Annotated in this window: 57 protein-coding genes and 1 pseudogene (2 of these 58 only partly in view); 20 read left to right on the forward strand and 38 right to left on the reverse strand. The window is 64.7% G+C overall.

Annotation, left to right across the window (positions count from 1 at the left end):
• The 5 genes from B4383_RS11120 to B4383_RS11140 form a co-directional block, all read right to left on the reverse strand.
• On the reverse strand, positions 1 to 298 hold the 5' end (the start) of the coding sequence (locus B4383_RS11120) for a DUF58 domain-containing protein (RefSeq protein WP_078288050.1). 668 nt of this gene lie to the left of the window's left edge; 298 of the gene's 966 nt are visible here — the first part of the coding sequence; its start codon is at positions 296 to 298; its stop codon lies off the left edge, out of view.
• Entirely contained in the window at positions 295 to 1443 is a 1149-nt protein-coding gene (locus tag B4383_RS11125; RefSeq protein WP_286143862.1) for a MoxR family ATPase, read from the reverse strand. The genes B4383_RS11120 and B4383_RS11125 overlap by 4 nt, the downstream gene beginning before the upstream one ends.
• Before the next feature lie 181 nt (positions 1444 to 1624).
• Complete coding sequence (locus B4383_RS11130; RefSeq protein WP_286143867.1) at positions 1625 to 2281, reverse strand: NlpC/P60 family protein; 657 nt, start codon at positions 2279 to 2281, stop codon at positions 1625 to 1627.
• Between the two features lie 104 nt (positions 2282 to 2385).
• Positions 2386 to 3834: an NlpC/P60 family protein gene (locus B4383_RS11135; RefSeq protein WP_078288237.1), complete on the reverse strand. Its 1449-nt coding sequence runs from the start codon at positions 3832 to 3834 to the stop codon at positions 2386 to 2388.
• Between the two features lie 316 nt (positions 3835 to 4150).
• A complete protein-coding gene (locus B4383_RS11140; protein WP_078288047.1) occupies positions 4151 to 4708 on the reverse strand; it encodes a DUF6676 family protein in 558 nt (185 codons plus the stop codon).
• Between the two features lie 272 nt (positions 4709 to 4980).
• Between B4383_RS11140 and B4383_RS11145 the strand changes: the two genes are divergently transcribed.
• The 3 genes from B4383_RS11145 to B4383_RS11155 are packed head-to-tail and all read left to right on the forward strand — an operon-like array spanning position 4981 to position 8888.
• The gene (locus B4383_RS11145; RefSeq protein WP_078288236.1) at positions 4981 to 7785 is read left to right on the forward strand and encodes an aconitate hydratase; all 2805 of its coding nucleotides are present in this window, start codon (positions 4981 to 4983) and stop codon (positions 7783 to 7785) included.
• A 16-nt stretch (positions 7786 to 7801) separates the two neighbouring features.
• Positions 7802 to 8374 carry a TetR/AcrR family transcriptional regulator gene (locus B4383_RS11150; RefSeq protein WP_078288046.1) on the forward strand — a complete coding sequence of 191 codons (573 nt, stop codon included), beginning with the start codon at positions 7802 to 7804 and terminating at the stop codon, positions 8372 to 8374.
• Positions 8358 to 8888 carry a DinB family protein gene (locus B4383_RS11155; protein ID WP_078288045.1) on the forward strand — a complete coding sequence of 177 codons (531 nt, stop codon included), beginning with the start codon at positions 8358 to 8360 and terminating at the stop codon, positions 8886 to 8888. Before B4383_RS11150 ends, B4383_RS11155 begins: the two co-directional genes overlap by 17 nt.
• Here B4383_RS11155 and B4383_RS11160 read toward each other — a convergent pair.
• The 7 genes and pseudogenes from B4383_RS11160 to B4383_RS11190 form a co-directional block, all read right to left on the reverse strand.
• Positions 8885 to 9451, reverse strand: a pseudogene (locus tag B4383_RS11160) (hypothetical protein); the annotation flags it as partial. The gene B4383_RS11155 and the pseudogene B4383_RS11160 overlap by 4 nt on opposite strands.
• An 82-nt stretch (positions 9452 to 9533) precedes the next feature.
• Entirely contained in the window at positions 9534 to 10178 is a 645-nt protein-coding gene (locus tag B4383_RS11165) for a hypothetical protein (RefSeq protein WP_078288043.1), read from the reverse strand.
• A 64-nt stretch (positions 10179 to 10242) separates the two neighbouring features.
• Positions 10243 to 10425 (reverse strand): helix-turn-helix domain-containing protein, encoded by a 183-nt coding sequence (locus B4383_RS11170; RefSeq protein ID WP_078288042.1) that lies wholly within the window; start codon positions 10423 to 10425, stop codon positions 10243 to 10245.
• A 116-nt stretch (positions 10426 to 10541) separates the two neighbouring features.
• Positions 10542 to 12170 (reverse strand): ABC-F family ATP-binding cassette domain-containing protein, encoded by a 1629-nt coding sequence (locus tag B4383_RS11175; protein ID WP_078288041.1) that lies wholly within the window; start codon positions 12168 to 12170, stop codon positions 10542 to 10544.
• A gap of 38 nt (positions 12171 to 12208) precedes the next feature.
• Positions 12209 to 13018 (reverse strand): enoyl-CoA hydratase, encoded by an 810-nt coding sequence (locus tag B4383_RS11180; RefSeq protein ID WP_078288040.1) that lies wholly within the window; start codon positions 13016 to 13018, stop codon positions 12209 to 12211.
• Between the two features lie 66 nt (positions 13019 to 13084).
• Positions 13085 to 13438 (reverse strand): thioredoxin, encoded by a 354-nt coding sequence (gene trxA / locus B4383_RS11185; protein WP_078288039.1) that lies wholly within the window; start codon positions 13436 to 13438, stop codon positions 13085 to 13087.
• A 61-nt stretch (positions 13439 to 13499) separates the two neighbouring features.
• Positions 13500 to 14627: an NADH:flavin oxidoreductase gene (locus B4383_RS11190; RefSeq protein ID WP_078288038.1), complete on the reverse strand. Its 1128-nt coding sequence runs from the start codon at positions 14625 to 14627 to the stop codon at positions 13500 to 13502.
• A gap of 52 nt (positions 14628 to 14679) precedes the next feature.
• On the opposite strand from B4383_RS11190, the gene B4383_RS11195 reads away from it, so the two are divergent.
• Together B4383_RS11195 and B4383_RS11200 are read left to right on the forward strand one after the other, a co-directional pair.
• Positions 14680 to 15435 carry a DUF5666 domain-containing protein gene (locus B4383_RS11195; protein WP_139360697.1) on the forward strand — a complete coding sequence of 252 codons (756 nt, stop codon included), beginning with the start codon at positions 14680 to 14682 and terminating at the stop codon, positions 15433 to 15435.
• A 141-nt stretch (positions 15436 to 15576) separates the two neighbouring features.
• On the forward strand, positions 15577 to 16344 hold the full coding sequence (locus B4383_RS11200) for a DUF5666 domain-containing protein (protein WP_078288036.1): 768 nt from the start codon (positions 15577 to 15579) through the stop codon (positions 16342 to 16344).
• Here B4383_RS11200 and B4383_RS11205 read toward each other — a convergent pair.
• The 7 genes from B4383_RS11205 to B4383_RS11235 are packed head-to-tail and all read right to left on the reverse strand — an operon-like array spanning position 16341 to position 22587.
• Positions 16341 to 16685, reverse strand: coding sequence for a metal-sulfur cluster assembly factor (locus tag B4383_RS11205; protein ID WP_078288035.1), 345 nt, complete (start codon positions 16683 to 16685; stop codon positions 16341 to 16343). The two genes, B4383_RS11200 and B4383_RS11205, sit on opposite strands and share 4 nt — an antisense overlap.
• Complete coding sequence (gene sufU / locus B4383_RS11210; protein ID WP_078288034.1) at positions 16682 to 17149, reverse strand: Fe-S cluster assembly sulfur transfer protein SufU; 468 nt, start codon at positions 17147 to 17149, stop codon at positions 16682 to 16684. The genes B4383_RS11205 and sufU overlap by 4 nt, the downstream gene beginning before the upstream one ends.
• A 6-nt stretch (positions 17150 to 17155) precedes the next feature.
• On the reverse strand, positions 17156 to 18436 hold the full coding sequence (locus tag B4383_RS11215; RefSeq protein ID WP_078288033.1) for a cysteine desulfurase: 1281 nt from the start codon (positions 18434 to 18436) through the stop codon (positions 17156 to 17158).
• A 2-nt stretch (positions 18437 to 18438) separates the two neighbouring features.
• Positions 18439 to 19203, reverse strand: a complete 765-nt coding sequence (gene sufC / locus B4383_RS11220) for a Fe-S cluster assembly ATPase SufC (RefSeq protein ID WP_078288032.1) — start codon at positions 19201 to 19203, stop codon at positions 18439 to 18441.
• A 14-nt stretch (positions 19204 to 19217) separates the two neighbouring features.
• Positions 19218 to 20378 carry a Fe-S cluster assembly protein SufD gene (sufD, locus tag B4383_RS11225; RefSeq protein ID WP_078288031.1) on the reverse strand — a complete coding sequence of 387 codons (1161 nt, stop codon included), beginning with the start codon at positions 20376 to 20378 and terminating at the stop codon, positions 19218 to 19220.
• A gap of 2 nt (positions 20379 to 20380) precedes the next feature.
• Positions 20381 to 21808 (reverse strand): Fe-S cluster assembly protein SufB, encoded by a 1428-nt coding sequence (gene sufB / locus B4383_RS11230; RefSeq protein WP_078288030.1) that lies wholly within the window; start codon positions 21806 to 21808, stop codon positions 20381 to 20383.
• Positions 21805 to 22587 carry a metalloregulator ArsR/SmtB family transcription factor gene (locus B4383_RS11235; protein ID WP_078288029.1) on the reverse strand — a complete coding sequence of 261 codons (783 nt, stop codon included), beginning with the start codon at positions 22585 to 22587 and terminating at the stop codon, positions 21805 to 21807. Before B4383_RS11235 ends, sufB begins: the two co-directional genes overlap by 4 nt.
• Positions 22588 to 22720: 133 nt before the next feature.
• Between B4383_RS11235 and mptB the strand changes: the two genes are divergently transcribed.
• The 4 genes from mptB to B4383_RS11255 are packed head-to-tail and all read left to right on the forward strand — an operon-like array spanning position 22721 to position 26645.
• A complete protein-coding gene (mptB, locus tag B4383_RS11240) occupies positions 22721 to 24511 on the forward strand; it encodes a polyprenol phosphomannose-dependent alpha 1,6 mannosyltransferase MptB (RefSeq protein ID WP_078288028.1) in 1791 nt (596 codons plus the stop codon).
• Positions 24453 to 25352, forward strand: a complete 900-nt coding sequence (locus B4383_RS11245; RefSeq protein ID WP_078288027.1) for an ABC transporter ATP-binding protein — start codon at positions 24453 to 24455, stop codon at positions 25350 to 25352. Before mptB ends, B4383_RS11245 begins: the two co-directional genes overlap by 59 nt.
• Before the next feature lie 5 nt (positions 25353 to 25357).
• Entirely contained in the window at positions 25358 to 26143 is a 786-nt protein-coding gene (locus B4383_RS11250) for an ABC transporter permease (RefSeq protein ID WP_078288234.1), read from the forward strand.
• 55 nt (positions 26144 to 26198) lie between these two features.
• A complete protein-coding gene (locus B4383_RS11255) occupies positions 26199 to 26645 on the forward strand; it encodes a nuclear transport factor 2 family protein (protein ID WP_078288026.1) in 447 nt (148 codons plus the stop codon).
• A 28-nt stretch (positions 26646 to 26673) separates the two neighbouring features.
• On the opposite strand, the gene B4383_RS11260 is transcribed toward B4383_RS11255, so the two are convergent.
• From B4383_RS11260 to B4383_RS11270, 3 genes are all read right to left on the reverse strand, one after another.
• The gene (locus B4383_RS11260) at positions 26674 to 27237 is read right to left on the reverse strand and encodes a TetR/AcrR family transcriptional regulator (protein ID WP_078288025.1); all 564 of its coding nucleotides are present in this window, start codon (positions 27235 to 27237) and stop codon (positions 26674 to 26676) included.
• 99 nt (positions 27238 to 27336) lie between these two features.
• Positions 27337 to 27552: a hypothetical protein gene (locus B4383_RS11265; RefSeq protein WP_078288233.1), complete on the reverse strand. Its 216-nt coding sequence runs from the start codon at positions 27550 to 27552 to the stop codon at positions 27337 to 27339.
• A 17-nt stretch (positions 27553 to 27569) separates the two neighbouring features.
• Positions 27570 to 28643 carry an oxygenase MpaB family protein gene (locus tag B4383_RS11270; RefSeq protein WP_078288024.1) on the reverse strand — a complete coding sequence of 358 codons (1074 nt, stop codon included), beginning with the start codon at positions 28641 to 28643 and terminating at the stop codon, positions 27570 to 27572.
• Positions 28644 to 28835: 192 nt separating this feature from the next.
• Between B4383_RS11270 and B4383_RS11275 the strand changes: the two genes are divergently transcribed.
• A complete protein-coding gene (locus B4383_RS11275) occupies positions 28836 to 29822 on the forward strand; it encodes a COX15/CtaA family protein (RefSeq protein WP_139360698.1) in 987 nt (328 codons plus the stop codon).
• Here B4383_RS11275 and B4383_RS11280 read toward each other — a convergent pair.
• The gene (locus tag B4383_RS11280; protein ID WP_078288022.1) at positions 29775 to 30740 is read right to left on the reverse strand and encodes a hypothetical protein; all 966 of its coding nucleotides are present in this window, start codon (positions 30738 to 30740) and stop codon (positions 29775 to 29777) included. The genes B4383_RS11275 and B4383_RS11280 overlap by 48 nt on opposite strands.
• Positions 30722 to 31045 carry a hypothetical protein gene (locus B4383_RS11285; RefSeq protein ID WP_078288232.1) on the reverse strand — a complete coding sequence of 108 codons (324 nt, stop codon included), beginning with the start codon at positions 31043 to 31045 and terminating at the stop codon, positions 30722 to 30724. The genes B4383_RS11280 and B4383_RS11285 overlap by 19 nt, the downstream gene beginning before the upstream one ends.
• A gap of 34 nt (positions 31046 to 31079) precedes the next feature.
• Here B4383_RS11285 and B4383_RS11290 point away from each other — a divergent pair, with 34 nt between their 5' ends.
• Positions 31080 to 32057, forward strand: coding sequence for a quinone oxidoreductase (locus tag B4383_RS11290; protein WP_078288021.1), 978 nt, complete (start codon positions 31080 to 31082; stop codon positions 32055 to 32057).
• On the opposite strand, the gene B4383_RS11295 is transcribed toward B4383_RS11290, so the two are convergent.
• Positions 32046 to 32984 (reverse strand): heme o synthase, encoded by a 939-nt coding sequence (locus B4383_RS11295; protein ID WP_078288020.1) that lies wholly within the window; start codon positions 32982 to 32984, stop codon positions 32046 to 32048. The two genes, B4383_RS11290 and B4383_RS11295, sit on opposite strands and share 12 nt — an antisense overlap.
• Before the next feature lie 227 nt (positions 32985 to 33211).
• On the opposite strand from B4383_RS11295, the gene tkt reads away from it, so the two are divergent.
• The 5 genes from tkt to pgl are packed head-to-tail and all read left to right on the forward strand — an operon-like array spanning position 33212 to position 39678.
• Positions 33212 to 35329, forward strand: a complete 2118-nt coding sequence (gene tkt, locus B4383_RS11300; RefSeq protein WP_078288019.1) for a transketolase — start codon at positions 33212 to 33214, stop codon at positions 35327 to 35329.
• 23 nt (positions 35330 to 35352) lie between these two features.
• Complete coding sequence (tal, locus tag B4383_RS11305) at positions 35353 to 36480, forward strand: transaldolase (protein WP_078288018.1); 1128 nt, start codon at positions 35353 to 35355, stop codon at positions 36478 to 36480.
• Positions 36481 to 36515: 35 nt separating this feature from the next.
• Entirely contained in the window at positions 36516 to 38033 is a 1518-nt protein-coding gene (gene zwf, locus B4383_RS11310; protein ID WP_078288231.1) for a glucose-6-phosphate dehydrogenase, read from the forward strand.
• The gene (gene opcA / locus B4383_RS11315; RefSeq protein ID WP_078288017.1) at positions 38030 to 38938 is read left to right on the forward strand and encodes a glucose-6-phosphate dehydrogenase assembly protein OpcA; all 909 of its coding nucleotides are present in this window, start codon (positions 38030 to 38032) and stop codon (positions 38936 to 38938) included. Before zwf ends, opcA begins: the two co-directional genes overlap by 4 nt.
• The gene (pgl, locus tag B4383_RS11320; protein WP_078288016.1) at positions 38935 to 39678 is read left to right on the forward strand and encodes a 6-phosphogluconolactonase; all 744 of its coding nucleotides are present in this window, start codon (positions 38935 to 38937) and stop codon (positions 39676 to 39678) included. The genes opcA and pgl overlap by 4 nt, the downstream gene beginning before the upstream one ends.
• Before the next feature lie 60 nt (positions 39679 to 39738).
• Here the strand turns inward: pgl and B4383_RS11325 are convergent, their stop codons facing one another.
• The 5 genes from B4383_RS11325 to B4383_RS11345 form a co-directional block, all read right to left on the reverse strand.
• Positions 39739 to 40494: a hypothetical protein gene (locus tag B4383_RS11325; RefSeq protein ID WP_078288015.1), complete on the reverse strand. Its 756-nt coding sequence runs from the start codon at positions 40492 to 40494 to the stop codon at positions 39739 to 39741.
• The gene (locus B4383_RS11330; protein ID WP_078288014.1) at positions 40481 to 40816 is read right to left on the reverse strand and encodes a hypothetical protein; all 336 of its coding nucleotides are present in this window, start codon (positions 40814 to 40816) and stop codon (positions 40481 to 40483) included. Before B4383_RS11330 ends, B4383_RS11325 begins: the two co-directional genes overlap by 14 nt.
• Positions 40813 to 41199, reverse strand: coding sequence for a hypothetical protein (locus B4383_RS11335; RefSeq protein ID WP_078288013.1), 387 nt, complete (start codon positions 41197 to 41199; stop codon positions 40813 to 40815). Before B4383_RS11335 ends, B4383_RS11330 begins: the two co-directional genes overlap by 4 nt.
• A 265-nt stretch (positions 41200 to 41464) precedes the next feature.
• Positions 41465 to 41701 (reverse strand): preprotein translocase subunit SecG, encoded by a 237-nt coding sequence (gene secG, locus B4383_RS11340; RefSeq protein ID WP_030093493.1) that lies wholly within the window; start codon positions 41699 to 41701, stop codon positions 41465 to 41467.
• A gap of 49 nt (positions 41702 to 41750) precedes the next feature.
• Positions 41751 to 42920 (reverse strand): neutral zinc metallopeptidase, encoded by a 1170-nt coding sequence (locus B4383_RS11345; RefSeq protein ID WP_078288012.1) that lies wholly within the window; start codon positions 42918 to 42920, stop codon positions 41751 to 41753.
• Between the two features lie 78 nt (positions 42921 to 42998).
• Here B4383_RS11345 and B4383_RS11350 point away from each other — a divergent pair, with 78 nt between their 5' ends.
• Positions 42999 to 44669, forward strand: a complete 1671-nt coding sequence (locus tag B4383_RS11350; RefSeq protein ID WP_078288011.1) for a DUF2207 domain-containing protein — start codon at positions 42999 to 43001, stop codon at positions 44667 to 44669.
• Between the two features lies 1 nt (position 44670).
• Here B4383_RS11350 and tpiA read toward each other — a convergent pair whose 3' ends face one another.
• The 8 genes from tpiA to uvrC all read right to left on the reverse strand — a co-directional run bounded on the left by tpiA (position 44671) and on the right by uvrC (position 54148).
• Complete coding sequence (tpiA, locus tag B4383_RS11355; RefSeq protein ID WP_078288010.1) at positions 44671 to 45456, reverse strand: triose-phosphate isomerase; 786 nt, start codon at positions 45454 to 45456, stop codon at positions 44671 to 44673.
• A gap of 11 nt (positions 45457 to 45467) precedes the next feature.
• Positions 45468 to 46694, reverse strand: coding sequence for a phosphoglycerate kinase (locus B4383_RS11360; RefSeq protein WP_078288009.1), 1227 nt, complete (start codon positions 46692 to 46694; stop codon positions 45468 to 45470).
• 2 nt (positions 46695 to 46696) lie between these two features.
• The gene (gap, locus tag B4383_RS11365) at positions 46697 to 47719 is read right to left on the reverse strand and encodes a type I glyceraldehyde-3-phosphate dehydrogenase (RefSeq protein ID WP_057965938.1); all 1023 of its coding nucleotides are present in this window, start codon (positions 47717 to 47719) and stop codon (positions 46697 to 46699) included.
• 56 nt (positions 47720 to 47775) lie between these two features.
• Positions 47776 to 48996: an MFS transporter gene (locus tag B4383_RS11370; RefSeq protein WP_078288230.1), complete on the reverse strand. Its 1221-nt coding sequence runs from the start codon at positions 48994 to 48996 to the stop codon at positions 47776 to 47778.
• 179 nt (positions 48997 to 49175) lie between these two features.
• Entirely contained in the window at positions 49176 to 50153 is a 978-nt protein-coding gene (gene whiA / locus B4383_RS11375; RefSeq protein WP_139360706.1) for a DNA-binding protein WhiA, read from the reverse strand.
• Positions 50150 to 51229 carry a uridine diphosphate-N-acetylglucosamine-binding protein YvcK gene (gene yvcK, locus B4383_RS11380; RefSeq protein ID WP_078288007.1) on the reverse strand — a complete coding sequence of 360 codons (1080 nt, stop codon included), beginning with the start codon at positions 51227 to 51229 and terminating at the stop codon, positions 50150 to 50152. The genes whiA and yvcK overlap by 4 nt, the downstream gene beginning before the upstream one ends.
• Positions 51226 to 52131, reverse strand: coding sequence for an RNase adapter RapZ (gene rapZ, locus B4383_RS11385; protein WP_078288006.1), 906 nt, complete (start codon positions 52129 to 52131; stop codon positions 51226 to 51228). Before rapZ ends, yvcK begins: the two co-directional genes overlap by 4 nt.
• Entirely contained in the window at positions 52100 to 54148 is a 2049-nt protein-coding gene (gene uvrC / locus B4383_RS11390; protein WP_078288005.1) for an excinuclease ABC subunit UvrC, read from the reverse strand. The genes rapZ and uvrC overlap by 32 nt, the downstream gene beginning before the upstream one ends.
• 140 nt (positions 54149 to 54288) lie before the next feature.
• On the opposite strand from uvrC, the gene B4383_RS11395 reads away from it, so the two are divergent.
• The 3 genes in view from B4383_RS11395 to B4383_RS11405 are tightly spaced (at most 19 nt apart) and all read left to right on the forward strand, a layout consistent with a single transcriptional unit that may run on beyond the window.
• Positions 54289 to 54573, forward strand: coding sequence for a hypothetical protein (locus B4383_RS11395; protein ID WP_078288229.1), 285 nt, complete (start codon positions 54289 to 54291; stop codon positions 54571 to 54573).
• 15 nt (positions 54574 to 54588) lie between these two features.
• Positions 54589 to 55224, forward strand: coding sequence for a hypothetical protein (locus B4383_RS11400; RefSeq protein WP_078288004.1), 636 nt, complete (start codon positions 54589 to 54591; stop codon positions 55222 to 55224).
• A gap of 19 nt (positions 55225 to 55243) precedes the next feature.
• Positions 55244 to 56966 carry the 5' portion of a gamma-glutamyltransferase family protein gene (locus tag B4383_RS11405; RefSeq protein WP_078288003.1) on the forward strand. It continues 221 nt past the right edge of the window, so only the first 1723 of its 1944 coding nucleotides appear in the window; it begins with the start codon at positions 55244 to 55246; its stop codon lies beyond the right edge, outside the window.

Raw genomic sequence — 56966 nt, forward strand, 5'->3', positions numbered from 1 at the left:
TCTCCAACTCGCGGTCCGCGATCATCTGGCGGACGTGCGGATGGGTCGTGCGCGCGGTCACCGACCAATCCATCCGGCGCACATCGTCGCCGGGCTGGTACATACGCGACTCCCCCGGCTCCGATCCCGGGCCGGGAATCAGGCCGAGGTGGTTACCGTGCAGCACCCCGTCGAGCTTGCGACGGATCTTCAGTTCCAACGTCCGCAGCGCCGCCGACAACTGCGGATCACGGATCTCGCCCCGACGCAAGGACGGGATGTCTACCGGCCGGGCGTTGCCCGGACTGGGTGTGCTCACCTGGGCGCGGCGTTATGGGTGGCCGGGACCGGGCCGTTTGTCCCCACCATCGCCGACTGCACCGAATGTCCTTGTTGTGGAACGGCATTCACCTGCGGCAGGCCAACCGTCTGCAGAATCCGGTTGATCGCGGTGTCGGCGGAGACCTCGTCGGCCAGAGCGTCGTAGCTCATCACCAGGCGGTGGCGCAGCACATCCGGGATGACCTCGATGACGTCCTGTGGGATCACGTAATCGCGGCCCCGCACCAAAGCCAGCGCCCTGGATGCCGCGATGATGCCCAGCGAGGCACGGGGGCTGGCGCCGTAGGAGATCCAGTTGGCGACATCGCCGAGCCCGAACTGCGCGGGATTGCGGGTGGCCGAGATGACCCGGACCACATAGTCGACCAGGGCGTGGTGCACGAAGTTGTTGGCCGCGAGGTCCTGCAGGCGCAGCAGCGCCTCAGCGGACAGGATCTGCTTGGGCTCCGGCGGCGTGACACCCATCCGGTAGATGATCTCGCGCTCTTCCTCCACGGTCGGGTAGTCGACGTTGATCTTGAAGAGGAAACGGTCGCGCTGAGCCTCAGGCAGCGGGTACACGCCCTCGTTCTCGATGGGGTTCTGCGTGGCCATCACCAGGAAGGGCTTGGGCATCGGATAGGTCTTGCCACCGATAGAGACATGCCGTTCGGCCATGACCTCGAGCAGTGCCGACTGCACCTTGGCGGGCGCACGGTTGATCTCGTCGGCCAGCAGGAAGTTGGCCACCACCGGACCGAGCTCGGTATCGAACTCTTCCTTGCCCTGGCGGTAGATGCGGGTACCGATGATGTCGGTGGGCACCAGGTCCGGCGTGAACTGGACACGAGAGAACGAGCCGCCCACCACCTTGGCGAAGGTCTCGACCGCCAGTGTCTTGGCAACGCCGGGCACACCCTCGAGCAACACGTGGCCCTTGGCGAGCAGGCCGACCAGAATTCGCTCGACAAGTCGGTCCTGACCCACGATGACGCGCTTGACCTCAAAGATGGCGCGCTCAAGGTTCTGCACCTCGGCGGCCAGGGCCGGTGATGTCGGACCCTGCGGGGCGTGCGGCGCGGGACCGGCGCTTCCGCCGGGGTACCCGGCACCTCCCCCTGGTGACCCTGGTGATGACATCAACTTCCCTCCGGCTCTGCCTGACGATTCCGTGCTATTTCGGTGGCTTCTTGGTGGCCATGTGCATATCAGCGGCACCCAATCCTGGGCGGCGCCTCCGGTCCACTATTCCAGCATCCCGGGATTTGGTCCACGTACCCGTTCGCTGGCGCGCCGTTCTAGCTCACCTGAAGGATCAGAAGAGCTACCACGCGATGATGCGTACGGCATAAGGAGTCATGCCTCCGGTGCGCACCGGAGACACGGTCACCTTCTCCGCGCTGCCGCTGGCTTCCAGCATCTGACCGTTGCCGAGGTAGATAACCACGTGCTGAGAACCACCCGGGCCGTAGAACAGCAGATCGCCGCGCTTTGCCTGTGAGACGGGAATCTTCTGGCCCGCGTTGTACTGATCGCCCGAGTATTTGGGCAGCTTCACGCCCGCTGCCGCGTAGGAGAACATGGTGAAGCCGGAGCAGTCGTAGCCCACCTTGCCGGCGTCGTAGTCCACGCCGCCGCTGGGCCCGCGCACGGTACCGCCACCCCACGAGTACGGAACACCCAGCTGAGTGCCACCGCGCTGAATCACTGCTTCCACTGCCTGACGGCCGTACACGAGTGGACGTCCGGCTCCCGCGGACGCGCGGTTGCCGCCGATGCCCAACGCACCCAGCGCGGTCTGTCCGACCCCCATCACCCCGTTCATGATCTTCGTAGGGTCGGCGCCCTGACTCGGCCCCGCGAAGGGCAACGTGTTGTCCCAGTCGCCGCCCGACGGGTTCAGCCCGAGGGCGTTGAGAAAGGCCGTACCAACATTCGGGCTGATCGGGTTGTCATCGGCTGAGGCCCGCGGGACACCCATGAACAGCACCAGCGCGACAGCGATCCCCCCTGCGAGGGCCGCACGTAAGACGAAGAGGCCCTGAACTTTGAGTAATTTGGTCGTTTTCGCTGTGTTCACAGGTTCTACCACTCAATCAATCGGGTTACGAAGGGCGTCATGCCGCTGGTCCGCACCGGCGACACCTTGACCACATCGCCGGTGTTCGGCGCTTCGAGCATCTGACCGTTGCCGAGGTACAACGCAACGTGCTGACTTGCGTTGGGGCCGTAGAAAATCATGTCTCCGCGCTTCATCTGCGCACTAGGCACCTTGCGCCCGGAGTTGTACTGATACCCGGTGTAGTGCCTGAGTCTGATGCCGACCGCGGCGAAGCCGTACATCATCAGTCCTGAGCAGTCGTAACCGACAGTTCCTGCACCGGAATCGATTCCGCGGGTCGGGCCGTTGTAGGAGCCACCGCCCCACGAGTACGGCGTGCCCATCGCGCTGCCCGCGCGGGCAATCACCCGCTCCACGTTTTCCCGGCCGTAGACCTTGGGAATGTACTCGCCGCCCGAGGTAGAAGACGCCGCCGGTGCGGGCTTGGGGCAGAACATGCCGATGACACCGCATACGGCGGACTGACCGACATTGGCCGCGGTGTTGCCAATGCCCAACACCATGTTGATGGTCTGTGTCGGATCAGTAGGCACGTTGGCGCTGGCGATCATCGGAAGCGTCGTATCCCACTGACTAGCCGAGCCGGCCGCAGCCACAGCCGCCGGAGCCGATGTCCACTCATTGCCGTTACCGGCGATGGCCGCACTCGGATCGATCACCCGAGCACTCGCAGTGGAGGTCGCGAAGGCCGGCCCACGGGCGGCGGCTAGCTGCGCCTCGGCGCTCTTCTTCTTGGCCGCCAACTCCGACGCGGTTCCGCGCTGCGCTTCGAGCTTCTTCTGTACATCCTTCATCGCCGACACCAGGTCGTCCTGCTGCTTCTGTGCGTCAGCGGCGGCCTGGTCGGCCTTCTCCTGGATAGCCCGCGCCTGCGATTCCTTGTTGACCTGCTCGGTACGTGCGCGGCGCAGGTTGTCCATGACGGTCTGCGAACTCGCCTCGACACTCTTGGTCACCGAGGCCAGGCGCACCACATCGTCGGGGTTCGTGGCGGTCAGGTACGAACCCGAGGGGCCCGCCATGTAGGTGGCCGCGGCCATCCGGTCGAACTTGCCCTGCGCTTCGGCGATCGCGCCGTTGGCGGTGTCGACGGCCTGCTGACCCTCGGCGACCGCCTGGGCTGCTCCGGCCGCGTGGTCACGCGCGTCCTGAAGATCGACCAATCCCTTGTTGATGGACTCCTGTTGGGTCTGCACCTCGGCGGTGAGCTGTTCGATCTGCTGGTTGGTGTCGGCCAGTTGACTGATCAGTGAGGCCATGTCATTCGGCTCGGCGGACGTGACGGCGAGGGTGTTGGGCCACATCATCAGACTGGCGGCCATCAGCGAGGGCACGACCAGGGCGACTGCCACGGTCCGTTTGCCACGCACCGCGAAACGGTCCGCGAAATTCTGCGGGACTTTCCGTTTCATTCGGCCTGCCGTCTCCTCGATCTTCGGCGCTCGGTGAGCCTTCTCGGTCATAGCGGCCCTTCCCCGACACGCTCCCAGTTGTCACATAAGACGCACTAACCACTTTGGCGCCACTTGCACCGTACGTCACTTTGACAACTAATGAAACTTTAGTCACAAATTACATATGTGTAATTAATTGGCCACTGACAGGCAATTGAAGAGAGACCTTCGGGCGGTTAATTGACCTGAATTGAATACCGGCAGATCATCCGGGTTCCATAGTGCGCGCGGCTATTTCGTGGCGAAACAGGCTGCGCGAATGGTTTGCAAATCGTTACTTAACCGAGTCATTCGCGAATCGACCGCGTACGAGCGTAATTCCAGCGCAGACCGCCGCCACGAACAGGACAAGCACAATGGTCAGCGCGGTCCACGAGAAGTGCTCACGCCCGAGCTCGTCCACGAAGTTGTTGGCGGAGAGCACCGGATTGCCGGTCTTGGCGACATCCTGCCCAGCCTCCAACGTCACCCTGTCGAACTTCGCACTGTAGGTACCGGCGTACGACGGGCTGATGACGAGGATCGTCGCGTCCGGATGGTCCTTGCCGATCTCGGTGGCGATGTCGCGCAGCGGAGTGTCGATCCAGGGATTACCGGGAAGCGCGACGACCTTCAGATCGATGTTCTTCGCATGCGCCTTCGCGATGACATTCTTCAATCCGGGGACATCCGCAGCGGGGGCGGCCACCCCGCCTTCGTTCACATCGATGCGTGCCATCTCCAGGCATGTGGCCGACCAGCCCATCGGATCTGCACCCGCGGTCTGGACGGACACGCCCACCGCCTGGCAGAGCTCGGCGGGGATGATGGTCGGCAAGTGCTGCGGCGTCACGCGATCAATCTAACCCCCGCCACGAGCGGCACTGCGCGCACAGACACGCGCATTTGGCGTGCATATCGACGCCCACCGCGACGGTGACGGGTGCGGGGGTGAGAACGGGGTGTGAAATTTGGGCATCCCCCTTATTACGGGACAAGCGTACTGTTAGACTGACGGTGGAAGGCGGCCGTCTGCGGTGGCGCCTCCGGAACCCCGCCTGGCACAGCCCGCCGGCGGGTGGCCTTCGAGCGAGCTTTGGAGCTGATGTGACTAGCAACGAATCGGTGAATTCCTTCGGCGCACGCGGCACTCTGCAGGTTGGTGACGAGTCGTACGAGATCTTCCGACTGAACGCCGTGCCCGGTACCGAGAAACTGCCTTACAGCCTGAAAGTGTTGGCGGAGAACCTGTTACGCACCGAGGACGGCGCGAACATCACCAAGGACCATGTCCTAGCGCTGGCCAACTGGGACCCCTCGGCGGAGCCGAGCGTGGAGATCCAGTTCACCCCGGCCCGGGTGGTCATGCAGGACTTCACCGGCGTGCCCTGTGTCGTCGACCTGGCCACCATGCGTGAGGCCGTCTCCGCACTCGGCGGTGACCCCGACAAGGTGAACCCGTTGTCCCCCGCCGAGATGGTCATCGACCACTCGGTGATCCTCGATGTCTTCGGCACTGCCGACGCCTTCGAACGCAATGTGGAGCTCGAGTACGAGCGCAATGCCGAGCGCTACCAGTTCTTGCGTTGGGGCCAAGGCGCTTTCGACGATTTCAAGGTCGTCCCCCCGGGCACCGGCATCGTGCACCAGGTCAACATCGAGTACCTGGCCCGGACCATCTTCACGAGGAACGGACAGGCCTACCCGGACACCTGTGTGGGGACCGACTCGCACACCACGATGGTCAACGGCCTCGGCGTCCTTGGCTGGGGTGTCGGCGGTATCGAGGCAGAGGCCGCCATGCTCGGCCAGCCGGTCTCGATGCTGATCCCGCGCGTCGTCGGCTTCAAGCTCACCGGTGAGATCCAGCCGGGCGTCACCGCCACCGACGTGGTGCTGACCGTCACCGACATGCTGCGCAAGCACGGTGTGGTGGGCAAGTTCGTCGAGTTCTACGGCAAGGGCGTGGCCGAGGTACCACTGGCCAACCGCGCCACACTGGGCAACATGAGCCCCGAATTCGGCTCTACCGCAGCGATCTTCCCGATCGACGACGAGACCATCAACTACCTGCGCCTGACCGGCCGCGACGATCAGCAGTTGGCGCTCGTCGAGGCGTATGCCAAGGAACAGGGCATGTGGCACGACGCCGACCACGAGCCCGCCTTCTCGGAGTACCTGGAACTCGACCTCTCCACCGTCGTGCCCTCCATCGCCGGGCCCAAGCGTCCGCAGGACCGCATCGAGTTGACCGATGCGAAGAACGCGTTCCGCAAGGACATCCACAACTACACCAACGATGCCGAGAGTGGCCCGGCCGCTGCCACGCCGCACACCCAACTCGACGAAGCGATCGAAGAATCCTTCCCCGCCTCCGATGTGGCGGTGCTGTCCTTCGCCGAAGATGACGCCGTCATCCCTTCCGCGGCCAACGGCGGCGAGGGCCGCCCGTCCAAACCGGTCAAGGTGACCTCTGCCGAGCGTGGAAACTTTGTTCTGGACCATGGCGCGGTGGTGGTCGCGGGCATCACCTCCTGCACCAACACCTCCAACCCGTCGGTGATGCTGGGTGCCGCCCTGCTGGCCAAGAAGGCCGTCGAGAAGGGGCTGACCACCAAGCCGTGGGTCAAAACGAACATGGCCCCCGGGTCGCAGGTCGTCACCGACTACTACAACAAGGCCGCACTGTGGCCATACCTCGAGAAGCTGGGCTACTACCTGGGCGGCTACGGCTGCACCACATGCATCGGCAACACCGGCCCGCTGCCCGACGAGATCTCCAAGGCCATCAACGACAACGACCTGTCGGTGACCGCGGTGCTCTCCGGTAACCGCAACTTCGAGGGCCGCATCTCCCCCGACGTCAAGATGAACTACCTGGCCTCCCCGCCTCTGGTCATCGCCTACGGCATCGCGGGCACCATGGACTTCGACTTCGACACCGACCCGCTCGGCCAGGACCACGACGGCAACGACGTGTTCCTCAAGGACATCTGGCCGACCGCCTTGGAAATCGAGGAGACCATCGCGTCGTCGATCAACCGCCAGATGTTCACCGACTCCTACGCCGACGTGTTCAAGGGCGACGAGCGCTGGCGCGGTCTGCCCACCCCCGAAGGCAACACCTTCGAGTGGGTCGACACGTCAACCTACGTGCGCAAGGCCCCGTACTTCGACGGGATGCCGCTGGAGCCCACGCCCGTCACCGACATCACGGGAGCACGGGTGCTCGCCCTGCTCGGCGACTCGGTGACCACCGACCACATCTCTCCCGCGGGTTCCATCAAGTCGGGCACCCCGGCCGCGCAGTACCTCGACGAGCATGGTGTGGACCGCAAGGACTACAACTCACTGGGTTCGCGCCGCGGTAACCACGAGGTGATGGTGCGTGGCACCTTCGCGAACATCCGCCTGCGCAATCAGCTGCTGGACGATGTCTCGGGCGGTTACACCCGCGACTTCACACAGGAGGGCGGCCCGCAGGCCTTCATCTACGACGCTTCGGTGAATTACCAGAAGGCCGGCATTCCGCTGGTCGTGCTGGGCGGTAAAGAATATGGGTCGGGCTCGTCCAGGGACTGGGCCGCCAAGGGCACCCGCCTGCTGGGGGTCAAGGCCGTCATCACCGAGTCCTTCGAGCGCATCCACCGGTCGAATCTGATTGGTATGGGCGTCATTCCGCTGCAGTTCCCGGCCGGAGAGTCGGCGGCCTCGCTCAAGCTCGATGGCACCGAGACCTACGACATCAGCGGTATCGAGAAGCTCAACGAGGGCTCGACACCGAAGACCGTGCACGTGACGGCGACCAAGCAAGACGGGTCTCGTACTGAGTTTGATGCGGTAGTCCGGATCGACACCCCCGGTGAAGCCGATTACTACCGCAACGGCGGCATCCTGCAGTACGTGCTGCGGAACATGCTGGCCGGCTAGAGACGGCTGACCAACAGTGCCGCGCGTTAGCGAGGATCACCTCGCGGCTCGTCGCCGCCAGATCCTCGATGGCGCGCGGCGCTGTTTTGCCGAGTACGGGTACGACGGCGCCACCGTGCGCCGCCTCGAGCACACCATCGGCATGTCGCGGGGAGCTATTTTCCATCACTTCCGCGATAAGGACACCTTGTTCTTCGCGTTGGCCCGCGAGGATGCCGAAAGGATGGCGAACGTCGCCAGCCGCGAGGGTCTGGTGCAGGTGATGCGCGACATGCTGGCCGATCCGGATCAATTCGATTGGCTGGCTACTCGTTTGGAGATCGCCCGCAAGCTACGCAATGATCCTGAATTCCGACGGGGCTGGAACCAGCGCTCCGAAGAGCTCAACACCGCCACCCTGGCACGGCTACAACGCCAGAAGAAGGCCGGCCGGTTGCGTGAGGACGTATCCAGCGAGGTGATCTTGGGCTATCTGGATCTGGTGCTCGATGGCCTGGTGGCACGCCTGGCCGCTGGCGAATCCACCGAAAGCCTCAGCCGCGTGTTGGATCTCGTCGAGGACTCGGTGCGCCGTGCCGATCACGCCTGACTCCAAGGATTGGACCTGGGTCCTCGAACGTCCGTGCGTTGAATGCGGATTTGATCCCACCGCAACGTCATTCGCGCGGATACCCGATATCGTGCGGGATAACCTGGGGGCCTGGCAGCCGGTGCTGGCCCACCCCGAGGCGCGGGTACGCCCGGACGAGCAGACCTGGTCGGCGCTGGAGTACGGAGCGCACGTCCGCGATGTGTTCCGCATCTTCCTGGCCCGGCTGCGGCTCATGCTCGCCGAGGACAACCCCATGTTCGAGAACTGGGACCAGGACAAGACGGCCGTCGGGGACCGGTATGCCGAGCAGGACCCGCAGGCCGTAGCCGCCGAACTCGCCGCGGCGGGTGAGGCCGTCGCGGCCGCCTTTGCCGATGTCCCCGAGTCGGCATTACAGCGACGCGGGAGACGAAGCAACGGTTCGATTTTCACGGTCGAGACATTGGGTCTGTACTTCGTGCACGACCCGGTACATCACCTACACGATGTTTCCCACCCGCCGACGGATTAGTGCGGGAAGTCGATGACGGCCCGTGCGGGTGTGTCGGCGACGTACACGACTGGGCATGTGGACGCCTGTGCCGCGACCTTCCACGCCATCACACCGTTCTTGTTTTTGAAGATGTCCGCGTCCTGAAGGAGACGAGCCGATTTGACCACCGGAGAGCCGGGAGGGGCTTCGAGGTCATTGGGTTGCGGAAATGACTTCACCTGCCGGTTCTCGGGACGGTCGACGGTCCCCATGATGGTGTCGTGTGCCGCCGCGCCGCGGAATGCCACCGCGTATCCCCCGTCGACCGGTGTGACCGAGAATGGTGGGGCCTGCCAATAGGTCACTGGCCCCACCGGCGGCGCCAGCTTGTCCGCTCCGAAGCTGAACGTCACCCTGTCGAGGTCATCGAGGGTTTCGATGCGCACATCGTGCAGGATATTGGCATAGTTCTCGGCGCCGCCGTCGGTCACTGTCGGGCACGCCGGTGCGGCCGCCGCCTGCGGGGCACCCACGAGCGGCCCGACGACCAGTACAAGCGGTACCAGGTATCGATACATGGTTAGCGAATGTACGGCCTCCGACGCCGAACCGCTGGCGTTCGACCGGGGATTGTCCTCCGTGGCTAACCGTGGGCCGGGCGATGGTGCCCTGTCACAAACGCCCCTAGTGCGGCAGATCCACCACCAGCCGAGGCGGGTTGGTCAGCGTGCTCACCTCGGGGCAGCGCTGTTTGTTCAGACCCAACGCCCACCGAACCTTCCCCTCGAAGTCCTCGCCTTGCTTGGCCTCGGCCAGGATCGGGAAATCCTTCGGCTTAATCTCGCTCGGGCCCGGATACGACCGGATGGGCTTATCGGTCTCATGAGCGGACGCCCCATCGAACAGCACGCCGAGCAATGCGCTACCGGCGACGATGACATTGTCTCCCTTGGGCCCCGCCGAGACGCTGGCGGGGCTGTCCACCGAGTACTTGGGAACCACCAGCTGATCCAGCGCCACCTTGTTCTTGGGGTCAGCCCTGGCATCCGGCCCGAATTCGAAAGTGACCCTGTCGTAGTCGTCCTGCTTACCCACGCGAACATCGCGCAGCTGTGTGGCCACATTCTTGCCGCCACCGCCGCTGACCGTCTCGCAAGCCGTGACACGGAACGTCTCCGGGGCAGGTGTTGAGGTTTGAGGCAGCGCCGTCGTCGTGGCCACGGGCGACACCGAGTCGCCCAGCTGGCGCACCTCAGCGGCGCAACCGGATGCCGTCATGGCCGCCAGCGCCAGCACGCCAATGTTCCGGATACCGCCTTGTCCTCGCATCGCACAACGTTAGCAATAATTGGCACCCGAAAGCTCAACGGGCACACTGCGTGTCGGACGTCAGTTACGCCTTGCGGCCGCGCCGGTTCGGGCCGCCGCGCCCGCGCAGGGTGGCACCCGATTCCACGAGAGCGCGATGCACGTAACCATACGACCGGCCCGTGCCCGCGGCGAGCGTACGAATGCTCGCCCCCTTCTCGTATGCCGCTTTCAGCTCGGCACGCTCCTCGTCGCGTGTTTTGGCCATCGCGACCTCTCTCCCAACTCCATGCCGCTGCCCCTGTGGACGGCTCGACCCGGTTGCACCATAGCGCAAATGTGATCACGCAGGTGCACGAGAGGCGGACGGCGTACGAGAAATGGTCAGGCCAGCTCGATGAGGTCCCGGTACTCGTCCGACCAGTAGTCTTCGGTGCCGTCCGGCAACAACACAACGCGTTGCGGATTCAATGCCTCAGCGGCTCCCGGGTCGTGTGTGACGAGAACGACCGCCCCCAGGTAACTGCGTAACGCGTCCAAAACCTGTTCGCGTGAGGCGGGATCCAGGTTGTTGGTCGGCTCATCGAGCAGCAGCACATTCGCGGTCGAGGCCACCAGGCCGGCCAGCGCCAGACGGGTCTTCTCACCGCCGGACAGTGTGCCCGCCGGCTGTTCCAGCTGTGGGCCACTGAACATGAACGCACCCAAGATTCCACGCAGCTCCTGCTCCCCCGTATCCGGAGCGGCGTGACGGATGTTCTCCCACACCGTCGCGTGATCATCCAGGGTGTCGTGCTCCTGCGCGAAGTATCCGAGCTTGAGACCATGGCCCGGCTCCAGCGCGCCGGCATCCGCGGTCTCCGCGCCCGCCAGCAGGCGCAGCAGCGTCGTCTTCCCCGCGCCGTTGAGCCCAAGAACCACGACGCGCGAACCACGATCGATGGCCAGATCCACCCCGGTGAATATCTCCAGAGACCCGTAGTTCTTGGTCAGCCCCCTGGCCACCAGCGGCACCCGCCCACATGCAGCGGGCGTCGGGAACTTGATACGGGCCACCTTGTCGGCCACCCGCTCTTCGTCGAGTCCTGACAGCATCTTCTCGGCGCGACGCAACATATTCTGCGCGGCAACGGCTTTGGTCGCCTTGGCCCCCATCTTGGCCGCCTGGGTGCGCAGGGCCGACGCCTTCTTCTCCGCATTGGCCCGCTCGCGCCGACGGCGCTGCTCATCCAGCGACCGCGCGTCCAGGTACTTCTGCCAACCCATGTTGTAGACGTCGACCTCGCCGCGAACGGCATCCAGGAACCACACCTTGTTGACCACATCGGCCAGCAGATCGACGTTGTGACTGATCACCACGAGCCCGCCCTCGTGGTTCTGCAGGAAACCGCGCAACCAGCCGATCGAGTCCGCATCGAGGTGGTTGGTCGGCTCGTCGAGCAGCAGCGTCATGTTGGACCCCGCGCCACCCTCAGCCGCGCCGAACAGAATCCGGGCCAACTCCACGCGTCGCCGCTGACCGCCCGAAAGCGTGCGCAGCGGCTGGACGAGCACCCGCTCGGGCAACCCGAGGCTTGAACAGATGCGGGCTGCCTCACTCTCCGCGACATACCCACCCAGCGACGAGAAGCGCTCTTCCAGCTGCCCATAACGGCGAATCGCCTTATCCCGCTGATCCTCGTCGGCCAGCTCCGCCATTAGCGTCTGCTGCTTCTCCAACTCGCTGATGATGGTGTCCAGGCCACGCGCCGACAGCACCCGATCGCGCGCCAGCAGGTCCAGGTTCCCTTCCTTGGGATCCTGTGGCAGGTAACCGATTTCACCGGTCCGAGACACCGATCCAGCGTACGGCTCGCTCTCGCCTGCCAGAATTCTCATCGAGGTGGTCTTGCCGGCCCCGTTACGGCCCACCAGCCCGATGCGGTCACCGGGCTGGATGCGTAACGCGGGGCCCGGCGCATAGACGAGTGTGCGGGCGCCGGCGCGGACCTCGAGGTCCGTCGCGGTAATCACTACTTACTCCTTGGATGCTGTGTACGCGTCTCGCGCGGTCAGCGCTTGTCTCTGAACGCCGCCGCCCGCTTTTCCTTGCGCGCTGCGGTGGCTTCTTCGAAGTTATCGGTGAGCAGCCGGACATAGAGCTGGCCCAGGCCCTCTTGGTGCATGTGACTTTCCAGGCTAGCGGCGTCCAGCCCACTCCAAATGGTGCGCTTGGTCAACTCGATCCCTGGACGGGAGAACCCGGCGATGCGCTCTCCAATCGCGTAACACTCTTCCAGCAGCGATTCGGACGACACCTTGCGGGATACCAAACCGATGCGCTCGGCCTCGTCCGCGTCGATATCGCGGCCGGTCAGCATGATGTCCGAAGCGCGGGACGTGCCGATGGCGCGCGGCAACAGGTAGCTCAGGCCCAGCTCACTGGCTGTCAGTCCGTTGTTGATGCCGGCGGCCCGGAAGTAGGCGGCCTCGGATGCCACCCGAACGTCGCAGGCCAGAGCCAGGCACAGACCGCCACCGATGGCGGCGCCGTTGATGGCGGCGATCACCGGCTGGTGCATGCGGCGCAAAGTGAGGATGACGTCGTCCAGCAGCTCCATCGATCGCAGCGCGATCGTCGGCTGGGTCAGCCCTCCGATGTGCGGAATGGGCCCAGCGGATTTCTGATCGGCGCCCGAACAGAACCCCTTACCGGCCCCGGTGATGATGACGGCGCGCACGTCGTTGTCGTGGCTGATGTCGACCAGCATCTGCTTGAAGGGCAGCATCACGTCGAACGCCATGGCATTCATCCGCTCGGGCCGGTTCAGGGTGACCAGGGCAATATCCGGGCGCGGACGATCCACCAGCACGAAACTCATGCGTCCATATAACCGACCCCGCCGGATTGCACCAAATCGTTTCTGCGCGGCGCCGCCCGTGGGGTGTTACGCCTCTTGTTCGCGCAGCGCCGCCTCAACGTCCAGCTCGCGAACCTTCTGCACCAGGTCGGCCAACGATGCAGGCGGCAGCGCACCGGGCTGATTGAACACCAGCTGGCCCTGCTTGAACACCATCAGAGTCGGAATGGAGCGGATGTTCGCCGCCGCCGCCAGAGCCTGCTCGGCTTCGGTGTCCACCTTCGCGTGGACGACGTCAGGGTTCTCCTCCGACGAGGCCTCGAAGACCGGCCCGAACTGGCGGCACGGTCCGCACCAGGACGCCCAGAAATCGATCAGCACGATGTCGTTGTCGTGGACCAAGTCATTGAATGCGTCTGCGGTGATGTCACGTGTTGCCATGTCGTCCTTAACGTTGCCGGTGCGCGCGATGTTCCGTCGCCGCTCAGTACAGGGGGTCTGCTCAGTACAGCGCGGCCAGGGCCTTGCCGATGTTGAATCCGACGAACTCGTCCTGCCGCCCGGCCCGCAGCTTATTGACCCATTCAGGGTCCGACAGCAGGGCACGTCCGACCGCGATGACGTCGAACTCATCGTTGGCGAATTGTCGCAGCACCGCCTCGACGGGCGCGGGCTCGATATCCCGTACCTCGGTGGGTTTGAACTCCGTCTGCAATCCCACCGAGCCGACGGCAATGGCTGGCAATCCCGTGACACGTTTGGTCCAGCCGGCAAGACTCAGCACTCCATCAGCACCGGCCATGTCCGCGAAGGCGGGCACATAGTGCCGACGGGTAGACGGGTGGAAGACATCCACACCTGCCTCGACCAGGGGGGCGAGCAGCCGTTCCAATTCCGCCGGGCTGTCGGCCAGAGTGGCCGTGTAGTCCGCCTGCTTCCACTGCGAAAACCGGTACAGGATAGGGAAATCCGGCCCGACGGCGGCGCGTACGGCCCGCACCACCTCGACCGGGAATCGCACCCGATCGGCGACCGAGCCGCCATAACCGTCGGCCCGAATGTTGGTGCGCTCCCACAGGAACTGGTCGAGGAGGTAACCGTGGGCGCCGTGCAACTCCACGGCGTCAAATCCGGCCGCCTTGGCATTGCGGGCCGCCGTTGCGTACTGCTGCGCAAGCGGGGCGAGCTCACCGGTCTGCAGTGCACGACCTTGCGGGGAGGAATCTCCTCCCAAGCCGGACGGGCTCACCGACTCCACCTGGGGATTGAACTCCGGATCGACGCCGCGTTCGACACCCTGGTGCCACAGCTGCGCGGCAATCGCCGATCCCTCGTCGTGCACGGCATCGGTGACCGCGGACCATCCCGCCAGCACCTCATCTCCGATGAGGCGCGGAACGCTGGCCTGACCGCCGGCGGCGTCGTCCGGAATGAAAACGCCCTCGGTGATGATCAGCCCCACACCGCCCGCAGCACGGCGGCGGTAGTACGCCGCCACATTCTCACCGGGCACACCGCCGGGTGATGCCGACCGCGTCATCGGGGCCATCGCGAACCGGTTGGGAGCGGTCAGCGATTTGACGGTGAACGGTTCGAAGAGGGGCGCTACGTCTGGTCTCACGTCGGTCACGAGGTGTCAAACTACGCCGACGCCCATTCCATTCCGGATAACGTGGTCAACCATGTCACCAAATCTCTGGCCACGGCCCACGTTGCTGGTGATTGTCGGAGCCGTCGTCTTGTCCAGTGCGGCATGCGGGGGCTCCGCGGATAAGCCCACCGAGTCATCACCGGGACCTGCCTTGACCACCGCCATACGGCATGCGGGTGGCCAGGACAGGGCCGGCGGACTGATCTCCTCGGTATCGGGTCACACGGTCCAGGTGACCAACCCCGTCGGCAGCGTCGATATCGACTTCAACACCATGACAAAACTCACCGAGGTGCACTCCGCGGAACTTTCGGATGTGGTCGTTGGCAGCTGTGTCAGCGTGCTGGCGACGGCCGACACGGATGCGTCCGACCAGGTTACGGCGCAGCGGGTGCTGATCAGTGCGGCCGAGGACAACAAATGTGCCATTGAAACCCCGCCCGGCAGCGCACCACCTCCCGGCATACCGCAGGGACCGCCGCCCGGCGCGGCGCAGGGACCGCCGCCATTCGGCGGCCCGAGCGTCCAGGGCGCCGTCGCCTCGGTCAACGGCAGCACCATCGTGGTCGCCAACACCGATCCCAGTGGGGCCTCGGAGATCCAGACCAATGTCACGGCGACTGCTGATACCGCCTACGACAAACGGCAACCCACCGAGGCCACCGCGATCATCACCGGCAAATGCGCGGACGCACACGGCACCAAGGATGCCAGCGGGGCGCTTCAGGCCACCAAGATCGACTTAGGTCCCGCCACCGACGGGCGATGCGGACCGCCCCCGCGGTAGTTCCCGATATGGCTTCGTCCACGGATCATCGCCAAGGCTGACCTCGGCAACGCACAGCAACTTCGCACATACAGCGGAGCACAACCTCAGTCAGCACACGCACGCTGAGGTGTCCCACTCGTCAAGCCATGGAGAACATCGATGTCCCCAACCCAGATATTCGCCTCACCACGGGTCGCCCGCCGCGCCCTGTTCGCACTCGCCGGGCTGACCGCACTGTCGGTGGCCGCCTGCGGCTCCCAGACCGACACCAACAGTGCCTCCACACAGTCAGCGGCCCCGACCACGTCTTCGGCCGCACCGCAGGTCCAGCACAACGCCAAAGACCAGGTGATGGGACTTATCGCCTCGGTATCGGGCAACACCATTCAGGTGACCAAGCGGGACGGCACCGCGACCGTCGACTTCGGCCCGTCGACGAAGGTCTCCGAGATCACGGCCGCACAATTGCCGGACGTCACCGCGGGGAGCTGTATTGCCGTCGTGGCGCAACAGGACTCCAATCCGCCGACGGCCCGGCGCGTGATGCTCTGGCCGGCAGCCGACGGTAACTGCACGCGGTCACACTCCAAGGACCCACAGGAGCCCGCGTCCCCCACCCCAACGCCCGGTAAACGCCCGGAGCATCAGGCCGTTCAGGGAACGGTCACCTCGGTCAATGGGGGCACGATCACGGTAAGCAGCACCGATCCCAATGGCGGGGCCGCCACCTCAACGACGGTGACCGTGAATACCGACACCATGTACGCCAAGCGTGCCCCGGTGGACCACAGCGCCATCGCCGCGGGCAAGTGCATCGCCGCGCACGGCCCCGACGACGCATCGGGCACCCTTCAGGCCACGACGGTCACCCTTCGAGCGGCCAGGGACGGTTCATGCGGTGGACCTGGCGGCCATCACGAGCGCTAGACCGTGAAGCCGAGGGCCCGGAGCTGCTCCCGACCATCGTCGGTGATCTTATCCGGGCCCCACGGCGGCACCCAGACCCAGTTGATCTTGATCTCCTTGACTAGCCCCGCGCCCACCAGCGCGTTACGCGACTGATCCTCGATGACGTCGGTGAGCGGGCACGCCGCCGAGGTGAGCGTCATGTCGATGGTGGCGACCTTGCCGCTCTCCCCCTCTTCGACGTTGAGGCCGTAAACAAGCCCCAGATCGACGACATTGATACCGAGCTCGGGGTCGACAACGTCGCGCATCGCCTCCTCGAGATCTTCGAGAAGCTTCACTTCCGCGGACACTTCGGTCATCGCTTCACCTTCTCCGTTGTGCCGCTGGTCGCGGCGTCTGCCTGGACGAGCGCGTCTTTGAATGCCATCCATCCTAGGAGCGCACATTTCACACGGGCTGGGTACCGCGAAACCCCAGCGAAGGCAATGCCGTCGCCGATGATGTCTTCGTCGCCGTCGATGGTGCCGCGTGAGGAGATCATCTCGTTGAACGAAGCCACCGTCTTGAGCGCCTCGTCCACCGTCAACCCGATCACCTGATCGGTCAACACCGAGGTTGCGGCCTGGCTGATCGAGCATCCCTGCCCGTCATAGGAGACGTCGGCAATCTTGTTGTCATCCAAGGCAATCCGCAGGGTTACCTCGTCTCCACAGGTGGGGTTGACGTGGTGCACTTCGGCCGCGAACGGCTCACGCAGCCCGCGGTGATGCGGACGCTTGTAGTGATCCAGGATGACTTCCTGATACATCTGCTCAAGGCGCATGCTCGGTCAATCCCCCGTCGCCGCGCTCGCCCCGACGCCGAAGAACTCCTGCGCGCGGCGGACGCCGGCAACCAGTCGATCAACTTCGTCCAGGGTGTTGTAGACCGCGAAGGAGGCACGGGCGCTCGCCGCGATACCGAACCGGCGATGCAGCGGCCAGGCGCAGTGATGCCCGACTCGTACCGCGACACCCTCGTCATCGAGAACCTGCCCGAGATCGTGCGCGTGGATACCGTCCACCACGAAGGCGACCGCACCCCCACGATCAACGTTCTCGGCGGGGCCGATGATGCGGACGCCTTCGATGCTTCCGAGCCCGGCGAGTGCGGCCGAGACCAGCTGATGCTCGTGCGCGGCAATTGCTTCCATGCCAATCGCATTCAGGTAATCAACGGCGGCGCCGAGTCCGACCACCTGGGAGGTCATCGGCACCCCGGCCTCGAATCGCTGGGGCGGCGGCGCGTAGGTGCTGCCCTCCATGGTGACCGTCTCGATCATCGAGCCACCCGTCATGAACGGAGGCATGACCTCAAGCAACTCACGGCGGCCGTACAGCACGCCAACCCCCGATGGGCCGAGCATCTTGTGCCCGGAGAAGGCCGCATAGTCGACGCCCAGTTCCCGGAAATTCACCGGCATATGTGGAACCGACTGGCAGGCGTCCAGAACAACGAGGGCACCAACGGATTTCGCGCGGCGCACCAACTCGTCGACGGGGGCGACGGCACCCGTCACATTGGACTGGTGGGTGAACGCGACCACCTTGACGGCCTCGGTGAGCTCGAGCGAGTCAAGATCGATGCGGCCGTCATCGGTAACTCCGTACCAGCGCAAGGTGGCACCGGTACGGCGGCAGAGCTCCTGCCAGGGCACCAGATTCGCGTGATGTTCCAGCTCGGTGATTACCACCTCATCGCCGGGCCCTACCGCACGATCGAACCGGTCGTCGCCGAGGGTGTACGCCACCAGGTTCAGCGATTCGGTGGCGTTCTTGGTGAAGATGATCTCGCCGTGGTCAACGCTAACAAAGCGGGCGATCGCTTGGCGCGCTCCCTCGTAGGCGTCGGTCGCCTCTTCGGCGAGCTGGTGAGCACCGCGATGCACCGCGGCGTTGCGCTCGGTAAGGAAGACTCGCTCGGCGTCGAGAACACGGTTGGGCCGTTGCGAGGTCGCACCGGAATCCAGGTACACCAACGGCTTACCGCCGCGCACCGTCCGGCTCAGGATTGGGAAGTCATCCCTGATCTCCGAGATCCGAGTGGTGTCCAGCGGCACGGTGGCCGTCACGGTCAGGCTCCCACCGTTTGGGTAAAGCGCACGTAGCCGTTTTCCTCCAGCTCGTCGGCCAGCTCAGGGCCGCCCGACTCGACGATGCGCCCGCCGACGAAGACGTGCACGAACTGCGGCTGGATGTAGCGCAGGATGCGCGTGTAGTGGGTGATGAGCAGAACGCCACCATTCTCGCGCTCGGCATACCGATTCACACCCTCGGACACAATCCGCAGGGCGTCAACGTCGAGCCCGGAGTCCGTCTCGTCCAGAATGGCGATCTTCGGCTTGAGCAGGCCCAACTGCAGGATCTCGTGGCGCTTCTTCTCTCCGCCGGAGAAGCCCTCGTTGACGCTGCGCTCGGCGAAGGCGGCGTCGATCTCCAACTCCCCCATGGCTTCCTTGACTTCCTTGATCCAGTGGCGCAGCTTCGGGGCCTCGCCGCGGACGGCGGTGGCGGCAGTGCGCAGGAAGTTCGACATCGACACTCCCGGAACCTCGATCGGGTACTGCATCGCCAGGAAGAGACCCGCACGGGCACGCTCGTCCACGGAGAGTTCCAGCACGTCCTGCCCGTCCAGAGTGATCGATCCCGAGGTCACCTCGTACTTGGGGTGTCCGGCGATGGCATAGGACAGCGTGGATTTCCCGGAACCGTTGGGGCCCATGACCGCATGGGTCTCCCCCGAGTTCACTGTCAGGTTGACGCCCTTGAGGATCTCGATGGTTTCGCCCTCATTGGGCGAGATGCTGACGTGCAGGTCCTTGATTTCCAGAGTGGTCATGAGTTGCTTTCTATCTACGAGTTGGTCTGGGCGAGTTCGTTTTCGATGGCCTCGGTAAGGCGATCTCGCACTGACTCGATCCCGATCCGGCCAATGATGTCCTGGAAGAAGCCGCGCACCACCAGACGGCGCGCATCCTCCTCGGCAATACCGCGCGAGCGCAGGTAGAACAGCTGCTCGTCATCGAATCGTCCGGTCGCACTGGCGTGCCCGGCCCCGGCAATCTCGCCGGTCTCGATTTCGAGGTTGGGCACCGAGTCGGCCCGAGCGCCGTCGGTGAGGATCAGGTTGCGGTTCAGTTCGAAGGTGTCGGTTCCGGTTGCCTCAGCACGGATGAGCACGTCGCCGATCCAGACGGTATGCGCATCTGCTCGACCGGATTCGGGGTCTCCCTGCAACGCGCCCTTGTACGTGACATGCGAACGGCAGTTGGGTTGAGCGTGATCGACCAGCAGCCGATGCTCGAAGAACTGACCGTCGTCGGCGTAGTAGAGACCGAGCAGCTCGGCGTCGCCTCCCGGGGCCTCGAACCGGACGGTGCCGGTGAGGCGAACCAGATCACCACCGAGCGTGACGGCGATATGGCGCAACACCGCGTCCTTGCCCAGCTTCGCGTGGTGCGCACTGACATGCACGGCGTCATCGGCCCAGTCGGCGATCGAGACGACGGTCAGTCGAGATGCGTCCTCGAGCAGGAATTCGACATTCTCGGCGTATGTTCCGCTGCCGCGGTAGTCGACGACCACGAGCGACTCCGACAATTCAGCGGCTCGCACCTGCAAATGCCCATAGGCCACCTCGCCCGCGCCGGGACCACTCACGGTGATCTCGATCGGGTCTGCGACCACAGCCTGCCTACCAACCGAGACGACGGTCGCGGATGGGAACGCGGAGTAGGCCTGTGCGGCAACGCGATCTGACGGAACCCCGCCCGTGCCGAGCCGTTCGTCGCCGCGATCGACCGTTTCGACGGTTACGCCGTCGCCGGCGGTGACTCCGATGGCCGGGTCGGCCGTCGCGACAGCCGATCCATCGTGCAGACCGCGCAAGCGGCGCAACGGGGTGAACCGCCACAGCTCGTCACGGCCGCCGGGAACCTCGAAGGCCTCGACGTCATAGGAGCTGAACAGTTCGCCCTTGTTGGAGCCCTCGACAGCTTGAGTCAACTGCGTCATGACTAACCGACCGAACCTTCCATTTGCAGCTCGATGAGCCGGTTGAGCTCAAGCGCGTACTCCATCGGCAGTTCCTTCGCGATCGGTTCGACGAACCCGCGCACCACCATGGCCATCGCTTCGTCCTCCGTCATACCGCGGCTCATCAGGTAGAACAACTGATCGTCACTGACCTTCGAGACGGTCGCCTCATGCCCCATGGTGACGTCATCTTCACGGATGTCCACGTACGGGTAGGTGTCGCTGCGGCTGATCGAGTCAACAAGCAGCGCATCGCATTTCACCGTTGAGCGGGAGCCGTGCGCCCCCTTGTTTACCTGGACCAGGCCACGGTAGGAGGCACGACCGCCACCACGCGCCACCGACTTGGAGACGATGTTGCTCGACGTGTTCGGCGCCAGGTGCAGCATCTTGGCGCCGGTGTCTTGATGTTGTCCCTCGCCGGCGAAGGCGACCGACAACACCTCACCCTTGGCGTGTTCACCGGTCATCCACACGGCCGGGTACTTCATGGTGACCTTGGAGCCGATGTTGCCGTCAACCCATTCCATGGTGGCCCCCGCCTCGGCGCGGGCCCGCTTGGTGACCAGGTTGAACACGTTGTTCGACCAGTTCTGGATGGTCGTGTAGCGGCAGCGCCCGCCCGGCTTGACGATGATTTCCACCACCGCCGAGTGCAGCGAATCAGACTTGTAGATCGGTGCGGTACATCCCTCGACGTAGTGCACGTAGGCGCCCTCGTCGACGATGATGAGCGTCCGCTCGAACTGGCCCATGTTCTCGGTGTTGATGCGGAAGTAGGCCTGCAGCGGGATATCGACCTTCACGCCCGGCGGCACGTAGATGAACGAGCCACCCGACCACACGGCGGTGTTGAGCGCGGAGAACTTATTGTCCCCGGCCGGGATCACGCTGCCGAAGTACTCCTTGAAGATCTCCGGGTGCTCACGCAGGCCCGAATCGGTGTCCAGGAAGATCACACCCTGGGCCTCGAGGTCCTCGCGGATCGAGTGGTAGACGACCTCCGACTCGTACTGTGCGGCAACTCCGGACACCAGGCGCTGCTTCTCAGCTTCGGGGATACCGAGGCGGTCATAGGTGTTCTTGATGTCGGCGGGCAGATCGTCCCACGTGGCAGCCTGCTTCTCGCTGGAGCGCACGAAGTACTTGATGTTGTCGAAGTGAATGCCCTCAAGGTTCGATCCCCAGTTCGGCATCGGCTTCTTGTCGAAGGTGCGCAGCGCCTTCAGGCGGATATCGAGCATCCACTCGGGCTCGCTCTTCTTCGACGAGATGTCACGCACGACGGCCTCGGACAGACCGCGCTGCGCGCTGGCTCCGGCCGCGTCGGAGTCGGACCAGCCATAGCCGTAGTTGCCCAGTGACGCGATCGTCTCGTCCTGGGTCAGCACCTCACGCTCGAGGGTCATCGTGACTCCTTACTGGTCGTTGTATCCGGCGCGGGGCTGGGCGCCAGAGTTGTCGATACGTGCAGGGGAATATGCGTTGTGCAGGCACAGTCACCGTTGGCGATGGTGGCCAGCCGCTGTACATGTGTTCCCAACACCTCAGCGAAGGCCTGCTGTTCCGCCTCGCAGAGTTCGGGGAACTCGGCAGCCACATGCGATACCGGACAGTGATGCTGACATATCTGCACACCGCTCGAGGACGCACCCGCTCCACCGACCCGCTGGGTGCTGGCCGCGTATCCGGCTTTGGTCAGCGCAACGGCCACCTGATCCACCGCGGCCTCGGTGTCGTTGAACGGCACGCCGGCCGCGACATCGCTCAAGATCGAGTCAATGCGACGCCGCGCGAAGATCCGCACCGCGTCGTCGCCGCCGATCTCGCGCAGCTGGCGCATGGCGGCAGATGCCAGGTCGTCGTAGGCGTGGTTGAGCTTGGCGCGACCGTCCGCGGTGAGCTGGAACCGCTTGGCCGGGCGCCCTCGGCCGTTGTGCTGCCATGCGGCAGCCGGATTCGAGACGGCATCACCGGCCTCGATCAAAGCGTCGAGGTGGCGGCGCACCCCCTGCGGTGAAAGGCCGAGCTGTTCCCCGATCTCACCCGCGGTGACCGGGCCAGACTCCATGAGCAGCCGCACCACGGCGACACGTGTCTGGCCGTCATGTGACACGGCCGGGGCAGCGTCCAGCACCTGCGACGTCGCCGCAGCAGACGCCACCACAGAGGGCTGGCCGAATTTCACAACACCAGTGTGACGCAATTCGGAATGCCACGTCTAGCAAGGGTTACCTATGTTGAGCGCCACCCTGTCGGCAGGACAAGCCCTGCCCGGCTGGTTCCACGGAGCGGGCAGGACGGGCCGATACGCTGCTGGCGTGTCGGTACGTGGTCAGTGGCTGAGTTCGTCGCTGTCGTATCTGCATGATGACGAGCGTTCGTCGGCCCCGCTCAATGAGCGTGAGCTCACAGCCATGAACCGAACTCGCCTGTTCGGAGCCACCGGAACAGCGCTCATGGCCATCGGCGCGCTCGGCGCCGGCGCGCGACCCGTCATCCAAGATCCGATCTTCGGGGTCCGGCTTCTCAACCTGCCGTCGCGCATTCAGACAGTCTCCCTGACGATGACAACCACCGGCGCCGTGATGATGACGTTGGCCTGGCTCATGTTGGGGCGCTTCGCCATCGGCAGCCTGCGCAACAAAAACGCTAACGGTGAACGGGGACCGGTACGCAGGATGTCCCGCGGCCAGCTGGACCGAACCCTGCTGTTGTGGATTTTGCCGCTGCTCCTAGCGCCTCCGATGTATTCCAAAGACGTGTACTCGTATCTGGCGCAGAGCCAGATTGCGCGGCTCGGCAAGGATCCCTACACGGAAGGCCCGGCCTCGGCGCTCGGCCTGGACCATGTGTTCACCCTCTCGGTGCCCAGCATGTGGCGGGAAACAGCAGCGCCATACGGTCCGCTGTTCCTATGGATCGGCAAGGGCATCTCACGGCTGACCGGTGATGACATCGTCGCCGGAGCGCTGTGTCACCGGCTTGTCGAACTACTCGGGGTGCTGCTCATCATCTGGGCGACACCGCGTCTAGCCCAGCGCTGCGGCGTCGCGGAGGTCAGCGCGCTGTGGCTGGGCGCCGCCAATCCGCTGCTGCTGATGCACCTTGTCGCGGGAATCCACAACGAGGCGCTGATGCTGGGCCTGATGTTGGCTGGTGCCGAGCTGGCGATGCGCGGTGTCGATTCGGCACGACCGCTCGCTGGAGTGATCCCCAGGGTGAATCCTTCGGGGCCACGCACGCGTGTCGAATGGGCTACCTGGGCGCCGCTGGGCAACCTGCTGGCCGGGACAGTGCTGATCACCGCATCATCACAGGTCAAACTCCCCTCGCTGCTGGCTCTGGGCTTTGTCGGTATGGCCCTGGCTCGCCGATGGGGCGGCATCCACGGGTTAGTACGGGCGGGGACGCTGCTCGGAGTCGTGGCGGGTGCCGGAATGGTGCTCATCGCCTGGGCGAGCGGTCTCGGTTTTGGCTGGATGTTCACATTGGATACCGCCTCTCAGGTGCGTAGTTGGATGTCACCCCCCACCCTCGTGGCATTAGGAACCGGGCAGATTGGGATTCTGCTCGGACTCGGCGACCACACCACCGCCATCTTGTCGCTGACCCGCGGTATCGGTATCGGCATCATCGGCGTCGCGGTGTCCTGGCTGCTGCTGGTCGTGCTGCGCGGACGCCTGCACCCCGTGGGCGGGCTGGGTGTCGCCCTGGGCATCACGGTGCTGCTGTTTCCGGTGGTGCAGCCCTGGTACCTGCTGTGGGCAATCATCCCACTGGCCGCGTGGGCTACCCGCCCCGCTTTCCGTGGGACGGCAATCGGCATCACCCTGCTCGTAGGCATTTTCGGGCCGACCGCCAACGGCGACAGGTTCGCGCTGTTCCAGATAATCGACGCAACGGTGGCGAGCGCCATCATCGCGCTCCTGCTCATCGCTATCACGCACGACTATCTGCCGTGGCGTCGGCTGCCTAACGGTGACGAAGCCGCGCCGCTTACGCTGACTGACCGTGACGCAACCACCGACAAGGACAGCACCCCCGGTGCGGATGCGGTCGGTGACGAAGCGATACGGGACAACGACCGCACTCCGCAACCTCGACCTTGAGGTAGAGCAGGCCCAGGTCTTCGCACTGCTCGGCCCCAACGGTGCCGGGAAAACCACGACCGTCGAATTGTGCGAGGGCTTCTTGCATCCCGACGAGGGCACCGTCGAGGTGCTGGGCATGGATCCGGTCGCGAAGAACTCTGCGGTGCGCGCACGTATCGGCGTGATGCTGCAGGGCGGCGGCGCCTACCCCACCGCACGGGCCAGCGAGATGCTCGGTCTCGTAGCCTCATACTCCGCTAATCCGCTTGACCCGCAATGGCTTCTGGACACTCTTGGGCTGACAGACGCCGCGCGCACCCCCTATCGGCGCCTGTCCGGAGGGCAGCAGCAGCGCCTCGCACTGGCATGCGCGCTGGTGGGCCGGCCCGAGCTGGTGTTCCTCGACGAGCCGACCGCCGGTATGGACGCTCACGCTCGGCTGGTGGTGTGGGAACTCATCGATTGCCTGCGGCGCGATGGCGTCTCGGTGGTGCTGACCACGCACCATATGAAAGAGGCCGAGGAGCTTGCCGACCAGCTGATGATCATCGACCACGGCGCGGTGGTGGCCGCCGGTACACCATCGGAGTTGATGCAGTCCGGTGCCGAAAACCAGCTACGCTTCTCGGCCCCGCCGCGACTGGACCTGACGCTCCTCACCTCGGCGCTGCCCGAGGGATATAAGGTCGCCGAGGTGACCCCAGGAGAGTACCGGGTCGAGGGGGTCGTCGACCCGCAGGTGCTGGCCACCGTCACCGCGTGGTGTGCCCGGATGGATGTGCTGACCACCGACCTACGGGTGGAGAAACGGAGCCTGGAGGACGTGTTCCTGGAGCTGACCGGGCGGGAGTTGCGATGAGCGAGATGACCCCACGGTTTGCCCCGGGCACCTTCGCCCCAGACCCACGCCCCAGCGCCGTACACACCATGCTGTTCGCACAGTTCTGGCTGGAACTCAAGCTACTGCTCCGCAACGGCGAACAGCTGCTGCTCACCATGTTCATCCCAATCACGCTGCTCATCGGACTGACGCTGCTGCCGCTGGGCCAGTTCCCCGGCTCGCGTACCGACATCTTCGTGCCCGCCATCATGGCGCTCGCCGTCATCTCCACCGCCTTCACCGGACAGGCCATCGCCGTCGGGTTTGACCGCCGCTATGGTGCGCTGAAACGCTTGGGCGCCACCGCATTACCCGTGTGGGGCATCATCGCCGGCAAGGCACTCGCTGTCGTCACGGTGGTGGTCCTGCAGGCCGCGGTCATCGGGGCGATCGGTGGCGCGCTGGGCTGGCGCCCACATCCGGTGGGGCTGTTGCTCGGCGCCGTGATCATCGCCATCGGCACCGCGACGTTCGCGGCGATGGGCCTCCTACTCGGCGGCACACTGCGCGCGGAAATCGTACTGGCCCTTGCGAATCTGCTGTGGTTCATCTTCGCCGGGCTGGGGGCGCTGACGCTGGAAGACGGTCGCACCACCGATGCGATCCCCCACGCGGTGGTGCTGCTGGCTCGGCTGTCCCCCTCCGGCGCCCTCTCCGAGGCACTGGCGGCCGCGATGACCCTGTCGGTGGACTGGTTCGCGCTCGCCGTGCTGGCCGTGTGGGGCACGTTCTCCGGATACAGTGCGCTGCGCTGGTTCCGATTCACCTGAGCCGACGAGATCGGGACAGGCGACCGGCCCAGCAAAGACCCCGTACGCTCCCGCTATGGCGGATATCGCGGTGGCCCTGGACCGCTTCGTGGCTGCGTTCAACACCAGTGATCTGGACCTGGTCATGGAACATTTCGCCGATGACGCCGAGTACCTCCCGGGCGACGGGTCGCGGCATGTCGGATTGGCCGCCATTCGGCGCGAATTCGAACCGCAGTTCACGGGCGCCTACGGCGCCATGACATTCGACGAGCACGACCGGCTGATCGATCAGTCCGCACGCAAGGCGACCATTCGGTGGACATGCCGTCACGACATCCGCGCACGCCAGTCCCGCAGTCGACTGCTTGCTGTGGCGACCCGCCTCGCCGCCATTGCCGTCCCTCATTTTGGATGGGAAGGCTTGGACGTCTTCCACTTCGACGCCGACGGCAAGATCACCGGCAAGTACTCGTACTCCAATTACGTAGTACCCAGGATCAGCCGGCGACTCGCCGGCTGATCCTCCCACGCATGCCGATGACTCGCTCTCAGCGAGGGGCCGCCCGCAGTGCCCGGTACGCGGCCCGACCGACGATATCCGCCAGGTCCGTTGCGGACCATCGCGGTTCGGGACCGAGCATCAACCGTATCGCTCCCTCGCCGATCGCCAGGAGTGTTTCAACCAGCGGGGGCATGACGAAATCGACATCGCGGACCTGCCACCGCTGCAGCAGGGGTCGCATGACTTCGCAGATCTGCGCCCGAATCTGCGCCCGGCCCTGCGAAATAGCCTCTGCAAGAACGGGATCTGACTGCGCTGCCGCGATGATCTGCCATGAGGCAGGGCGTGCGGCAACGTCGCCCAACAGAGCTGCGAAACCGTCGACGAACATCTGCTCGACGGAGCCCGTCCGCTGTGGCGGAAGGATGGCACGCAAGCTGGTGAGAGCCAACCGCGTCTCGCGTTCCAACAGTTGCATCAGTACCTCGCTTCGCCCGTTGTAGCACGCATACACAACGGGGCGAGTGACGCCCATGCGCGTGGCGATGGCAGCCATCGTCACATTCGCCACGCCCTGTTCAGCCGTGATCTGCAGGGCCGTATCCAGCACCTGCGCCCGCCGCCGCTCCGGTCCAAGATGTTCGGCCCGGGCACGTGGATTGGTCGAGGCTGGCGGCGCAGTGACGGTGTCCTCCTACGACTGGCCCGGCTACTGCAGATACACGTTGGCGATGATGAGCACCGGCCAGGCGACTATTTCTCCCAGCATAGAGAAGAACTTGTCCAATCCGGTGAGTTGTTCAAGGTGGTCACGGTGGGTCATTGCCCAAATCAACCCGATCACCAAGTACGGCACACCGACGACTATCACCAGATAGACGAGCTGGCGGATGCTGAGGCGACGGTCGAGCAGGTCCTTGATCATGGTGTGTTCCTTCTGAATCATCCAACGGTGCCGAGAATCGGCTCGGACTCTCTAATTCCCTCGTCGCTGGGAGCTTGTCCCTCTCCGAATACGCGAGCTCGCTGCCGTTCCCGGAGTTCGTGGTGCGCCCGACTCGGAATCTCATAGCCGTAGAGTTCCTGCGCCTCCCTGGGCGTCATGGTGATCGGACTTTTCGGCGGTACCGAGAGCAGAACGCGTGCGCCGATGGGCACGGTGGCAGGTGAGATCAGCCGCAGCAGGATCAACTGCAGCCGCTTGCTCATGCTGATCGCCGTGAAGGCGGCACTTATCGGTGGCACGATCGCCGCGTCGAGCAGCGGGGCAACGCTGAGCCCGGCCATCTCCCGCATCCACCGAGGCATGGTCGCCAAGGTGCCCCGGCGCAAAAACCAGGTGATCACCTTGGTGAACGGCCGCAACAGAAGTGGCATCGGCGGCAGCATCACCTCGGCGCTGAGCAAGTGCCGCATCGCCTGCCGGGCGATATCAGAGCCGATGAGCTGTGGCCGCATCTTTTCGAAGTACTCGCTTATCCCCTCGCGCGTTCGGGGGATATCGCCCGGGTCGCACGTCTGCAATTCCGCCGCGCGGGCACATTCATCCCAGAACTGCGCTTCGTCCTCGTAAGAAAGCCGCCCTGGGCCGTACTTCTCGTAGGCGAGCAGAATCGAATGCCAGGCCGTGAGGTGGATCCACAACTGGGAATCGGGATTGTTCGCGTCGTAGTTCTCACCGGTGACCGGGTCGAGGCCGATGGCCTTGGAATGAATCTTGACCAGGACATCTGCCGCTTTCGCCGTCGACCTGCTGTCATCAAAGGCAACCATCGCGAAATACCGCAAGGTTCGGTCGTAACGAGTCCGGGGCCGCGCATAGATCTCATGCGTCTTGTCCACGGCCGCGATCAATCCGGGATCAAGTTCCTCGATCACCACGGCGCGCTGAAATCCAATGGACAGCGACGTCGGGTAGCTCCACACACGCCACGACACCGATTCAGGACCAAAGAAGCCGTAGTCCTCAGCAGGTTCAACCTTCGGTAGCGACAGCCACTCCCGGATCACACTCACAGCCCCGCTCCCTCTGCGCTAGTAATCCTACGAGATGTAGGATTTTTCTACACAGCGTAGGATTCATTACCGGATCGCTTACGTCAAGAGGGAAAGCGTCAACCAATCGGCCCATTCGCCTAAACTCTCTATCCAGACGAAACCCGCAGCGATTACTACAAGGCGTAGTTGGCGGTGACATAGACTCATCGCGTGCTATATCGGGCGTTCTTACGGGTAGTTGATCTACTGCCGATGCCGAGCCTGCGGACGCAGCGCCTCATTGCCGCGGCAGTATTGCTGACCCAGAGCGGAATCGCCGTGACCGGCGCCGTAGTTCGCGTCACCGCCTCCGGCCTGGGCTGCCCCACCTGGCCACAGTGCTTCCCGGGCAGTTTCACCCCCGTCGCCGTCGCCGAAGTGCCGCGCATCCATCAGGCCGTCGAATTCGGCAACCGGATGATCAGCTTCCTGGTGGTTATCACCGCCGCCCTGGCAGTACTCGCCGTGGCACGTGCACGGCGCCGGCGCGAGGTCCTCATCTACGCCTGGCTGATGCCGACCTCGACGATCCTGCAGGCAGTCGTCGGTGGCATCACCGTACTGACCGGCTTGTTGTGGTGGACCGTCGCGATCCATCTGCTGGTATCCATGGGCATGGTGTGGCTGGCGACGCTGCTCTACGTGAAAATTGGTGAGCCCGACGTCGTTTCGGATTTCCCCATGGTGCCGCCGCCTCCCGCTCCACTGCGCCGGCTGACCGCGCTCATCGGCGTGACATTGGGCGCGGTCCTGGTCGCAGGAACGCTGGTGACCGGAGCAGGGCCACATGCCGGCGATAAAAGCGTCACCCGCGTGGTGCCCCGGTTGCAGGTCGAGATCACCACACTGGTGCATCTGCACGGCACACTGCTCATCGCCTACCTGGCATTGCTGCTGGGGCTGGGATTCGCGCTGGCAGCCGTCGGTGTGACCAGACCCATCTGGGCGCGCTTCACGGTGCTGGTGGCCCTCACACTGGCCCAGGGCCTCGTAGGCGTCGTGCAGTTCTACACGGGTGTGCCCGCGATGCTCGTCGCCGTTCACGTCGCGGGTGCGGCCGCATGCACAGCGGCGACCGCCGCGCTGTGGGCGTCGCTGACCTCCCCGGCGCTAGCCGCGTCGGTGCTGCCCAAGCGGGCCCAGGCCCAGGCGCTCTAGCGCATCCTCGACACCGATCACAAACTTTCGTTGCGCCAGGTCGCGCTCCTCGGTCTCCAGCTGACGCCAGCCCAGAGACGGCTCGACAAGTTCCAGCTCCAGTAGCCGCGGGTCATCGTCGTGCACCCCGCCGATGACATCGACCCTCGCGTACAGCAGCTCAGTCATCGCGACACCGGATTTCGTGGCCGCCGCCGCGAGCGCCGAGGCACCGAACTTCCACAACGCCGACGACGGCTTCACCGGCGTCAGACGCTCGGAGTGGAACAGACCCGACTCGTCGACCTCAGCGGCGACACCCGGTGGAGGCAGCAACGCCCCCTTGGTAAACGCGTGGGACGGTTCGCCGTTGAGAAAGACCAACGCCGTCTCGCCGTGCATGTCGACGCGCGGGTCGTAGGGCTGGATGAGCACCGTGCGACCCTCATCTTGTAGCGCCTCGGCATGATTGCGCGCGGCCTCCGGGCACGTGAAGCGCCCCGCACCGCGCGATCCGCCGGCCACCGCGGGCTTGATCACCAGTTCGCCGTCGGGCAGCACGACGGGCTCATCGGGCGCGAAGAAAGTGCTGGGAACCGTCGAAATACCAGCTGCGGCCAGATCATTCAGATAGCGCTTATCGGTGTTCCAGCGCACTGCCGACAACGGATTGAGCACATTGGGCACAGATCCGGCCCATTGCAAGAATTCATCCAGGCGTTCGGGATAGTCCCAGGTAGCACGCAGGATCACCAGATCTGCCTGTGCGGTCTCGGGATCATCCCAGGACAGCCACCGGGCGTGCAGATCGCGAACACGCAACGCGGCAACAAGTTCAGCGTCGTCACCGTCACCGGAGACGAGTTGTGGGCAACCGGCCAGAACGATGCGCGGATGGAAGATATCCGGCCGTCCCAGCCTTACGTCCGGGCGACCCACCCGGCCATCTTCTTGGCGTGACCCGGTGCCGGGTTGGCGGTGCTGACCAATTCACGGTCCCATTCCTCAACGGGCTCGATGCCTTCGACGGCCGCCACGGCGGCATGCGCCGTAGCAATGTCTGCGACCACCTGATCGCCCAGGATCCCGTCGGCACCGACCAGCGTGATCCGTACGCCGGCCTGCCCGATGGGCTGCAACACTGCCTTGGTGGGCATGTGATGCGCCTTCACGAACGCGGTCAGCGCGCGGTGCACGGTCGACGGAACGGACACCTTCGCGTCTGGCTGGGCTTCGTCGGTCATATGTAGAGCGTACGTGGCCTGGATACTGGTACCCATGCGCGCCATCGAAGTGCCCGTAACCGGCGGACCTGAAGTCCTCACCCTCGTCGAAAAGACCTACCCCACACCGCGCCCCGGCGAGGTGCTCATCGACGTCGACGCGGTGGGGGTCAACTTCCGCGACATCTATCTGCGCAATGGCAGCTACTCCGCTCCGCTCCCCCACATCCCTGGGTCTGAGGTCAGCGGAGTGGTGAGCGCGGTCGGCGAAGGCGTCGAGAACCTGGTACCCGGAGATCGCGTCGCCACCCCGGTCGCCGCCTGGGGTTACGCCGAATTCACCACTGCACCATCGGATTTCACCGTGAAGGTGCCCGAAATCCTGTCCGCGGAAGTCGCCGCGAGCGCACTACTGCAAGGCATCACCGCGCACTACCTGCTCACCTCGGTCTACCCCGTAGCGGCCGGTGACACCGTGCTGGTGCACGCAGGCGCCGGCGGTATGGGCCTATTGCTGACCCAGTGGGCGACCCATCGCGGCGTCAGGGTCATCACCACCGTGTCGAGCGAGGCCAAGGAGAAGCTGTCCCGCGAAGCAGGCGCCACCGAGGTGCTGCCCTATCCCGATCCCGCGGATCCGGCGGAGTTCGCCTCACGAATCCTGGAATTGACCTCGGGAGAGGGCGTCGCTGTCGCCTACGACGGCGTCGGCAAGTCGACCTTCGAGGCAAGCCTGGCGGCAGTCCGGGTACGCGGTCTGATCGCCCTGTACGGGGCGGCCAGTGGGCAGGTGCCACCTTTCGACCCGCAACGCCTCACCGCCAAGTCGGCGGTGCTCACCCGCCCGACCATGAGCCATTTCATCCGGACCCCCGAGGAATTCACGTGGCGAGCGGGCGATGTTCTGGAGCTGGTGTCACGCGGGACATTGAAAATCGCCGTCGGTGCGAGCTATCCGCTGGATCACGCCGCTCAGGCGCATATCGACCTGGAGGCGCGTAAGACCACCGGGTCGGTCGTGCTAGTGCCCTAGCAGCCCGTTGCTCAGCAAGACCGGCCAGCCGACCACCGAGTCGACGGCCAGCGCACAGAAGACCACGGCCAGATAGTTGTTCGACTGCAAGAACAGGCGCAACGGTTTGATCGGTTGCCCCTTGCGCACGCCCGAGTACAGCTGGTGCGCCATCGCCAGGAACCACACCCCGGCCAAGAACGCGACCACGGCATAGATGACACCTGCGGCCAGCGCGAGTGCCAGCGTGGCCAGCACCGTCAGCCAGGTGTAAATGAGGATCAGCTTGGTGACCTTCTCCTCGGTGGCGATCACCGGCAGCATGGGGACGCCCGCGGCGCGGTAGTCCTCCTTGTAGCGCATCGCGAGTGCCCAGGTGTGCGGCGGAGTCCAGAAGAAGATGATCGCGAACATCACCAATGCCGGCCACTGAATCGTGTCGGTGACCGCCGACCAGCCGATCATCACCGGCATGCATCCGGCCGCCCCGCCCCACACCACGTTCTGCGCGGTGCGGCGCTTGAGCACCAGCGTGTAGATGAACACGTAGAAGGCGATGGTGGCCACGGCGAGTACACCGGACAGCAGGTTCGCGGTCCACCACAGCCAGGCGAACGCCCCGATACCGAGCACGATCCCGAAGATCAGCGCGTTGCGGGTGGTAACTGATGCGGTGGCCAAGGGCCGTCGCGCGGTGCGCTTCATGACCTTGTCGATATCGGCATCGGCCACACAGTTCAGGGTGTTGGCACTGGCCGCGGCCATAATTCCGCCGAGAAGCGTATTCAGGATGAGCAGCGGATTCACATGCCCACGTTCGGCGAGCAACATCGCGGGAATCGTGGTAACCAGCAGCAGCTCGATGACCCGCGGCTTGGTCAGGGCCACGTAGGCGAGGATCGTCGAAAGGAACGGGCCGCGAGCACGCGCGCCTTGCGTCTCTCGCATCCGCACCGCGCTGATCCTCCTGGGTAATTAATCCGGTGAGCCAGCCGACCCGCGGCACTGAGCGCTCTACTACAGACGATGGTAGACCGCCAGGGTCGCGCGTCGACAACCAAGGTCGGCCCACGGAAGTGAACATAGGTTGTCCGTCACCGGACTATCACATTGCCTGGGAGGCGTGACCCGGCCGTGAGGCAGCGGCGCGAAATCGGCGGCACTACGATGGGCCGGTGACCGCGATCCCGCATGAACTGGCGGAAATCCCGACCGATATCCCAACCCTCACCCGGGCCAACCACCCGGATGACTGGACAGACCTGGACTCGCGTGCGGTAGACACCGCGCGGGTGCTGGCCGCCGATGCCGTGCAGAAAGTCGGCAATGGGCACCCCGGCACCGCGATGAGCCTGGCACCCGTGGCGTACACGCTCTTTCAGCGACAGCTGCGCCACGATCCCAGTGACACCACCTGGATCGGCCGCGACCGATTCGTGCTGTCGTGTGGCCACAGCAGCCTGACCCTGTACTTGCAGCTGTACTTGGGCGGATTCGGCCTGGAGCTCTCCGATATCGAGGCCCTGCGCACCTGGGGTTCACTGACCCCCGGCCACCCCGAGTACCACCACACCAAGGGCGTGGAGATCACGACCGGGCCTCTCGGACAGGGGCTGGCCTCGGCGGTCGGCATGGCAATGGCCTCGCGGTACGAGCGCGGTCTCTTCGACCCCGACGCCGCCCCCGGTACCAGCCCGTTCGACCACTTCATCTACGTCATCGCCTCCGACGGCGACATCGAAGAGGGCGTCACCTCCGAGGCATCCTCGCTGGCCGGTACCCAGCAGCTCGGCAACCTCATCGTCATCTGGGACGACAACAAGATCTCCATCGAGCACGACACCAAGATCGCGCTCAGCGAGGACACCGCGGCCCGGTACGAGGCGTACGGCTGGCATGTGCAGACCGTTGTCGGCGGTGAGAACGTCGCCGACATTGAAGAAGCCCTGGCCAACGCGCGCGCGGTCACCGACCGTCCGTCGTTCATCGCCCTGCGCACCATCATCGGCTACCCCGCACCCACCAAGATGAACACCGGCGGTGTGCACGGCTCGGCCCTGGGTGCCGATGAGGTGGCCGCCACCAAGAAGATTCTGGGCTTCGACCCGGAGAAATCCTTCGACGTCGCCCCCGAGGTCATCGAACACACTCGCAGCCTGGTGCAGCGCGGCCGGCAGGTACATGCCAAGTGGGACAAGGATTTTGAGGCCTGGACCGCCCGCGAGCCCGAGCGCAAGGAACTGCTGGACCGGTTGCAGGCCGGCGAACTCCCCGATGGCTGGGATACCGACCTACCGCACTGGGAGCCCGGCTCCAAGGGCGTCGCCACCCGGGCGGCTTCCGGCGATACACTCTCCGCCCTCGGCGCCAAGCTCCCCGAGCTGTGGGGCGGCTCCGCAGACCTCGCGGGCAGCAACAACACCACCATCAAGGGCGCCGACTCCTTCGGTCCGAGGGCCATCGCAACCTCCGATTGGAATGCCCAACCATACGGTCGCACACTGCATTTCGGTATCCGCGAGCACGCCATGGGCTCGATCCTGTCCGGCATCGTGCTGCACGGCCCCACCCGCGCCTACGGCGGAACATTCCTGCAGTTCGCCGACTACATGCGACCAGCGGTACGCCTGGCCGCGTTGATGAACATCGACCCGATCTACGTGTGGACACACGACTCGATCGGTCTCGGCGAAGACGGCCCCACCCACCAGCCGGTGGAGCACCTGGCCGCGCTGCGCGCGATCCCCAACCTGTCGGTGGTGCGCCCCGGCGATGCCAACGAAACCGCCTACGCCTGGGCGACCGTCCTGGAACGTACATCCAGCACCGGACCAGTCGGCCTGGCACTGACGCGCCAGGGTGTGCCGATCTTGGAGGGCACCAGCCGCGAGGGTGTCGCCAAGGGCGCCTATGTGCTGGAGGCAGCCAGCGGCACGCCCGACGTGATCCTCATCGGCACCGGCTCGGAGCTGCAACTTGCCGTCGAGGCCAAGAAGATTCTGGCCGCCAAGGGAATTGCGGCCTCGGTGGTGTCGTTCCCCTGTGTGGAATGGTTCGAGTCCCAGCCTCAGGAATATCGCGACAGCGTGCTGCCGCCCTCCGTGCGTGCGCGGGTGGTCGTGGAGGCCGGAATCGCCCAGGGCTGGTACAAGTTCACCGGCGACGCCGGTCAGATCGTTTCGCTGGAGCACTTCGGAGCTTCCGCCGACGATAAGACCTTGTTCCGCGAGTTCGGCTTCACCGCGGATGCAGTGGCTGCGGCCGCCGAAAGGTCCATCGCAGCAGCACAATAACCCGAATCTGAAGGGATAGATCGATGACTGATCAGAACGCTAATCTCGCCGAACTGAGCGAAGCCGGAGTCGCCGTCTGGCTCGACGATCTCTCCCGGGACCGACTCACCTCAGGCAACCTCGCCGAGCTGGTCGCCACCAGGAGCATCGTCGGGGTCACCACCAACCCGGCGATCTTCCAGGCTGCCCTGTCCAAGGGGCACGCGTACGACACCCAGATCGCCGAACTGGCCGAGCGCGGGGCCGATGTGGACTCGGCAATCCGCACCGCCACCACCGATGACGTGCGCGCCGCGTGCGATGTGCTGGCTCCGCAGTATGAAGCATCCCAGGGCGTGGATGGTCGCGTCTCCATCGAGGTGGACCCCCGCCTGGCCCACGACACCGACAAGACCATCCTGCAGGCCATCGAGCTGTGGAAGATCGTCGATCGCCCGAATCTGCTGATCAAGATTCCGGCCACCAAGGCCGGTCTACCCGCAATCTCAGCAGTGATCGCCGAAGGCATCTCCGTGAACGTCACCCTGATCTTCTCGGTGGAGCGCCACAAGGAAGTGATGGACGCCTACCTGACCGGCCTGGAGGCCGCCAAGGAAGCCGGCCGCGATCTTTCCAAGATTCACTCGGTGGCGTCGTTCTTCGTCTCCCGGGTGGACACCGAGATCGACAAGCGCCTCGAGGACATCGGCAATGGTCAGGCGCTGTCCCTGCGGGGCCGGGCCGGGGTGGCCAACGCCCGTCTCGCCTACCAGGCCTACGAGAAGGTGTTCGATCACGGTCACCGGTTCGCCGAGCTCAAGAAGGCCGGCGCACGGGTGCAGCGTCCGCTGTGGGCCTCGACCGGAGTCAAGAATCCCGACTACGACGACACGATGTACGTCGTGGACCTGGTGGCTCCGCACACCGTGAACACCATGCCCGAGAAGACCCTGGAGGCGGTTGCCGACCATGGCGTGGTCACCGGCAACACCATTCATGGGACTTACGACGGAGCCCACGCGGTCTTCCACGAACTGACCCGCGCCGGGATCGATCTGGACGATGTGTTCGAGGTGCTCGAAACCGAAGGCGTCGACAAGTTCGAGGTCGCCTGGAATGAGCTCATCGACGCCACCCAAGCCCAACTCGACGCGGTATCCACCAAGGGGTGAGCGTGGATGACGGTCTTCACACGAAAGGCTCATCCATGACAAACCCGTTGCGAGACAAGCGCGACAAACGTCTTCCGCGTATCGCGGGCCCCTGCTCGCTGGTGATCTTCGGGGTCACCGGCGATCTGGCCCGCAAGAAGCTTATGCCTGCCATCTATGACCTCGCCAACCGCGGCCTGCTGCCTCCGTCCTTCGCGTTGGTCGGATTCGCCCGCCGCGACTGGGCCAACGAGGATTTTGGGCAGATCGTGCTCGACGCCGTCAAGGAACATTCGCGCACGCCGTTCCGCCAACACGTATGGGACCGGCTGGCCGAGGGAATCCGCTTCGTGCAGGGCAGTTTCGACGACGACGCCGCCTTCGAACAGCTCAAGAAGACACTGCGCACTCTCGATGAGGAACGCGGCACCGGCGGCAATCACGCCTTCTACCTGTCGATTCCACCGAAGGCCTTCCCCACGGTATGCGAGCAGCTGTCCAAATCCAGCCTCGCGCAGCCGATCGACGGCGCATGGCGGCGAGTGGTCATCGAGAAGCCCTTCGGCCATGATCTGCAGAGCGCCCGCGAACTGAACGCGGTGGTCAACGAGGTTTTCCCTGAGGAGTCGGTTTTCCGCATCGACCACTACCTCGGTAAGGAGACGGTGCAGAACATCCTGGCACTGCGCTTTGCCAACCAGCTGTTCGACCCGATCTGGAATGCACACTTCGTCGACCATGTGCAGATCACGATGGCCGAGGATATCGGATTGGGCGGCCGCGCAGGGTATTACGACGGCATCGGGGCGGCACGTGATGTCATCCAGAATCACCTGCTGCAGCTGCTGGCGTTCACCGCGATGGAAGAGCCCATCAACTTCTCCCCCGCGGAGCTGCAGGCCGAAAAGATCAAGGTGCTCTCGGCCACCCGGCTTGCCGAGCCGCTCGCCGAAACCACGGCCCGCGGCCAGTACGGACCCGGCTGGCAGGGCAGCCAGCAGGTGCCCGGTCTGTTGGAGGAGGAAGGCTTCTCCAAGACATCGACCACCGAGACATTCGCCGCGATCACCCTGGAGGTCGACAGTCGGCGATGGGCCGGAGTGCCGTTCTACCTGCGTACCGGAAAACGCCTGGGCCGCAGGGTCACGGAAATCGCCCTGGTGTTCAAACGAGCGCCCCACCTGCCCTTCGACTCCACGATGACCGAGGAATTGGGCGCCAACGCGCTGGTGATTCGGGTGCAGCCCGACGAAGGTGTCACACTGCGGTTCGGATCGAAGGTTCCCGGTACCGCCATGGAAGTACGCGACGTCAACATGGACTTCTCGTACGAGCAGGCCTTCACCGAGGAATCGCCGGAGGCCTACGAGCGGTTGATCCTTGATGTGCTGTTGGGAGAACCCTCGCTGTTCCCTGTGAACGCCGAAGTCGAATTATCGTGGCGGATACTGGATCCCGCCCTGGACTTCTGGGCGTCGGGAGGAAAACCCGAGACCTACGAATCCGGCACGTGGGGCCCGCAGTCGGCGTTCGACATGCTGGCCCGTACGGGACGTGACTGGAGGCGACCATGATCATCGATCTGCCCGACACCACCACCAATGACGTCAACAAGAAGCTGGTCGAGCTGCGCGAAACCGGCGGTGCCGTCACCATGGCGCGCGTGCTGACTCTGGTCGTCATCACCGATGTCGGTGATGACGTCGAAGAGGTCATCGAGGCCGCCAACGGCGCCAGCCACGAGCATCCATGCCGCATCATCGTGCTGGAACGCAATCCGCTGGCCCCCAAGACCGGCCTGAATGCCCAGATCCGTGTCGGCGGCGATGCCGGTGCCGGCGAAGTCGTCGTGTTGCGGCTGCGCGGCCCGCTCGCCGCCCACGAGCACAGCGTCGTGATCCCGTTCCTGCTGCCCGACACTCCGGTGGTCGCCTGGTGGCCCAACCAGGCTCCGCCCGTTCCCGCCAAGGACCCGCTGGGGCGCTTGGCGATTCGCCGTATCACCGACGCCACGACGGCGCCGGACCCCCTGAATGCCATCAAGAACCGCCTCGCCGGATACACCCCGGGCGATACCGATCTGTCGTGGAGCCGGATCACGTACTGGCGAGCCCTGCTGGCCTCGGCGCTGGATCAGCCACCGTACGAGGGCATCAACTCAGCAGTGGTGTCCGGACTCGCCACCGAGCCAGCTCTGGATATCACCGCGGGTTGGCTCGCCTCACGTATCGACGGTCCCGTCACCCGGCTGGTCGGTGAGCTCAAGGTGGAACTGCACCGAGACAGCGAGGTCGTTACCCTGAGTCGGCCACAGGCCGGCGCCATCGCGACATTGGCCCGCACCGGACGTCCGTCGGCATCACTTCCTTTACCCCGCAGAGAAACACGAGATTGCCTGGCCGAGGATTTGCGCCGCCTCGACCCCGATGAGATCTACCGCACGGCGCTTGAGGGAATCGCGAAGGTGCAGTACCTATGAGTGAAACAATCATCGAAAAGTACGCGGACACCGATGCTTTGGTGACCGCGGCAGGTGACCGGCTGGCCCTCGCGATTGCCGGTGCCCTCACCCAACGCGGCAAGGCGATGATCGTGCTCACCGGCGGCGGCACCGGTGTCGCTCTGCTCAAACATCTGCGTGATGTCGCCAGCGATCTCGACTGGGCTAACGTCCACGTCTTCTGGGGCGACGACCGGTATGTCCCCAAAACCGACCCGGAACGCAATGCCTGGCAGGCCTGGGAGGCGCTGCTTGAGCATGTCGACTTCCCGATGCGCAATATGCACGCCATGCCCAACAGCGAAAGTGAATACGGCACCGATCTGGATGCGGCGGCGCTCGCTTACGAACAGCTGCTGGCGGCCAATGCCGGGCCGGGCCAGGACTGCCCCGCATTCGATGTCCACCTGCTGGGCATGGGCGGCGAAGGCCATATCAACTCGCTGTTCCCGCACACCGATGCCGTCAAGGAGACACAGCGGCTGGTCGTGGCGGTGCCCGATTCTCCCAAGCCGCCTCCACAGCGGATCACGTTGACATTGCCCGCGATTCAGCGTTCACGCGAGGTATGGCTGATCGTCTCGGGCGAGGCCAAGGCCGAGGCGGTCGCTGCGGCCATTGGCGGAGCCGACCCGATCGACGTACCCGCGGCAGGCGCCATCGGGACCGAGCGCACGGTGTGGCTGCTCGACGAAGCCGCCGCGAGCCGGCTGGACTAGTCGGGCCCGAGCGTCTTCCGGCCGGGAGACGATTGCACCACCATCTCTGTGCGCGGCGGTCTAACTCTCGTTGCCCTGTCCCGCGGCAAACAGCGCATCCGGATCCACAGACAATCCATGCTCCGCGGGTGCCAGTTTCGAAGCCGGCTGCGACTGCTGTACGGCCGGGGCCGAAGCCGGTACGACGGCGGGTCCCGGCGCAGGCTTCCGCAGGCGCTCCACATTCATCGAGAACTCGGCTACCCCGTCCCGGATCGCGGTCGCATGCTCATCAAGACGGTCCAGAAGCTGAGACAGCGTGCGCCCCATCTTGTTTCCAAGCTCAGAGGCATCTGCTACCGCAGAAGCGATGGTGGTCGCCACGCTGCCGCCCTGGGTGATGGGTGAGGCGGCTCGTGCTGCCGTGAACTCGGTGATGATGTCATCGACGTACCCTTCCACCCATTGCCCGAGCATGCTTCGGGTATGTGTGACCAGATCCGTCACCACGTTGATGCGCTGATTGACGTTCCCCGCGACCACGCGCAGCTCTTGTAGCGCATCATCGAGGAGACCGGCCGCCTCGCCGAACCCCGTTGCTGCCGCACCACTGTGGCCGTCACCCAGCGCGCTGAGCACAGCCGACAGCTCCTGCTGCACATTGGTGACATCGGCAATGCAGTACCGCCAGAAGGTGGCCTCCGCGGAGGCTGCGACCGGGTCACCCCGAAGCGCATCGAGTGGTTCTTCGAGGAACTGCACATGCTCGACCATGAAGCCCAATCCGGCGTCATGGAGGCGAGTGAGCGGTTTCAGCTCGGCATCAAGGGTGTCCACCGAACCCTTCACCAATCTTCGTCATCGCGGCGACGGTCTGATCCTCCGCTTCGGCGACCTGCCGAGCCTGGTCGTGCAGACGCTGTCCCGTCTCCACCATGACATCGCCCAGGGTCCGGACCGCGTCAGAAAGCTGGTTGATACTCCCCCGCACCGACATCACGAAATCCGACGACACCGCCCCCAGGTCCTGCTCGCCGAGCCCCTCTCCGTGGTGCTCGAGCAGGAATCGCACCGAGCCCCCGGCGCTCTCCAGGTTCGCCGCTTCGTGCAGCACCACATCGCGGTCAAAGTGGAAGGTCCCGCTCGTCTCGCTGCTCATGATGGCGATCCCAGATGCTCACCCTCCCCCAGGTGCCCCCCGTCCAGGTAGCCCTTGACGTAGTCCATCGCCGGCCCGTCGCCGGTCAGGTCGTGCAATGTGCTGTGGATCTGGCTGGCCGCGTTGACCTGCGCCGCGGCGATAGTTCTGGTGATGATGGCCGACAGATCTCTGGCATCCATCGACAGCGTCGATTCATCCAGGTCCAGAGCCTCGATGCGGCCGCCCGACCCAACGGTCACCGCCACCCCTACGTCATCCTTCGCATGGCCCCGCACCAGACCGACGGTCTGTTGCACGTACTGGGCACGCTGCCCAAGAACCTCCAGGCGATCCTGGTACTCACGAATCCATTGGCGGGGGTCACCACGGCACTCCGACATGACGAGGGGCTCCTTTCCTGGGGTGCGGCCGGTGAAACGGGAACGTCCCCTCCGCGTCCCCGGTCCACCGACCGCTGATGGCACTTGTCGACTTCTGTGCCATACATAGAGATTGATGGGCCGAAGGCATGAATCGGTTCCATGAATTTTGAAGAAATTTCTCAGCAAATAGATGAAATATCAACTACCTGCGAGGATATCTGCCGCAGAGACAAAACAGCGGACTACCTGTGCAGTAGTCCGCTGTCTGTGAATCGTTATTACGTTATCCGCCGAGCTTGATCTCCAGCCCAACGCCGATGATCGAGATCACCCAAATGGCCGTGACGAAGTAGGTGAGCCGATCCAGGTTCTTCTCCACCACGGTGGAACCGGAGAGGCTCGACTGAACGCCACCACCGAACAGCGTGGACAGACCACCGCCCTTCGCACGGTGCAACAGCACCAGCAAGACCACGAGCAAGCTCGTGATCACCAGGATGATCTGCAACGCCAATTCCATGGGGGTAAGCGTACCGGCTCGGTTCCGCTCACCTGCGCAGGGACTCCGGTCAGCTCACTTCCGAACTATCAGCCAGCCAGGTATTACATTCCCACAGTCGATTCTTGAGCGAGCCGTGCCGCCACCACGCCTCCGCGTGCTGGTTGGAACCGTGGTCACGCTGCGGCTGCTGTCCATCACCGCGATCCTGGTCATTCCAGGCCAAGTCGAGTTCCTGCTGGGTTATGGTGCCGCCACGTCGAGAGCCCAGGAACATTCCCGAGAAACACTGAGCCTGCAGTTCGGCTCGTCGAGACAACTCAAGTCCCAGCGGCGAATCGACTCCGACAGCGCGGCGCTGGCGCCAGTACTCACCCCACACCCCGCTGAGCTCTTGAGCATGATGCCCATACTCGTGGGCGTAAACAGCCAGGTAGATACCGTCATGATTCCCATACCTGGCCGGAGACACACCCACGATCGACATGTAGATCGTGTTGTTCGTGGGACAGTAGAAGGCGGCCCTTTCCCTTCCGAAATATTGGCCCCCGCAGGGCGAATCCACATAGTTTCCGGCCACTACCAAGCCCGGTGACGACCACGGCAGAGCATTCCAGTCGAGCAGCCGTTTCCACTCCGGATCCATGCACCCGCGAAGGTCGCGGTAGAACGCATCGGCGTGCGGGATGTCGAACGGCCATGTGCTCGTGGAGCACGGCGCGTTCGTGAATCCCGCGCCCTGATTCCGAAACAAAGGATTGTTGCCGAGCGCGTACACCGGCTCGGGGCCACGCGGCGGAGGAGGTGTTGGTGCCGAGGTGGGCCTGGCCGACGATGTAGTCCACACGGCCGTACTACGAACCGTGGTCGAGGGATATGGCCACGTGGCGGTGGACCGTACTGAACGATCCCTGCTCGGACGCAGCGCCCATACCGCCAACGTGCCCAGCACCAAAGCCGCAACCAGGGCGCAAACCGCGCCACCGATGATCAGGCCAGTGTGAGACCCGCCGCGCGCACGCGGCGGCGGTCCGTACCCGGCCGGCGGTCGATACACCGGACGCACCGACGGCACTCGATACCCAGGCGGCGGTTGAGGCGCCGGGTATCCCGGAAATGGCGCAACGGGCGGTGGGCGCCATCCGCGCGGAGGTGGCGCCATGGGAGCGCGAGCAGGCGGCGGTAGCGGTGCACCCCAGCCGAGCACCGGCCCGGATTGGCAGTACGGCTGCTGCCTCATATGGTCCGCCCCCCAAATACATTCTGTGAATGCGCGCCAGCATATCGACCCTGACCTAGGGTTACCGCCGTGGGAGAGATGATTCGCGGGGCGGTTTTGCGGCTGTTGGTATGTCTGTCGGTATGCACCGGATGGCTTCTCGCGGCGGTCCCAGCGGGTGCGGACAGCCCCACCGGCACCTTGGCAGTCGCAATGAACCTAGCCGACGACGGCACGCTGAGCATCACTGAAACCATCACCCCAGCGAAAGACCAAGTGCTGCAACGTCATCTCGCTCTCGATACGGTGGTCGAGGGCAACCGGATTCAGCATTTTGAGATCAGTAACGTCGCCACTACAGGCGGCGCGACTGCGGCAGTCGACGAAAACACATTGATTACCAACGCGAGTGGGCCAGCCACCATCAGCTACACGGTTCGTGGGACCGTCTCCGACACAGCCGATCACCAGCAGGTGCTCTGGCCATTTGCCTCCGGCTGGGATTCCCGCCTACGCGACATCACCGCCTCGTTCTCCTCCCCCAGCACCAAACCCAGCTCCCCCACGTGCACCCTGGGCCCGACGGGAGCTCAAATACGGTGCACCGCAGCCCAGGTCGATCACACCGGAGTGGTCCGCCTCCAACAAGACGAATTGCCACCGGGCGCGACAGCCACCTTTACCGTGGTGGTTCCGGCCGGTACCGTGCCGCCAACCGCAACCTTCACAGTGCTCCCGGGCCCGCAGGGCGCCTTCGCGCTGACATGGCCAGGAATCACAGCGCTGGTGGGCCTGGGCATCATCTCGGCCACACTGGCGGGGTGGGTGCTGATCGCGCGCCGCCGAGATACGCGCGCCGCCGAAATCACCGTCACCCCAGCTGATCCTTTGGTGCGCGACGAGGCAGGATCACGATTCGCCGCGCCGGACGGGGTACTGCCGGGCCAGGTGGGCACCGTTATCGACCTGCACGTCGACGCCGTTGACCTGACGGCGACGGTCATCGACCTGGCGGTGCGCGGATACCTATGGATCGCCGAAACAACAGACCCCGGCGGCAGACTCGATTGGCAGATATCGCGCCGCGCACCGGCGGACGGACTCCTGACCTGCTATGAGACGCGGACGCTGAATATCCTTCTCCCCCAAGGAGCCGAGACGGTGTTCTTGTCCGGCCTCCACATACCGGGTTCCCGGCTGGATCTTGGCGGCATCTCCGACACGATGTACACCGACGCCCAGCGCAATCGGTGGTTCCGCCGCTCACCCGAACACCTAGGCTCCCTGGCCCGTTATGGCATCGGCGTGCTGCTCGGCGGTCTCGTGATCACGGCCGTATTGGCGCTCAGCGTCGGCAGCGCCATGGTCGGCGTCGCGGTAAGCGGTGCGGGAGCCGCCTGTGCGCTGGCCGGAATGCTACTTCCGGTGCGGACGGCTCGTGGCCGGCTGCTGGTAGCGCATGTGGCCGCGCTGCGCCGCTACTTGGGTGAGCTCAACATGGAGGACTTGGAGCCCGCCGACCGGGAGATCATCCTGACCCGGGCGGCACCCTACGCCGTGGTCCTGGGGCAGCTCGGCGCATGGCTCAAGGCCATGGAAACACTCGATACCGCCGCAGACGGCTCACCCGGAATCGATTGGTACGACACAGCTTCCGAAGAAGTCAACAAAACCACGGCGGCCATCACCGCTAATCTGCCGCTCTTCCTTACGACCCTTGATAGCGTGCTCGCGCGCGCAGCGCATTTGCGGAATCTGCCGGACAGCTGAGTTAGAGCAGGGGCCCACCCGCGGCGATCGCCGACATCTGGGCGAACTGCTCACCGTCCAGGGAGGCGCCACCCACCAGGGCACCGTCGACATCGTCTTGCGCGATCAGTTCACCCACGTTCTTAGCGTTGGCCGAGCCGCCGTACAGGACGCGCACCGATGCGGCCACCGTGGCGTTCGCGATCTGGGCCAGCTCGGCACGGATCGCGGCGCACACTTCCTGAGCGTCGGCGGCACTGGCCACCCGGCCGGTACCGATGGCCCATACCGGCTCGTAAGCAATCACAACCTGGGCGACTTGGTCCGCACTGAGCCCGGCCAGTGACCCCCGCAAGGAGTCCACGTTGTACTGGACGTGGTCCCCCGCTTCGCGGATGTCGAGAGCCTCACCGATGCAGACGATCGGCGTCAGGCCGTGCTTGAGCGCCGCAGCGGCCTTGGCGGCCACCAGCGCGTCATCCTCGGCGTGGTACTGACGACGCTCGGAGTGCCCAACCACGACGTAGGTGACCCCCAGCTTGGCCAGAAATACACCGCTGATCTCACCGGTGTAGGCACCCGAGTCGTATACCGACAAGTCCTGGGCGCCATAGGTAAGGCGCAGCTTGTCCCCGTCGACCAGGGTCTGCACACTGCGGATATCGGTGAACGGCGGAATGACCGTCACGTCCACCTTGTCGAAGTACTTGTCCGGCAACGAGAACGCAATCTTTTGCACCAGAGCGATGGCCTCGAAATGATTGAGGTTCATCTTCCAGTTGCCTGCGATCAGCGGCTTACGCGACATGTGGGGCTCCCCTAGTCCTCTAATACGTCGATGCCCGGAAGCGCCTTGCCTTCAAGGTATTCCAGGGATGCACCACCACCGGTGGAGATGTGGGAGAAGCCGTCGTCCGGCAGGTCCAGCGCACGCACCGCGGCCGCCGAATCACCACCGCCGACCACGCTGAACGCGCCCTTCTCGGTGGCCGCGATGATCGCCTCGGCAACACCCCGGGTGCCGGCGGCGAAAGCCGGGAACTCGAAGACACCCATGGGACCGTTCCAGAAGATGGTCTTGGCATTCGACAGCACGGCCGTGAATCGCTTGACCGACTCCGGCCCGATGTCCAGGCCCATCTTGCCTTCTGGAATAGCGTCCGCGGCAACGATTTCCGAGGGCGAATCGGCGGCAAACTGGTCCGCCGCCACGATATCCATCGGCAGGTGAATCACATCGGCATAGGTATCCAGCAGCCGCTTGCAGGTGTCCACCATCTCCGGCTGCACCAGCGACTTGCCGACCGGCAGCCCCTGCGCGGCCAGGAAGGTGAAGCACATCCCGCCGCCGATCACCAGGCTGTCGGCCTTGGTGGCCAGCGATTCGATGACCGCCAGCTTGTCCGAGACCTTCGACCCGCCGAGCACCACCGCGTACGGACGCTCGGTACTAGCGGTGAGCACCCGCAGAACTTCCACCTCAGCAGCCACCAGACCACCGGCGTAATGCGGCAGCAAGGTCGCCACGTCGTAGACGGACGCCTGCTTGCGATGCACCACACCGAACCCGTCGGAAACAAACGCGCCGCCGGTACCCGTTGGGCCGCCCACCAATTCGGCCAGCTCCTGGGCAAGCGCCAGCCGCTGTGCGTCATCCTTGCTGGTCTCGCGCGGATCGAACCGGATGTTCTCCAACAGCAGCACGTCGCCGTCGGTGAGGCCTTCGGCGCGTGCCAGCGCATCGGTGCCGACGACATCGCCGGCAACCTGCACGTGCTGACCCAGCAGTTCGCTGAGCGCAGCACCTACCGGAGCCAGAGACAACCGGGGATCCGGCTTACCGTCCGGGCGGCCCAGGTGTGCGGTGACGATGACCTTGGCCCCGGCACCCGCGAGCGCACGGATGGTCGGGACCGACGCCACGATCCGGCCGGGGTCAGTGATGTTGAGATTGTCATCGAGCGGGACGTTCAGGTCCGACCGGACCAGCACGCCCTTGCCCGAAACTCCCTCTGCCAGCAGATCGTTGAGGGACTTGATCGCCATCGTTACAGCGACTTGCCGACCAGGCCGACCAGGTCGACCAGGCGGTTCGAGTAACCCCACTCGTTGTCGTACCAGGAGACCACCTTGGCCTGGTTGTCGATCACCTTGGTCAGCCCCGCGTCGAAGATCGAGCTGTGCGGGTCGGTGACGATGTCCGAGGACACGATCGGCGCGTCGTAGTACTTCAGGATGCCCTTGAGCTTGCCCTCCGCGGCGGCCTTCATGGCGGCGTTGATATCGGCAGCGCTGGCGGCCTTCGCGAGCTCCACGGTGAGGTCGGTCGCCGAACCCGTGGGGATCGGCACACGCAGGGCGTAACCATCGAGCTTGCCCTTGAGCTCGGGCAACACCAGACCGATGGCCTTGGCGGCGCCCGTCGAGGTCGGCACGATGTTCAGCGCGGCAGCGCGGGCGCGACGCAGATCGCTGTGCGGGCCGTCCTGCAGGTTCTGGTCCTGGGTGTAGGCGTGGATCGTGGTCATCAGGCCCTTGACGATGCCGAACTCATCGTTGAGAACCTTGGCCAGCGGTCCGAGGCAGTTCGTGGTGCACGAGGCGTTGGAGATGATGTTCTGGCTGCCGTCGTACTTGTCGTCGTTGACGCCCAGCACGATGGTGATGTCCTCATCGCTGGCGGGCGCGGAGATGATGACCTTCTTGGCGCCGGCGTCCAGGTGGCCCTGCGCCTTCTCACGCTTGGTGAAGATGCCGGTCGATTCGACGACGACATCGACACCCAGGTCACCCCACGGCAGCGCCGCCGGACCTTCGCGGACCTCGAGGGCCTTGATCTTGTGGTCGCCGACAACGATCGTGTCGTCGCCTTCCAGGCTGACGTCATACGGAAGCCGGCCCAGGATGGAATCGAATTTCAGCAGGTGGGCCAGGGTGGCGTTATCGGTCAGGTCGTTGACCGCGACAATCTCGATGTCGGTGTTGATCCCTTGAGCCTTCTGCGCGTCCAGTGCCCGAAAGAAGTTCCGGCCGATCCGGCCAAACCCGTTTACGCCTACCCGGACAGTCACGTAGCGCTCCCTCTTTGTCTGTTTGATATGTGGTGTACCCGTTATCGGGACTCACATTAGCCCAGGGGGTGCGCCACTTCGTCCCGGCCCAGTCGCGCCAACACGTGGGCGGCGACCGCCAGAACCAGCGGCGCTATCCCGGCGATGATGAACACTGCGGTATTGCCGATCACATGAGCCACCGGCACGACCAATGCGAAGGACGCCGGCAACCCCACCAGAGAGACGAAGAAGTCCATGCTGGCGGCACGGCCCAGCATCTCCTCGGGCACCCGGCGCTGCATGAGGGTGCCCCAGATGACATTGGCCGCCTGCATGGTTCCGCCGACGATGATCATCGCCACGATGATGGTCCAGAGGTGCCCGGTGAATCCGATGAGCACCAGCGGCAGCGACCCGGCACCCCACATCAGGATCATCACGGTCAGATACCGGCGCGCCAGGGGCAGTGAGGACACCACGAATGACCCCACCGCACCCGCGATACCGAACAGCGCCAACACCGTGGCATGCGAACCCGGGTCACCACCGTGATCACGAATGACGAAGGGCAACAGGATTTCAATGGGGCCGACCACCACCAGCACATAACCGATCGCGAAGAGAAGCGTCGCGAAGAACCAACCGGTGTGCACCATGTACGTGAAACCGTCGAGGAGATCGGTGGCCGCGCGCCGCAGCGGATGCTCGTCGACGTCCGCCTGCACCGGCTCATGCCGATGCCGAATGAGCACCAGGCAGCCGACGGCGATCGTGATGAGCACACCCTCGGTCAAGAACACCCCACCGGGCGCCCACGCATTGACGATCGTCGCGCCGATCGCGGGCCCCAAGGCCAGTTGCACCGTGGGTCGCAGCACCCCCTCGATTCCGTTGGCGGCCAACAGTTCGTCATGCGGCAGCAGGCTCGGCAGCAGTGCGGTGTACGACGGGATGTAGAGGCCTTCGGAGATCCCGAACAGCAGCGACGTCACGCCGAGATGCCAGATCTGGAGGCTGCCGGTCAGGGCCAGCAGCGCCGTGACGAACATGATCAAGGCCTGCACGATCAGCGAGCAGCGCATCACCCACAGCTTGGGCAGCCGGTCCGCGGCCACGCCTGCGGGTAACACACTGATCAGCAGTCCGATGCTGAACATGGTGCCCGCCACGGCCACCTGTCCCGGACCCATGCCCATCCTGATGACCTGCCACACCAGCGCCACGGTCCACATGCCATTACCCAGCAGGGTCACTGCCAGGCCGAGCGTCAGCAGACGGTAATCGCGATGGCGCAGCGGGCGCAGCGCGCGCGGCAGTCCAGTGATCTGATGGTGTGGCTCCTCGCCCGAAGAGTCCTCAGGGTTTTTCCCAAGGACCCCTTCGGTTTTCACCTGCTTAGCGAAGTCCACCGACCCAGAGTACGAAAGTACTCCGACAATTCGCCATCGGTTTTCGCCCGCCGCTGGTTGACTGGCTAGGCGTCTTCGAGCAGCTCCGGGGTCACCGCGGACTCGGTATCGGGGATGCCGTCGGTCTTGGCCTTGCGGTCGGCCATCGACAGTAGTCGCCGAATACGGCCTGCTACAGCATCTTTGGTCATCACCGGATCGGCGAGACGGCCCAGCTCCTCAAGCGATGCCTGACGGTGCTCGACGCGCAACTTTCCGGCCGCCGCGAGATGATCCGGCACCGTGTCACCCAGGATTTCCAGCGCACGCTCCACCCGGGCAGCGGCCGCGACTGCCGCGCGCGCGGACCTGCGCAGATTCGCGTCATCGAAATTGGCGAGCCGGTTCGCCGTTGCCCGCACCTCACGACGCATCCGGCGCTCTTCCCAGGTCAGCCGGGTGTCCTGGGCGCCCATCCGGGTGAGCAGGGCACCGATGGCCTCACCGTCACGCACCACCACACGATCGCTGCCCCGCACCTCGCGTGCTTTGGCACTCACACCAAGCCGCCGAGCCGCGCCCACCAGCGCCAGCGCCGCCTCGGGACCCGGGCAGCTGACCTCCAGCGCCGAAGACCTGCCGGGTTCCGTCAGCGAGCCGTGTGCCAGGAAGGCCCCACGCCACGCGGCCTCCGCATCGGCCACGCTGCCACCGACCACCTGTGCGGGCAACCCGCGCACCGGGCGGCCCCGCAGATCGAGCAGGCCTGTTTGTCTCGCCAACGCTTCTCCATCTTTGGCGACACGGACCACATAGCGAGTTGTCTTGCGGATACCGCCCGCCGACAGCACGTGCACCACGGCGCTGTAGCCGTACAGATCGAAGATGTCCTTGCGCAGGCGCCGCGCAATGCTGCCCTGGTCGACCTCTGCCTCGACGACAACCCGCCCGCTGACGATATGCAGTCCGCCGGCGAACCGCAGCAGCGACGCGACCTCGGCGCGGCGGCTACTGACCTGAGTCACCACCAGGCGGCTCAGTTCGTCCTTGACCTCGGCGGTCATCGCCACGGGGCGTCCCCTCTCTGGATTCCATGCTGTGTGCTCCCGCCCCCCGCTGCCAGGCGCACCGTGGATTCGGCATCTGTTCCCGCGGCTGCGGCGGCACTACCCGTCCGTACTCGATCCAAGACCGCCGACAGTTTCGCAGGGTCATGTAAATGTGTACCAGGACGCGAGACATCAGCGAATTGAACCTGCGCATTGAACAAGGCGGCCGCCCTGGTCAAGTGGTCGCGTTCGGTGTCATCTGCAGACGCAGATTCGACGACGATGTCATGCACACCGAACTCGGGAGCGTGTTGCGAGAGTACGTGCAAATGACGCTCCGCGGAAAAGCCCGCCGTCTCCCCCGGTTCCGGCGCAAGGTTCAAGATCAGGGCCTTGCGAGCCCGGGTCTGCTGCAAGGCCGCGAAAAGATCGGGTACCAGCACATGTGGGATGACACTCGTGAACCACGACCCGGGCCCTAAAACTACCAGGTCAGCGGCCATAATGGCCTCCACGGCCTGCCGGGTGGCGGGTGGATTACCCGGGTGCATACGCACCCGCCGCACCTTGCCCGGCGTGGTCGCCAATGCCACCTGCCCCCGGATCACCCGACTCATCCGCGGGTCGGACTCCAAGCCGGACACGTCAGCCTCGATCTGCAACGGAATCGGACACATCGGCAACACCCGCCCGGTGATGCCGAGCATGCGCCCCATCTCGTCGAGCGCGGTGACCGGATCGGCCAGCATGTCGGTAAGCCCGGCCAGCATCAAGTTGCCGATCGGATGCCCCGCCAGTCCACCGCTGCCGCCGAGCCGGTGCTGAATGGCCGTGGCCCACATGCGCCCGCGCGGGCTGTCGGAGGCGAGCGCTGCCAAGGCCATGCGCAGATCACCGGGCGGCACGATGCCCAGCTCCGAGCGGATTCGCCCGGACGACCCGCCGTCGTCGGAGACCGTCACCACGGCGGTGATGTCGTGGGTAAGCCGTCGCGCCGCCGACAGCGTCGCGTACAGGCCGTGCCCCCCACCGAGGGCGACAATGCGAGATTCGCGTCGCGCGACATGGGGCTGATCGGTGCCGGGATTCATTCGCGCCCCAGGTCACGGTGCAACACGCGCACTGACAGACCTTCATCGGGTGCCATAGATGCGGCTAGCGCCTCGGCTATCGCGACACTGCGATGCTTGCCGCCTGTGCAGCCCACCGCGATTGTCATGTAGCGCTTTCCCTCTCGCCGGTAACCGTCGATGACGAGGTTCAGCAGCCGACGGTAGGTGTCCAAGAACTCGTCCGCACCGGGTTGGCTTAACACGTACTGACTGACCGCCGGGTGCTGACCGGTGTGCGGTCGCAGTTCATCCACCCAGTGCGGGTTCGGTAGAAACCTAACGTCAACGACCATATCGGCATCCATCGGCAGTCCATATTTGAATCCGAAAGATTCCACGGTGACGCTCAGATGCGCCACCGTCTCAGTGCTGAAGGCACGTTCGATCGCAGCACGCAGCGCAGGCACAGGCAGTGACGACGTGTCGATGACCAGATCCGCCGAGGCCCGGATGGGTGAGAGTAAGATGCGTTCGGCGGTGATGCCCTCGGCGAGCGTCTGACCGCCCTGCAGCGGGTGGCTACGCCGGTTCTGTTCGTAGCGGCGTACCAGGCTTTCGTCGGATGCCTCCAGGAATAGCACGCGTGGGCTGATGCCCCGGGTGGCCAGGTCGGCACGCACCGACTCCAGATCGCCGGTGAAGCCCCGAGACCGCACATCCATCACCACGGCGAGCTGCGTGATGCGTGAACCGGCGGCAAGGCCCAAGTCGACCATGCGCGTGATCAGTTCGGGCGGCAGGTTGTCCGCGACGTACCACCCCAGGTCCTCGAGCACCTTGGCGGTCGTACCGCGTCCCGCGCCCGATAGGCCCGTGACCAGGACGACGTCGATATCGGCGTTCGCGGTCTCATGAGGGGCGTGAAGTGTCATCGACTCCATTTTCGACCATGACGGGCAACGGCGCGTCGGTTGCCCCGGAAGTCGCACCTGAAGAGTCAGAACCCATGAGCGCGTCACGTACCGCGAGCGCCGTGGCCGCACCGATACCCGGAACCGCGGTGATCTCCTCGACGCTGGCCTTCTTGAGCTGCGCCACCGAACCGAAATGCGAGACGAGGGCGGCCCGGCGCGCCTCCCCCAGCCCCGGTATGCCGTCGAGCACCGAGGCGGTCATCCGCCGGGACCGCTTGCTGCGATGAAACGTGATGGCGAATCGGTGCGCCTCATCGCGCACGCGCTGCAGTAGGTACAGCGCCTGACTTGTTCGCGGCAGGATTACCGGATCCGCCTCACCCGGCACCCACACCTCTTCGAGCCGCTTGGCCAAACCGATCACCGCGACATCGGTGACACCCAGCTCGCTCAACTCAGCGGCAGCCGCGTTGACCTGGGGCGCACCACCATCGACTACGAAAAGGTTGGGCGGATAAGCGAATTTCCGTGACCTGCCTTCCGGAGCCGCGACGCCGCCGACACCCAAGCCCGGAACCGCGTCCTGATGAATCTGGGCGTCTTGCACATGCCGCGCGAATCGTCGACGGGTGATCTCCGCGATGGAGGCGACGTCATCGGAGCGACCGTCGCCGGCGGCCTCTCTGATGCTGTAGTGGCGATAGTCCGACCGACGGGACAGACCGTCCTCGAAAACCACCAGCGAGGCCACTACATCGGTGCCCTGGACATGGCTGATATCGATGCACTCGATACGCAAGGGCGCCTGCTCCAGACCGAGCGCATCCTGAAGCTCCTGCAATGCCGCCGATCTCGTGGTGAGATCCCCTGCACGCTTGAGCTTGTGCTGCGTTAGGGCCTCTTTCGCGTTGCGCTCCACTGTCTCGGCGAGAGCCTTTTTGTCGCCGCGCTGCGGTACCCGCAACGAGACCCGAGAACCGCGCAGACCGGTTAACCAGGAGGTCATCCCCTCGGCATCGCGGGGCAGAACGGGCACCAGGACCTCCCGCGGCACCGGCGCCACGTCGGCATCCGCATCGGCGACATGGGCGAGGTCGGCCTGATCGCCGTAGAACTGAGTGAGGAACTGCTCGACCAGCCCCTCAAGGTCGGAATCGCCTGGGTCGCCGGTTTTTTCGACAATCCACCCGCGTTGTCCGCGAACCCGTCCGCCGCGCACATGAAAGACCTGCACGGCAGCCTCCAGCTCGTCATCGGCAAACGCCACCACATCGGCGTCGGTGCCGTCGCCGAACACCACAGTCTGTCGCTCCAGCGCACGCTGCAGCGCCGAGATGTTGTCCCGCAGCCGTGCCGCCCGTTCAAAATTCAGTTCCTGGGATGCATGGTTCATTTCACGTTCCATGTCGCGAGCCAGACGATCCGTCTTACCCGATAAGAAGTCGCAGAAATCAAGAACGATCTCGCGGTGCTCCTCGGCACTTACCCGCCCAACACAGGGCGCCGAACACTTTTCGATGTATCCGAGCAGGCAGGGCCGATCAATCTGTTTGTGCCGCTTGAACACTCCATTGGAGCAGGTGCGCGCGGGGAACACCCGGGTCAGCAGATCGAGGGTTTCCCTGATGGCCCACGCATGCGAGTACGGGCCGAAGTAGCGCACGCCCTTCCGGCGGGGCCCGCGGTAGACGAATAGCCGCGGGTACTCCTCATTGAGGGTGACGGCCAGCACCGGATACGACTTGTCGTCGCGGTAGCGGACGTTGAAGCGCGGATCGAATTCCTTGATCCAGTTGTATTCGAGTTGCAGGGCTTCGACCTCGGTGCCCACCACGGTCCATTCCACGCTGCCCGCGGTGGTGACCATCTGTCGGGTGCGCGGATGCAGACTCGCGATATCGGCGAAGTACGAGGTGAGCCGGCTACGAAGGCTCTTGGCCTTGCCCACGTAGATGACCCGTCCGTGCGGATCACGGAATCGGTAGACCCCCGGCTCGACGGGTATCGAGCCGGGAGCCGGTCGATAAGTCGAGGGATCGGGCACATATCCAGGCTAGTCGGGGGCTCCGACGCTCGAACTCATCGATAGACGCCCGTCGCTGTTCGACAATCCGCTACCCTCAGGGGGTACCTCAACGTGGGGACGAAGGAGGGACAACCGTGCGTAGATTGCCCGCGGGATCGATACCCGTGTTCGTCGCCGCGGCGACCGGCCTGTCCCTCATCACCGCGATACAGGCCCTAGCCCGTCCGTCGAACGACGCCGATGCCGTGATCAACAGCTTGCAGGCCAGCGGCTATCGCGTGACCGTGACCAGGATCGGCTCGGCGCATCCCGACAACTGCGTCGTCCAGTCCGTCAATCAACAGTCGCCAGTCTCCAATGTGGCCAGTGCGCGCGATATGCGTAACAGGCCGACTTCGGTTCCCGTGTCTACCAAGGTCGCTCACGTCACTCTGGCGTGCTGACAGATAGGACGATGGATGAGAAACAGCGTTGGCTCCCTGGCGGTTGCCATGGTGACCATGACCGGAATCGCCCTGTCGCCCACGATCGCCGCAGCTGATCCCGATACCCCAGTACCCGCGCCGAACTCTGAAACCGCTTCTCGGACAGCGGTACTTCCCATCTTCGCGCAGGAGGGCATCAAGGTCAGGACCGGAAAACCCGGCGAGCTACTGACGATCACCTTGCCTGATGACGCTCCCCTGCTGCCCGCGGAATGGGGCCCCGACGGCGAGGCCACCTACCACTCCGCCGACACCGATTTCACCGTGACACCTCTTGTCGACGGTGGCGAGTACTTCACGATCGTGAAGAAGAACCCGTCCGACTCGTTCGACTACAACTTGCGCCTTGGACTGCCCGCCGGCACGCATTGGGTGCGGCACGGCACCACACTGCTCATCGAATCCGATGGCGCCGGCGCCGATCAGCCCGCGCTGTTGGTCGGAATGTTCGCATCGCCGAGGGTGACCACCGTCAAGGGCACTGATATCCCGTTGACCGTCCAGCTCGATCCCAACGGCGACGCCGTGCTTTCGGCCCGGAGTCCGGAGCTCGTCAACACGCCGGTCGAAATCGGCTTCTCCTACCACCCGGTGGACATCTCCCCCTAACCGCTAACGTGATGGAATTGTGAGGACTCTGTCGAGACTGCTGGCCTTCCCCTCCATTGCTCTCCTCGCTGCCGCAGGTTGCTCGACCGATCACGCGACGCGCCCGGGTGCCGGATCCGAACCGTGCAGCATCGTCACCAATGGCATTCCGGTTGCCAAAACCGTGGTCGCGGGCACCACAGCCCCACGCGATATCTCGACCAATCCCGAGGTCGCCACCGGTTACCGCACAGGCATGTCGGCGGTCCGCACCGCGAGCTATGCCGTCGCGACGGCTAACCCGCTGGCCACCCAGGCAGCCTGTCGCGTGCTACGCGATGGCGGATCGGCGGCGGACGCGTTGGTGACCGCACAAACCGTGCTCGGACTCGTCGAACCGCAATCCTCCGGAATCGGCGGCGGCGGCTTCCTGGTCTACTACGACGCCCAGACCGGAGCGGTGCAGGCATACGACGGCCGAGAGGTCGCGCCCGCGGCGGCCACCGAGAATTACCTGCGCTGGATCGACGATGCCGACAGGGGCCAGCCCAGGCCCGATGCACGCTCATCAGGCCGTTCGATCGGGGTACCCGGCATCCTGCGCATGCTCCATGACGCCCAATCCGCGCACGGCACCGTTCCGTGGCGCGACTTATTCACTCCGGCAGTCCAATTAGCCGACGAAGGCTTCGAGATCAGTCCCCGGCTCGCCGCCGCGATCAGCGACTCGGCGACCAGCCTTGCCCTGGACCAGGAGGCGGGTACGTACTTTCTCAACCCCGACGGATCAGCGAAACCCTCAGGAACGAAGCTCACCAACCCGGCCTATGCCAAAACCCTTGGCGCCGTCGCCACCGACGGGCCGGACGCCTTCTACCGAGGCGCAATCGCCGAGGACATCGTCGCCGCAGCGGCAGACACCTCGTCGGGACGCACCCCGAGCCTCATGACGACGGCCGATCTCTCCGGGTATTCGGCGAAGAACCGCGAATCCCTCTGCACCACATATCGCGATCACGAAATCTGCGGCATGCCGGCACCGTCCTCGGGTGGCATCGCCGTCGCCGCCACCCTGGGCATGCTCCAGAACTTTCCGATGGCCTCCTACCGACCTACGGACGTCGACCTCGACGGGGGCAGGCCCACAGTCGACGGCGTGCACTACATCGCCGAAGCAGAACGGCTGGCCTACGCAGATCGCGACAAGTACGTCGCTGACACCGATTTCGTCGCGCTCCCAGGCAATTCACCGAGCACCCTGCTCAACCCGACCTACCTGACCGGGCGTGCCAAACTTATCTCCGGCGAGAAGACGATGGGCATCGCCAAACCCGGCGACTTCAACGTTCCCGCGTCAGCGGCCGTGTCCACTCCAGAACACGGCACCAGCCAGGTGACCGTCGTTGACGCGCACGGCAACGCCGCATCGCTCACCACCACAGTCGAATCCGCGTTCGGCTCCTATCACATGGTCGACGGCTTTATCCTCAACAACCAGCTCACTGACTTCTCTGCCGAGCCCGCGGGTAAGGACGGGCTTCCCATTGCCAACCGGTTACAGCCGGGCAAGCGGCCGCGTAGCTCCATGGCACCCACCCTGGTCTTCGAACGCACGGAGTCCGGTAAGCGCGGTGCACTGCTGCTCGCGGTCGGGTCGCCGGGTGGCGCGGTCATCATCCAATTTGTGGTGAAAACCCTTGTGGGCATTTTGGACTGGGGCCTGGATCCCCAGCAGGCGGTATCCATGGTGGACTTCGGCGCCA

It is taken from the genome of Mycobacterium sp. D16R24, from assembly GCF_002013385.1.
GTDB lineage: Bacteria > Actinomycetota > Actinomycetes > Mycobacteriales > Mycobacteriaceae > Mycobacterium.

What these genes read in the sequence shown, in the direction of transcription:
- B4383_RS11130 (WP_286143867.1), bottom strand. Translation starts at nt 2,281, where the DNA reads ATGGGTGTCCCGCGGGCCTCAGCCGATGACAACCCGATCAGCCCGAAT.
- B4383_RS11135 (WP_078288237.1), bottom strand. Translation starts at nt 3,834, where the DNA reads ATGAAACGGAAAGTCCCGCAGAATTTCGCGGACCGTTTCGCGGTGCGT.
- B4383_RS11165 (WP_078288043.1), bottom strand. Translation starts at nt 10,178, where the DNA reads ATGCGAGGACAAGGCGGTATCCGGAACATTGGCGTGCTGGCGCTGGCG.
- B4383_RS11170 (WP_078288042.1), bottom strand. Translation starts at nt 10,425, where the DNA reads ATGGCCAAAACACGCGACGAGGAGCGTGCCGAGCTGAAAGCGGCATAC.
- B4383_RS11180 (WP_078288040.1), bottom strand. Translation starts at nt 13,018, where the DNA reads ATGAGTTTCGTGCTGGTGGATCGTCCGCGCCCGGATATTGCCCTGGTC.
- trxA (WP_078288039.1), bottom strand. Translation starts at nt 13,438, where the DNA reads ATGGCAACACGTGACATCACCGCAGACGCATTCAATGACTTGGTCCAC.
- B4383_RS11195 (WP_139360697.1), top strand. Translation starts at nt 14,680, where the DNA reads ATGTCACCAAATCTCTGGCCACGGCCCACGTTGCTGGTGATTGTCGGA.
- B4383_RS11200 (WP_078288036.1), top strand. Translation starts at nt 15,577, where the DNA reads ATGTCCCCAACCCAGATATTCGCCTCACCACGGGTCGCCCGCCGCGCC.
- B4383_RS11205 (WP_078288035.1), bottom strand. Translation starts at nt 16,685, where the DNA reads ATGACCGAAGTGTCCGCGGAAGTGAAGCTTCTCGAAGATCTCGAGGAG.
- sufU (WP_078288034.1), bottom strand. Translation starts at nt 17,149, where the DNA reads ATGCGCCTTGAGCAGATGTATCAGGAAGTCATCCTGGATCACTACAAG.
- sufC (WP_078288032.1), bottom strand. Translation starts at nt 19,203, where the DNA reads ATGACCACTCTGGAAATCAAGGACCTGCACGTCAGCATCTCGCCCAAT.
- sufD (WP_078288031.1), bottom strand. Translation starts at nt 20,378, where the DNA reads ATGACGCAGTTGACTCAAGCTGTCGAGGGCTCCAACAAGGGCGAACTG.
- sufB (WP_078288030.1), bottom strand. Translation starts at nt 21,808, where the DNA reads ATGACCCTCGAGCGTGAGGTGCTGACCCAGGACGAGACGATCGCGTCA.
- B4383_RS11245 (WP_078288027.1), top strand. Translation starts at nt 24,453, where the DNA reads ATGCGGTCGGTGACGAAGCGATACGGGACAACGACCGCACTCCGCAAC.
- B4383_RS11250 (WP_078288234.1), top strand. Translation starts at nt 25,358, where the DNA reads ATGACCCCACGGTTTGCCCCGGGCACCTTCGCCCCAGACCCACGCCCC.
- B4383_RS11255 (WP_078288026.1), top strand. Translation starts at nt 26,199, where the DNA reads ATGGCGGATATCGCGGTGGCCCTGGACCGCTTCGTGGCTGCGTTCAAC.
- B4383_RS11265 (WP_078288233.1), bottom strand. Translation starts at nt 27,552, where the DNA reads ATGATCAAGGACCTGCTCGACCGTCGCCTCAGCATCCGCCAGCTCGTC.
- B4383_RS11285 (WP_078288232.1), bottom strand. Translation starts at nt 31,045, where the DNA reads ATGACCGACGAAGCCCAGCCAGACGCGAAGGTGTCCGTTCCGTCGACC.
- B4383_RS11290 (WP_078288021.1), top strand. Translation starts at nt 31,080, where the DNA reads ATGCGCGCCATCGAAGTGCCCGTAACCGGCGGACCTGAAGTCCTCACC.
- B4383_RS11295 (WP_078288020.1), bottom strand. Translation starts at nt 32,984, where the DNA reads ATGCGAGAGACGCAAGGCGCGCGTGCTCGCGGCCCGTTCCTTTCGACG.
- tal (WP_078288018.1), top strand. Translation starts at nt 35,353, where the DNA reads ATGACTGATCAGAACGCTAATCTCGCCGAACTGAGCGAAGCCGGAGTC.
- zwf (WP_078288231.1), top strand. Translation starts at nt 36,516, where the DNA reads ATGACAAACCCGTTGCGAGACAAGCGCGACAAACGTCTTCCGCGTATC.
- opcA (WP_078288017.1), top strand. Translation starts at nt 38,030, where the DNA reads ATGATCATCGATCTGCCCGACACCACCACCAATGACGTCAACAAGAAG.
- pgl (WP_078288016.1), top strand. Translation starts at nt 38,935, where the DNA reads ATGAGTGAAACAATCATCGAAAAGTACGCGGACACCGATGCTTTGGTG.
- B4383_RS11330 (WP_078288014.1), bottom strand. Translation starts at nt 40,816, where the DNA reads ATGAGCAGCGAGACGAGCGGGACCTTCCACTTTGACCGCGATGTGGTG.
- B4383_RS11335 (WP_078288013.1), bottom strand. Translation starts at nt 41,199, where the DNA reads ATGTCGGAGTGCCGTGGTGACCCCCGCCAATGGATTCGTGAGTACCAG.
- secG (WP_030093493.1), bottom strand. Translation starts at nt 41,701, where the DNA reads ATGGAATTGGCGTTGCAGATCATCCTGGTGATCACGAGCTTGCTCGTG.
- B4383_RS11345 (WP_078288012.1), bottom strand. Translation starts at nt 42,920, where the DNA reads ATGAGGCAGCAGCCGTACTGCCAATCCGGGCCGGTGCTCGGCTGGGGT.
- B4383_RS11350 (WP_078288011.1), top strand. Translation starts at nt 42,999, where the DNA reads ATGATTCGCGGGGCGGTTTTGCGGCTGTTGGTATGTCTGTCGGTATGC.
- tpiA (WP_078288010.1), bottom strand. Translation starts at nt 45,456, where the DNA reads ATGTCGCGTAAGCCGCTGATCGCAGGCAACTGGAAGATGAACCTCAAT.
- B4383_RS11360 (WP_078288009.1), bottom strand. Translation starts at nt 46,694, where the DNA reads ATGGCGATCAAGTCCCTCAACGATCTGCTGGCAGAGGGAGTTTCGGGC.
- whiA (WP_139360706.1), bottom strand. Translation starts at nt 50,153, where the DNA reads ATGACCGCCGAGGTCAAGGACGAACTGAGCCGCCTGGTGGTGACTCAG.
- yvcK (WP_078288007.1), bottom strand. Translation starts at nt 51,229, where the DNA reads ATGAATCCCGGCACCGATCAGCCCCATGTCGCGCGACGCGAATCTCGC.
- rapZ (WP_078288006.1), bottom strand. Translation starts at nt 52,131, where the DNA reads ATGGAGTCGATGACACTTCACGCCCCTCATGAGACCGCGAACGCCGAT.
- B4383_RS11400 (WP_078288004.1), top strand. Translation starts at nt 54,589, where the DNA reads ATGAGAAACAGCGTTGGCTCCCTGGCGGTTGCCATGGTGACCATGACC.